At 48.4% G+C, this 57,671-nt stretch carries 51 protein-coding genes and 2 tRNA genes (2 of these 53 cut by a window edge); 34 read left to right on the top strand and 19 right to left on the bottom strand.

What is annotated here, in order from left to right:
* Positions 1 to 399 carry the 5' end (the start) of a glycosyltransferase family 2 protein gene (locus tag LKI20_RS09470; protein WP_291773117.1) on the bottom strand. Its footprint begins 630 nt before the window's first position, so the window shows 399 of its 1,029 coding nt (coding positions 1-399); it begins with the start codon at positions 397 to 399; its stop codon lies beyond the left edge, outside the window.
* A gap of 97 nt (positions 400 to 496) precedes the next feature.
* On the opposite strand from LKI20_RS09470, the gene rfbA reads away from it, so the two are divergent.
* The 8 genes from rfbA (at position 497) to rplI (ending at position 9,647) form a co-directional block, all read left to right on the top strand.
* Positions 497 to 1,387, top strand: a complete 891-nt coding sequence (gene rfbA, locus LKI20_RS09465) for a glucose-1-phosphate thymidylyltransferase RfbA (RefSeq protein ID WP_291773115.1) — start codon at positions 497 to 499, stop codon at positions 1,385 to 1,387.
* A 79-nt stretch (positions 1,388 to 1,466) separates the two neighbouring features.
* Positions 1,467 to 2,294: an ABC transporter permease gene (locus LKI20_RS09460; RefSeq protein ID WP_033496028.1), complete on the top strand. Its 828-nt coding sequence runs from the start codon at positions 1,467 to 1,469 to the stop codon at positions 2,292 to 2,294.
* A gap of 2 nt (positions 2,295 to 2,296) precedes the next feature.
* Positions 2,297 to 3,514 carry an ABC transporter ATP-binding protein gene (locus tag LKI20_RS09455; RefSeq protein ID WP_291773109.1) on the top strand — a complete coding sequence of 406 codons (1,218 nt, stop codon included), beginning with the start codon at positions 2,297 to 2,299 and terminating at the stop codon, positions 3,512 to 3,514.
* A 57-nt stretch (positions 3,515 to 3,571) separates the two neighbouring features.
* The gene (locus LKI20_RS09450) at positions 3,572 to 7,660 is read left to right on the top strand and encodes a glycosyltransferase family 2 protein (protein WP_291773107.1); all 4,089 of its coding nucleotides are present in this window, start codon (positions 3,572 to 3,574) and stop codon (positions 7,658 to 7,660) included.
* 187 nt (positions 7,661 to 7,847) lie between these two features.
* The gene (gene rpsF, locus LKI20_RS09445) at positions 7,848 to 8,144 is read left to right on the top strand and encodes a 30S ribosomal protein S6 (RefSeq protein ID WP_291773106.1); all 297 of its coding nucleotides are present in this window, start codon (positions 7,848 to 7,850) and stop codon (positions 8,142 to 8,144) included.
* A gap of 72 nt (positions 8,145 to 8,216) precedes the next feature.
* Positions 8,217 to 8,864: a single-stranded DNA-binding protein gene (locus LKI20_RS09440; protein WP_291773104.1), complete on the top strand. Its 648-nt coding sequence runs from the start codon at positions 8,217 to 8,219 to the stop codon at positions 8,862 to 8,864.
* Between the two features lie 70 nt (positions 8,865 to 8,934).
* Complete coding sequence (gene rpsR, locus LKI20_RS09435; protein ID WP_034253280.1) at positions 8,935 to 9,183, top strand: 30S ribosomal protein S18; 249 nt, start codon at positions 8,935 to 8,937, stop codon at positions 9,181 to 9,183.
* Between the two features lie 14 nt (positions 9,184 to 9,197).
* On the top strand, positions 9,198 to 9,647 hold the full coding sequence (rplI, locus tag LKI20_RS09430) for a 50S ribosomal protein L9 (protein WP_291773102.1): 450 nt from the start codon (positions 9,198 to 9,200) through the stop codon (positions 9,645 to 9,647).
* A gap of 227 nt (positions 9,648 to 9,874) precedes the next feature.
* Here rplI and LKI20_RS09425 read toward each other — a convergent pair whose 3' ends face one another.
* The 3 genes from LKI20_RS09425 to LKI20_RS09415 form a co-directional block, all read right to left on the bottom strand.
* Positions 9,875 to 10,222, bottom strand: coding sequence for a phenylpyruvate tautomerase MIF-related protein (locus LKI20_RS09425; protein ID WP_291773100.1), 348 nt, complete (start codon positions 10,220 to 10,222; stop codon positions 9,875 to 9,877).
* A gap of 181 nt (positions 10,223 to 10,403) precedes the next feature.
* Positions 10,404 to 10,922: a GtrA family protein gene (locus tag LKI20_RS09420; RefSeq protein WP_291773098.1), complete on the bottom strand. Its 519-nt coding sequence runs from the start codon at positions 10,920 to 10,922 to the stop codon at positions 10,404 to 10,406.
* A gap of 165 nt (positions 10,923 to 11,087) precedes the next feature.
* Entirely contained in the window at positions 11,088 to 12,413 is a 1,326-nt protein-coding gene (locus LKI20_RS09415; RefSeq protein WP_291773096.1) for an MFS transporter, read from the bottom strand.
* Between the two features lie 311 nt (positions 12,414 to 12,724).
* Here LKI20_RS09415 and LKI20_RS09410 point away from each other — a divergent pair, with 311 nt between their 5' ends.
* Together LKI20_RS09410 and LKI20_RS09405 are read left to right on the top strand one after the other, a co-directional pair.
* Complete coding sequence (locus tag LKI20_RS09410) at positions 12,725 to 13,384, top strand: histidine phosphatase family protein (protein WP_291773094.1); 660 nt, start codon at positions 12,725 to 12,727, stop codon at positions 13,382 to 13,384.
* 43 nt (positions 13,385 to 13,427) lie between these two features.
* A complete protein-coding gene (locus LKI20_RS09405; protein WP_434734922.1) occupies positions 13,428 to 14,399 on the top strand; it encodes a hypothetical protein in 972 nt (323 codons plus the stop codon).
* A 96-nt stretch (positions 14,400 to 14,495) separates the two neighbouring features.
* Here LKI20_RS09405 and LKI20_RS09400 read toward each other — a convergent pair whose 3' ends face one another.
* The 3 genes from LKI20_RS09400 to LKI20_RS09390 all read right to left on the bottom strand — a co-directional run bounded on the left by LKI20_RS09400 (position 14,496) and on the right by LKI20_RS09390 (position 17,425).
* Positions 14,496 to 15,356 carry a DUF805 domain-containing protein gene (locus LKI20_RS09400; RefSeq protein ID WP_291773092.1) on the bottom strand — a complete coding sequence of 287 codons (861 nt, stop codon included), beginning with the start codon at positions 15,354 to 15,356 and terminating at the stop codon, positions 14,496 to 14,498.
* Positions 15,357 to 15,542: 186 nt separating this feature from the next.
* Positions 15,543 to 16,358 carry an ABC transporter permease gene (locus LKI20_RS09395; protein WP_434734921.1) on the bottom strand — a complete coding sequence of 272 codons (816 nt, stop codon included), beginning with the start codon at positions 16,356 to 16,358 and terminating at the stop codon, positions 15,543 to 15,545.
* Positions 16,358 to 17,425, bottom strand: coding sequence for an ABC transporter substrate-binding protein (locus LKI20_RS09390; RefSeq protein WP_291773090.1), 1,068 nt, complete (start codon positions 17,423 to 17,425; stop codon positions 16,358 to 16,360). The genes LKI20_RS09395 and LKI20_RS09390 overlap by 1 nt, the downstream gene beginning before the upstream one ends.
* 303 nt (positions 17,426 to 17,728) lie before the next feature.
* Between LKI20_RS09390 and LKI20_RS09385 the strand changes: the two genes are divergently transcribed.
* The 7 genes from LKI20_RS09385 (at position 17,729) to LKI20_RS09355 (ending at position 24,876) form a co-directional block, all read left to right on the top strand.
* On the top strand, positions 17,729 to 18,463 hold the full coding sequence (locus LKI20_RS09385; protein ID WP_291773088.1) for a YoaK family protein: 735 nt from the start codon (positions 17,729 to 17,731) through the stop codon (positions 18,461 to 18,463).
* 277 nt (positions 18,464 to 18,740) lie between these two features.
* A complete protein-coding gene (gene nrdD / locus LKI20_RS09380; protein WP_291773086.1) occupies positions 18,741 to 21,155 on the top strand; it encodes an anaerobic ribonucleoside-triphosphate reductase in 2,415 nt (804 codons plus the stop codon).
* A gap of 24 nt (positions 21,156 to 21,179) precedes the next feature.
* Complete coding sequence (gene nrdG / locus LKI20_RS09375) at positions 21,180 to 21,893, top strand: anaerobic ribonucleoside-triphosphate reductase activating protein (protein ID WP_291773085.1); 714 nt, start codon at positions 21,180 to 21,182, stop codon at positions 21,891 to 21,893.
* Between the two features lie 451 nt (positions 21,894 to 22,344).
* Complete coding sequence (gene gltX, locus LKI20_RS09370) at positions 22,345 to 23,913, top strand: glutamate--tRNA ligase (RefSeq protein ID WP_291773083.1); 1,569 nt, start codon at positions 22,345 to 22,347, stop codon at positions 23,911 to 23,913.
* A 64-nt stretch (positions 23,914 to 23,977) separates the two neighbouring features.
* Positions 23,978 to 24,050, top strand: a tRNA-Glu gene (locus LKI20_RS09365).
* 44 nt (positions 24,051 to 24,094) lie between these two features.
* Positions 24,095 to 24,169: transfer RNA gene (locus tag LKI20_RS09360), tRNA-Gln, on the top strand.
* 323 nt (positions 24,170 to 24,492) lie between these two features.
* Positions 24,493 to 24,876: a nuclear transport factor 2 family protein gene (locus LKI20_RS09355; protein WP_291773080.1), complete on the top strand. Its 384-nt coding sequence runs from the start codon at positions 24,493 to 24,495 to the stop codon at positions 24,874 to 24,876.
* Between the two features lie 201 nt (positions 24,877 to 25,077).
* Here LKI20_RS09355 and LKI20_RS09350 read toward each other — a convergent pair whose 3' ends face one another.
* Together LKI20_RS09350 and LKI20_RS09345 are read right to left on the bottom strand one after the other, a co-directional pair.
* Positions 25,078 to 25,824: an SDR family NAD(P)-dependent oxidoreductase gene (locus LKI20_RS09350; protein WP_291773079.1), complete on the bottom strand. Its 747-nt coding sequence runs from the start codon at positions 25,822 to 25,824 to the stop codon at positions 25,078 to 25,080.
* Between the two features lie 454 nt (positions 25,825 to 26,278).
* Positions 26,279 to 27,199, bottom strand: a complete 921-nt coding sequence (locus LKI20_RS09345; protein ID WP_291773077.1) for a LysR family transcriptional regulator — start codon at positions 27,197 to 27,199, stop codon at positions 26,279 to 26,281.
* 104 nt (positions 27,200 to 27,303) lie between these two features.
* Here LKI20_RS09345 and LKI20_RS09340 point away from each other — a divergent pair, with 104 nt between their 5' ends.
* The 3 genes from LKI20_RS09340 to LKI20_RS09335 all read left to right on the top strand — a co-directional run bounded on the left by LKI20_RS09340 (position 27,304) and on the right by LKI20_RS09335 (position 29,398).
* Positions 27,304 to 28,368, top strand: a complete 1,065-nt coding sequence (locus LKI20_RS09340; protein WP_291773075.1) for a TDT family transporter — start codon at positions 27,304 to 27,306, stop codon at positions 28,366 to 28,368.
* Between the two features lie 250 nt (positions 28,369 to 28,618).
* Positions 28,619 to 28,834 carry a siderophore-interacting protein gene (locus tag LKI20_RS09860; protein WP_366936185.1) on the top strand — a complete coding sequence of 72 codons (216 nt, stop codon included), beginning with the start codon at positions 28,619 to 28,621 and terminating at the stop codon, positions 28,832 to 28,834.
* Positions 28,835 to 29,158: 324 nt separating this feature from the next.
* Positions 29,159 to 29,398, top strand: a complete 240-nt coding sequence (locus LKI20_RS09335; protein WP_291773073.1) for a hypothetical protein — start codon at positions 29,159 to 29,161, stop codon at positions 29,396 to 29,398.
* Between the two features lie 151 nt (positions 29,399 to 29,549).
* Here the strand turns inward: LKI20_RS09335 and LKI20_RS09330 are convergent, their stop codons facing one another.
* Complete coding sequence (locus tag LKI20_RS09330) at positions 29,550 to 30,323, bottom strand: (S)-acetoin forming diacetyl reductase (RefSeq protein WP_291773071.1); 774 nt, start codon at positions 30,321 to 30,323, stop codon at positions 29,550 to 29,552.
* A 229-nt stretch (positions 30,324 to 30,552) separates the two neighbouring features.
* On the opposite strand from LKI20_RS09330, the gene LKI20_RS09325 reads away from it, so the two are divergent.
* Positions 30,553 to 32,022: a serine/threonine protein phosphatase gene (locus tag LKI20_RS09325; RefSeq protein ID WP_291773069.1), complete on the top strand. Its 1,470-nt coding sequence runs from the start codon at positions 30,553 to 30,555 to the stop codon at positions 32,020 to 32,022.
* Between the two features lie 89 nt (positions 32,023 to 32,111).
* On the opposite strand, the gene LKI20_RS09320 is transcribed toward LKI20_RS09325, so the two are convergent.
* The gene (locus LKI20_RS09320; protein WP_291773068.1) at positions 32,112 to 32,948 is read right to left on the bottom strand and encodes an IclR family transcriptional regulator; all 837 of its coding nucleotides are present in this window, start codon (positions 32,946 to 32,948) and stop codon (positions 32,112 to 32,114) included.
* A 133-nt stretch (positions 32,949 to 33,081) separates the two neighbouring features.
* On the opposite strand from LKI20_RS09320, the gene leuC reads away from it, so the two are divergent.
* From leuC to LKI20_RS09265, 11 genes are all read left to right on the top strand, one after another.
* Entirely contained in the window at positions 33,082 to 34,485 is a 1,404-nt protein-coding gene (gene leuC, locus LKI20_RS09315; RefSeq protein WP_291773525.1) for a 3-isopropylmalate dehydratase large subunit, read from the top strand.
* Positions 34,486 to 34,541: 56 nt separating this feature from the next.
* Positions 34,542 to 35,222 carry a 3-isopropylmalate dehydratase small subunit gene (gene leuD, locus LKI20_RS09310; protein WP_291773066.1) on the top strand — a complete coding sequence of 227 codons (681 nt, stop codon included), beginning with the start codon at positions 34,542 to 34,544 and terminating at the stop codon, positions 35,220 to 35,222.
* Positions 35,223 to 36,086: 864 nt separating this feature from the next.
* Complete coding sequence (locus tag LKI20_RS09305; protein WP_291773065.1) at positions 36,087 to 37,238, top strand: diguanylate cyclase; 1,152 nt, start codon at positions 36,087 to 36,089, stop codon at positions 37,236 to 37,238.
* 147 nt (positions 37,239 to 37,385) lie between these two features.
* On the top strand, positions 37,386 to 38,717 hold the full coding sequence (gene murA / locus LKI20_RS09300; RefSeq protein WP_291773063.1) for a UDP-N-acetylglucosamine 1-carboxyvinyltransferase: 1,332 nt from the start codon (positions 37,386 to 37,388) through the stop codon (positions 38,715 to 38,717).
* Positions 38,718 to 38,790: 73 nt separating this feature from the next.
* Positions 38,791 to 39,675: a lysophospholipid acyltransferase family protein gene (locus tag LKI20_RS09295; protein WP_291773061.1), complete on the top strand. Its 885-nt coding sequence runs from the start codon at positions 38,791 to 38,793 to the stop codon at positions 39,673 to 39,675.
* 120 nt (positions 39,676 to 39,795) lie between these two features.
* Positions 39,796 to 40,791 (top strand): NAD(P)H-dependent glycerol-3-phosphate dehydrogenase, encoded by a 996-nt coding sequence (locus LKI20_RS09290; protein WP_291773059.1) that lies wholly within the window; start codon positions 39,796 to 39,798, stop codon positions 40,789 to 40,791.
* A gap of 141 nt (positions 40,792 to 40,932) precedes the next feature.
* Positions 40,933 to 42,132, top strand: coding sequence for a D-alanine--D-alanine ligase family protein (locus tag LKI20_RS09285; protein ID WP_291773057.1), 1,200 nt, complete (start codon positions 40,933 to 40,935; stop codon positions 42,130 to 42,132).
* Positions 42,133 to 42,559: 427 nt separating this feature from the next.
* Entirely contained in the window at positions 42,560 to 43,696 is a 1,137-nt protein-coding gene (locus LKI20_RS09280) for an ABC transporter substrate-binding protein (protein WP_434734957.1), read from the top strand.
* 3 nt (positions 43,697 to 43,699) lie between these two features.
* On the top strand, positions 43,700 to 44,617 hold the full coding sequence (locus tag LKI20_RS09275) for an ABC transporter permease (protein ID WP_434734920.1): 918 nt from the start codon (positions 43,700 to 43,702) through the stop codon (positions 44,615 to 44,617).
* Complete coding sequence (locus tag LKI20_RS09270) at positions 44,608 to 45,519, top strand: ABC transporter permease subunit (RefSeq protein WP_291773055.1); 912 nt, start codon at positions 44,608 to 44,610, stop codon at positions 45,517 to 45,519. The genes LKI20_RS09275 and LKI20_RS09270 overlap by 10 nt, the downstream gene beginning before the upstream one ends.
* A gap of 3 nt (positions 45,520 to 45,522) precedes the next feature.
* Complete coding sequence (locus tag LKI20_RS09265) at positions 45,523 to 46,764, top strand: ABC transporter ATP-binding protein (protein ID WP_291773053.1); 1,242 nt, start codon at positions 45,523 to 45,525, stop codon at positions 46,762 to 46,764.
* 72 nt (positions 46,765 to 46,836) lie between these two features.
* On the opposite strand, the gene LKI20_RS09260 is transcribed toward LKI20_RS09265, so the two are convergent.
* The 3 genes from LKI20_RS09260 to LKI20_RS09250 are packed head-to-tail and all read right to left on the bottom strand — an operon-like array spanning position 46,837 to position 50,360.
* Entirely contained in the window at positions 46,837 to 48,114 is a 1,278-nt protein-coding gene (locus LKI20_RS09260) for an ABC transporter permease (RefSeq protein ID WP_291773051.1), read from the bottom strand.
* Positions 48,101 to 49,330, bottom strand: a complete 1,230-nt coding sequence (locus tag LKI20_RS09255) for an ABC transporter permease (protein WP_291773049.1) — start codon at positions 49,328 to 49,330, stop codon at positions 48,101 to 48,103. The genes LKI20_RS09260 and LKI20_RS09255 overlap by 14 nt, the downstream gene beginning before the upstream one ends.
* 43 nt (positions 49,331 to 49,373) lie before the next feature.
* Positions 49,374 to 50,360, bottom strand: a complete 987-nt coding sequence (locus tag LKI20_RS09250; RefSeq protein WP_291773047.1) for an ABC transporter ATP-binding protein — start codon at positions 50,358 to 50,360, stop codon at positions 49,374 to 49,376.
* A 465-nt stretch (positions 50,361 to 50,825) separates the two neighbouring features.
* Here LKI20_RS09250 and LKI20_RS09245 point away from each other — a divergent pair, with 465 nt between their 5' ends.
* Both LKI20_RS09245 and LKI20_RS09240 read left to right on the top strand, forming a co-directional pair.
* On the top strand, positions 50,826 to 51,956 hold the full coding sequence (locus LKI20_RS09245) for a sensor histidine kinase (RefSeq protein ID WP_291773045.1): 1,131 nt from the start codon (positions 50,826 to 50,828) through the stop codon (positions 51,954 to 51,956).
* Positions 51,953 to 52,594: a response regulator transcription factor gene (locus tag LKI20_RS09240; RefSeq protein ID WP_291773043.1), complete on the top strand. Its 642-nt coding sequence runs from the start codon at positions 51,953 to 51,955 to the stop codon at positions 52,592 to 52,594. The genes LKI20_RS09245 and LKI20_RS09240 overlap by 4 nt, the downstream gene beginning before the upstream one ends.
* Before the next feature lie 143 nt (positions 52,595 to 52,737).
* On the opposite strand, the gene LKI20_RS09235 is transcribed toward LKI20_RS09240, so the two are convergent.
* From LKI20_RS09235 to LKI20_RS09215, 5 genes are all read right to left on the bottom strand, one after another.
* A complete protein-coding gene (locus tag LKI20_RS09235) occupies positions 52,738 to 53,538 on the bottom strand; it encodes a mechanosensitive ion channel family protein (RefSeq protein ID WP_291773040.1) in 801 nt (266 codons plus the stop codon).
* Between the two features lie 136 nt (positions 53,539 to 53,674).
* On the bottom strand, positions 53,675 to 54,958 hold the full coding sequence (locus LKI20_RS09230) for a ferric reductase (RefSeq protein WP_291773039.1): 1,284 nt from the start codon (positions 54,956 to 54,958) through the stop codon (positions 53,675 to 53,677).
* A complete protein-coding gene (locus tag LKI20_RS09225; protein ID WP_291773036.1) occupies positions 54,952 to 55,902 on the bottom strand; it encodes an FAD:protein FMN transferase in 951 nt (316 codons plus the stop codon). Before LKI20_RS09225 ends, LKI20_RS09230 begins: the two co-directional genes overlap by 7 nt.
* A complete protein-coding gene (locus LKI20_RS09220; protein ID WP_291773034.1) occupies positions 55,899 to 56,444 on the bottom strand; it encodes an FMN-binding protein in 546 nt (181 codons plus the stop codon). The genes LKI20_RS09225 and LKI20_RS09220 overlap by 4 nt, the downstream gene beginning before the upstream one ends.
* Positions 56,445 to 56,692: 248 nt before the next feature.
* Positions 56,693 to 57,671, bottom strand: the 3' portion of a protein-coding gene (locus tag LKI20_RS09215) for an adenosine deaminase (protein WP_291773032.1). The gene runs 53 nt beyond the window's last position; 979 of the gene's 1,032 nt are visible here — the last part of the coding sequence; its start codon lies off the right edge, out of view; its stop codon occupies positions 56,693 to 56,695.

Raw genomic sequence — 57,671 nt, 5'->3', positions numbered from 1 at the left:
GAGTTTCTTGAAAGCTGAGAATTCACTGATTTTCGCGGTTTGTCTGTCTCCGACAACAATATCTGCATCATGTCGAAGAATTGGCTGCACTAAATCGCCGATTTTGTCACTCGGATACTGGTTGTCTCCATCGGTATTCACCACGATATCCGCACCGTGTTTCAGGGCATAATCAACGCCGTCGCGGAAGGCTCTTGCTAAGCCCATGGGTCTGGTGTGCTGCACAACGTGTTTCACACCAAGTTGCCTAGCGACCTCTACGGTGTTATCAGAACAACCATCATCAACAATCATCAGTTCAATTTGGTCTATTCCCGGTATCATACGGGGAATCTTTTCCAGAACCGAAGGAAGGGTCCTCTCTTCGTTGAGGCATGGAATTTGTATGAAGAGACGCATGTGTTGCCTGTTTCCCATCCTGATTGACGTTAGGATTGTTCAGTTACCTGATACATAGTAATAGATAATAGATGGTATATGTATGGAAAGAGGTTGTATGAAAGGCATCATTCTTGCCGGTGGTTCGGGCACGAGGCTGTACCCGCTGACTACTGTCACCTCGAAGCAGTTGCTGCCGGTGTATGACAAACCGATGATTTACTATCCGCTTTCTGTGTTGATGATGGCTGGCATCCGTGACATTCTCATTATTTCCACACCGCATGATCTGCCTAACTTCAAAAAACTCCTTGGAACAGGGGAACAGTTCGGAGTGCAGTTCTCTTATGTTGAGCAGCCTTCGCCCGATGGACTCGCGCAGGCGTTCATCCTCGGCGAAGAATTTATTGATGGAGAACCATGCGCGCTGGTGTTGGGGGACAACATCTTTTATGGCAATGGTCTTGGCAATGTGCTTCGCAAGGCTGGATCCTCGGATTGTGGCGCTACCGTATTTGGTTATTACGTCGATGATCCTGAACGCTATGGTGTCGTTGAATTCGATCAGGATAATAAGGTCGTTTCGATTAATGAGAAACCCGAACATCCTGCATCGAACTATGCGATCACGGGTTTATACTTCTACGATTCACGGGTGTCCGAGCTGGCCAAACAAGTCGAGCCATCACCTCGTGGAGAGCTCGAGATCACCGACTTGAATCGTTTGTATCTTGAGGATGGTTCTCTGAACGTCACGACACTGGGTCGTGGCTACGCATGGTTGGATACCGGCACCATGGATAGTCTTTACGAAGCTGGCGAATTCGTACGCACTGTTCAGCGCGCCCAGGGCCTTCCGATTTCCGTGATCGAGGAAATCGCATACGAGAATGGTTGGATCAATAGGGCGCAGCTGTTCGAAGCGGCGCTGAAGTATGGCAAGTCCCCGTACGGCCAGCATCTGCAGCAGGTTGCTGAAAATCGTATTATTTCTCGACCGAATGACTGACCCTGCATATGCCCATTCCTTGGGTATATGCTTGGAGGTCTTGTCCGCTTTGGCGGATGTGAACTGCAAGGAGTCGTAGTTGCGCATTTTTGAGATATTCACGGAAAAAAATCGCGTGTTGCTGAAGGCAATGGTAAGCACGGATTTCAAACTCCGGTACCAGCAATCATTCCTCGGATATATATGGTCCGTGTTGAAACCACTGCTGCTGTTCAGCGTGATGTACATGGTGTTCGTCCGCTTTTTGAAATTCGGTGCAGACGTTCCCCACTTCTCGGTGGGCTTGTTGCTCGGCATCACGATGTGGAACTTTTTCGCTGAAACCACCGCGGGTGCAATGGGATCGGTGGTTTCGCACGGGGATCTGATGAGGAAGATCAACTTTTCGAAGTTCGTCGTGGTTATTTCCTCGGCTCTGAGTGCTCTGATTAATTTCGCGATTAATTTCGTCGTCGTACTCATCTTCGCATTGATTAACGGGGTTCAGATTTCCTGGAGTGCTTTGCTTATCATTCCCCTTACGCTGGAATTGTTCGTCATTTCGCTCGGAGTCGGCTTCTTCCTGGGTGCGCTGTATGTGACGTTCCGCGATCTGTCGCCTATTTGGGAGGTGGTGATGCAGGCTGGCTTCTATGCCACACCAATCATCTACCCGGTCTCCTTGGTAGCGACCAACCTCGGGCCTCACTATGGACCTTTGCTGAGCCGTCTGATCCTGTTGAACCCACTTGCGCAAATCGTGCAGGATGCCAGACACGTTCTTATCGCGCCTGAGAATCCTACGATATGGGAGTCATTCAGTAATCCTCTCATCAGTATGATTCCGGTTTTGCTGTGCATCCTGATCTTCATCGGTGGCGTATCGTACTTTTCTTCGAAATCGAAGAACTTCGCGGAGTTGGTGTGAATATGACGGATATTATGCAGAACAATAAGAGCGTTGTCGATGATGTGGCACTCAGCGTTCGGAATGTTTCAAAAAGCTTTAAGCTCCCCACAGATCGCACGAACAGTCTCAAGGTCTCGATACTGAACTGGATACACGGGATACGTGGATACCGAGTACAGGAAGTTCTGAAGGATATCTCCTTCGATGTGCACAAGGGTGATTTCTTCGGCATCGTCGGCAAGAACGGTTCGGGCAAATCCACCTTGTTAAAAATCGTCTCTCAGATTTATTCCCCGGATTCCGGAAGCGTTGAATCTGATGGGAAGTTGGTCCCCTTCATTGAGCTTGGTGTGGGATTCAATCCGGAGCTCACCGGCAGGGAGAACGTATACCTGAACGGTGCGATGCTCGGTTTCACCAACGACGAGATCGATGCAATGTACGATGACATCGTTGATTTCGCTGAACTGCACGATTTCATGGAGCAGAAACTGAAGAACTATTCCAGCGGCATGCAGGTCAGATTGGCTTTCTCCGTGGCAATCAAATCCCAGGGTGACATTCTGGTGCTCGACGAGGTGCTCGCCGTAGGAGACGAGGCCTTCCAGAAAAAGTGTCAGGATTACTTCTTCGAGGCCAAACGACAGAAGAAGACGATTATCCTGGTGACCCATTCGATGGGTGATGTGCGACGATACTGCAATCGTGCGATGTTCATCCAAGATGGCCATGTGGCTCAGATCGGTGATCCTGATGAAATCGCTGATGCATACTCCAACTCATTTCTTGGAACCGCGCGTTCCGACAACGAACATCCCGAAGGTGCCAGTGAAACTGCGATCAAACTCGACAGCATCAAGGTTCTGGCCGATGGCGAGGAGCAGAAGTATCTCGATAAGTACGAGGATTTCGACATCGAGGTTGTGTTCAGCAATGATCAACCGGTAGAGAGTTCCGCTCTGCGAGTGGATGTTGTGGACGGACGCGGTTGGCTTGCTTTCTCACTACCCGAAAGAGGCACCGCCTCACAGGTCCTACAGCCAGGACAGCATCGCATTGTCTATCGTGTGCAGAACATCTTGGCTTTTGGTGATTTTCACGTTGATGTGGCATTTGACAACGGTGTGAAGCGTTTCATCATCGCTCCCGGGGCATACCAATTCCACATGCGCGGCTATGCGGTGGCAGCAATGCCTCTGACCGTTCCTCCCACGAAGGTAGTGATCGACGGCGTGTGAAAATCGTTACCCATCTCTGTTGAGTACCGTAGATTTAAAGGAATTAAGGACGGCACTGTGAAAGCTCTGTTCGAAAATCAAAATTATAAGGCTGTCATTGACTCCATGCGGGAATCGGTTGCCGACGGTGGTGACAGTTGGGAGATTCGTGGCTGGGCGATTGACCGCCTGCGCAAACAGGAGCTTGAGATCAGTGTGGACGCCGCGGATATATCGATCCGGCGCTTTAGCAGAGTCGATATCGCTGCGCTGATCGGCGCAAGTCCTGAAAAGAAGATCGGTTTTGTGCTGAAGGTGCCGAAGCGAAGCAAGAGTTTTTCGATGACTTTCTCCAGTCCCGGCACACAACGGCAGGTCACATTGGATATGTTCTCTCTGCGTGCCCGCTTTATGGGGGAGTACGTGCAGTCCTATGCCCAGCGCTTCTCCCACGCCCTCGCATATGTATTCACTCCCAAGAAGTGGGATGTCTTCGCTTCACGGGTCAGGATGTATCTGCACCTCAACGAGATGTACTACAGGAAATGGCAGCGCGAGCACAGAATTACCGAGGCCGAAGTCACGGCGACGATGCGTGGCATGAAGAGCCAGCCACTGGTCTCCATTATCACTCCCGTATATAACGTGGATGAACGTTGGCTCAGATGCTTCATCGATTCGGTTCGCTCCCAGTGGTACACCAACTGGGAGTTGTGCATTGCTGATGATTGCTCCAGCGCTCAGCACATTCGCCCGGTGTTGACCGAGTACCAGAAGCTGGATAAACGCATCAAAGTCACATTCCGTAAGCAAAATGGCGGGATATCCGAAGCCACGAATTCAGCCATGGAGCTGGCTACTGGCGATTTCATCGCCTTCATGGATAATGACGATGAGCTGTTGCCGCAGACGCTGTTCAGGATCGCCCAGACCATCGATCAGCATCACGATGTCGATTTCATCTATACGGATGAAGACAAAATCGGCGAGGTTGGTGAGCCTTTCGACCCCTTCTTCAAACCAGGGTTTTCCCAAACACTACTGTGGAGCCACAATTACATCACTCACTTCGTATGTGTGAGCAGGGGGATTGTGGATGATATCGGCCTGCTTCGTCCTGAATACAGCGGTTCGCAGGATTATGACTTTGTGCTGCGGGCGACACAGCGAGCCAAGAAAATCATACACATCCCCGAAGTGCTCTATCACTGGAGGACACTGGATACCTCGGTTGCAGGCGATCCGCGGAGCAAGATGTACGCCTATGAGGCAGGGCGTAAGGCCGTCGTCGATGCCTATCAACGGGCAGGTGTGGATGCCGAGGTCGTGCAACTCGATAATCTCGGTACGTACAAGGCGAATGTTCACTTGAAGACACTCCCTACGGTGCTTGTGGTCACTGCTCGCCTGAATGACGAGCAGGTCGCGTTGCTGCAACACACCACTGAGTATCCGTCATTCCATGTGCTGAACATCGAGAACTTCAACGATCAGGACAGGATAATAGCCCAAGCGGACGCTCTCAAGGCACAGTCGATCGTATTCGTCGATGGTGTTCTGCCTACCCATCCTTCATGGATCAACGAGATGGTGAACTTCACGTGGCGTAAGGATGTGGGAGTAATCGGAGGTCGCATCGTTGACGGTCATCATCGTGTTCTTGATGCCGGCGTCACGCTTGAATCCTTGAGAAACGGCCAGGTATTCGAGGGAGCCGGTGAGCTGGATGGTGATGTCAGCTACTACTTCCGTACCTCACTGCCCCGGGATATCTTCGCGGTCACCGAGCAATGCATGCTCGTCAAGTTGTCGGATTTCCGTAAATTGCAGGGATTTGATGATTCTTTGCCACAAGGGATGCAAGGAGTGGATTTTTGTGCTCGTATGCAGCAACAGCTTGGGCATACGACGATCTGGGAACCCTTCTCGATGATGAGGAATGTGAAACCCTCTCCTCTTGCCATTCCTCGGGATGTGGTCAATCGCTATCTTGTCAAACAGCCTCAGATGACCGACCCATTCAGGTCGGCGATGTATCCTCCGCGGCATCCCGAGAAAACACCTGTGATCGGTCTGACCATCGATTCGGTGAGCCCGGTTCCGGGAGCGCCTGACCGTTATGTCGTCAAGGGTTGGGCTGCGGATGTGTATCGTCATCGTGTTGCGGCGGTCACCGTGCCGAAGCAATATACGGACAGGGTTACCACGGTCGGTATAGAGCGATTCGAGAGGTTGGATGTCAGCAGGATGTTCCTGCTCAATGAGAGGGATCAACCAGGCTTCGTACTGACGATTCAAACGAAACTCGGTATCGTACCCGTCATGGCCAGCAGTCCCGATGGCGCGAAGATCGCCAAGGTCAAGGTCTCCAAGGTGCTGCTGATACTCAACAGGATGCAACGTCTGATGAAGATGGCGCTCCACCCGCGCACGCTCGTGCACCGTCTCAAAGAGCGTTTCATCGCTCCCCGGGATCGGAGGGAATCCTATGAGAAGTTCATCGCCAATGTTGAATCCTCCCAGACACCGCCCGATCCCGATGAATTCTCCTACCGTCCACTGATATCCATTATTATGCCGGTCTATAATGTGGATCCAAAGTGGCTTTTCCGTGCCGTCGAATCGGTGAGACAACAGACCTATCAGCATTGGGAGCTTTGTCTGGCCGACGACCACTCCAGCGACCCTCGGGTGAGGTCGGCTCTCGAAGGTCTGCAGGCCAAGGATTCGCGGATTCGTGTGGTGTTCCGCGAAGAGAACGGAGGAATCTCCGAGGCCACGAATTCCGCATTGCATATGGCCCAAGGTGAGTTCGTCGCCCTGATGGACAATGATGACGAGATCCCGCCGGATGCACTCGCCTATGTGGTGCAGGCTTTGAACGAGAACGGATCCTTGGATGTGATCTACACCGACGAGGACAAGATCGACGAAGGTGGCAAACGTTCCGATCCCGCATTCAAGCCGGACTATTCACCAGATCTCTTGCTGAGTACCAACTACATCAGCCATCTTGGTGTGTATCGCAGATCATTGGCTATGGAACTGAATGGATTTCGAAGCGAGTTCGATGGCGCTCAGGACTACGACTTCGTGCTGCGAGCCACTGAATCCACCAATCCGGATAGCATCAAGCATATCGCCCGAGTGCTCTATCACTGGCGCACACTGCCTACATCGACAGCGGGCAATCAGTCTTCGAAGGATTATGCGTTTGCAGCCGGTCAGTATGCGGTGCAGGCCGCCCTAGATAGGCGCGGTATAGCGGCGAAGGCACAACGAAGCCCGCTCAACGGCATTTACGATATCGAATATGAAGTTCCTGGTGATGAACTGGTTTCGGTTATCATTCCGACGAAGGATGGATACGACAATATCGAACGTTGCATCAGCTCCATCCTGGAAAAAACAAGCTACCCACATTACGAGATCGTGATCGCCGACAATGGCAGCACGAATACGGCAATGTTCGATCTCTACGATCAGCTTTCCGCGCGATCGAAGGTGCCGATCAAAGTCCTGAATATCGATATCCCATTCAATTTTTCGAGAATCAATAATCTTGCTGCGCAGCAGGCCTCGGGCCGCTATCTGTTGTTCCTGAATGACGATACGCAGGTCATCGCCCCTGATTGGATGTCCACGATGGTCGGTTATGCCCAACAGGACAGGGTAGGGGTCGTTGGAGCGAAGCTCTATTATCCCAATGAGCGGATTCAGCATGCTGGAGTCGTACTCGGACTTGGAGGAGTGGCAGGGCATATCATGGTGGGCACTCCACGAAGCCACGTCGGATATTTCGGTCGTTTGATGGAGAATGCCAACTACTATGCTGTTACGGCCGCGTGCTGCATGATCAAGGCTGAGAACTTCAAGGCAGTTGGAGGATTTGACGAAAGCTATTCCGTCGCCTACAACGATGTGGATCTGTGTATCAGGATTCATGATCGTCTTGGAAAAGACAATGTGTGGGCCCACAAGGCAGAGCTGTATCACTTTGAATCCGTGACCCGCGGATACGATACGGCTGCGAAGCAGAAGATGGAGAGACTCGAAAAGGAATCGGAGAAAATGCGCGGACAGTACAGTTCGCTAATAGCTAATGATCCCTACTACAACGAGAACCTCACACGTCAAGGGGGCGATTGCACCCCTCGAACTAGTTGATGAATTTTCGCGATTCTCCACTGGACACATGTCTGGATCATTAGCCCCACAGTAGTCCAGTCCTCAACACGGTGTATCTTAGAACAGTTGCTTTGCGGCGGGATCCTCATGGATTCGCGTCGCACGCACGCGCTACACCCTCCTGTCGTGGAAAGTCCACGGCCGATAAGTCCGAAGGAGGTGGGTGATGTCTGCGCATAAGTATGAATTGATGTTTATTGCCGATCCAGAGCTCGACGAACGAGGCTTGAAAAAGCTGACCGAACAGTATCTTGAGATCGTCACCAAGGAAGGTGGCTCAGTCGAGAAGACTGATTTCTGGGGTCGCCGCAAGCTTGCTTACGAAATTGATGGCAAAAAAGAGGGCAACTACACAGTTGTCAACTACAGCGCTGAGCCAGCCACGAGTGATGAACTTGATCGTGTGCTCAACCTGAATGAATCGGTTATTCGTACCAAGATCCTTCGTAAGGATGCCAAGTAAACTAGAACTCAAGTTTTGCTTCGTAACCGCTTGAAGCTTTGAGCAGATTAACGCATTTGGAAGGGTAAGAATATGGCAGGAGAAACGGTTATTACCGTAGTGGGTAATCTCACAGCGGATCCAGAAGTTCGTACTACCTCAAATGGTGGCACAGTCGCTAACTTCACCATTGCCTCAACTGTAAGGCAGTTCAACCGTAATTCTCAGCAGTGGGAAGACGGTGATGCCCTGTTCATGCGTTGTTCGGCTTGGGATTCCAATTACAACCCTATGGCCTCTAATATTCAGGCGAGCTTAGCCAAGGGCATGCGCGTTATTGCGCAAGGTCGTCTGGTACAGCGCTCCTATCAGGATCGAGAAGGTAATAATCGCACGATTGTAGAAATGCGGGTCGATGAAATCGGGCCAGCTCTTTCTCGCAATACAGCGCAGGTTACTCGCAACTCGAATTCTGGGAATGCTGACAACGGCCGTGGCGGTTTCGCTGGTAATAGTGCTAATGCTGCTGGCAACAATGGCGGCAATGGTGGGTACCAAGGTGGGGCAGGTTATCAGTCTGGCAACGGATATCAGGGTGGCGCTTCCGCAGCACCAGCCTCCCGCCAGAATGCTGCTCCGGCAGACCCATGGAGTTCCGATCAAAACAGCAGCAACGGATCGTTCGGATCATTTGGTTCTTCAGACGATTTCGGCGGTTCAGGAGACGAACCAGAGTTCTAGCTTCCAGAGGCTCACCAATCTGAGTTTCTGATTATCGTAGATATATATAGTATTCAAGGAGTACAAACAGATGTCACGCAAAAGGCCGCAACCACCGGTCAAACCGTTCAAAAAGAAGCCGAATCCACTCAAGGCTGCCAAAATCACCACTATCGATTACAAAGATGTAGCTTTGCTTCGCAAGTTCATCTCTGATCGTGGCAAGATTCGTTCACGTCGTATCACCGGTGTGACTGTACAAGAGCAGCGCAAAATTGCTACTGCCATCAAGAATGCTCGCGAAATGGCTTTGTTGCCATACGCGACAACCGGTCGCTGAGGGGAGCGTTTATCATGGCTAAGGAAACCAAGGTTATTCTCACCACAAGCGTTGCTGAACTCGGTCACTCAGGTGACGTTGTTGAGGTTAAGTCCGGATTTGCTCGCAATTACCTGATCCCTCAGGGATTAGCTTTTGCTTGGAGCAAGGGCGCAGCTGCTCAAATTGAAACCATGAAGCGTGCACGTCGCGCTCAAGCTCTGGCCACCCGTGAGGATGCTATTGCTGCTAAGAATGCTATTGAGGGCACCACTGTGGAAATCTCTGCAAAGGTATCCGAATCAGGCAAGCTCTTCGGTGGTATCTCCAACGAGGTAATCGTGGCGGCGCTTAAGTCGAAGGCTGCCGTGCAGGCAAAGGCCATTCATGTAGATCCAATCAAGACTACTGGTGACTTTGCTGCTACGGTTGCTCTGCATCCAGAAATTTCAGCAAGCTTTACTGTTAAGGTCGTTGCTGAGTAGTCAGTTTTTGCCTACAAATCTGATAAGCGGGGTGTCAACACTCATATTGTTGAGTGTTGACACCCCGCTTATCACGTATATGGCTCTTTATTGCCGATCGAAGCCGTTTGTGTAGGGAATTCTAGATAGAGGCAAGATATTCGCCTTGAAATTTGGCGGATTTGCAGGGCTGCTACTTGCTGTCTACATAAAAATCCCTACACAAATGGAATAGTGAAGATTATCGATCAGAAATTCCCGCCGTTCCAACCCCAATTAGTGGTTGCGGTGTAGCGTATATATGTTCTATCTTCTGGAATACCTAGCTCATCGCCTAGAGCTTTCATAATGGACTTCGTGAGTTGCTCCCAAGCTGAATTTGGGACGCTGCTGCCGAAAACGTTGACCTCCACGTAGGCAGCCGCTTGGGTATCATCACCACCGAAATATATAGGCATATTGTCTTCAAATGGGCACATCAACCAGCCTTCTGATTTTCCTGGCACAGCTGTAATTGCTTTGCCATATGCGGCTTTCAGATGTTTGCGTTGCTCTTGAGTGGTTGAGGTACTGACATGAGTATGAATAACTGGCATAATTCCTCCTAAGATTAACAATCCATAATTCAACAAGAAATTCTTGCTCTTGATCAGATACTATCGCCCTTTTAACAAAACAATTTGATAATGATAAGTATCACGAGATCATCAACAAAATACGATTATGTCGATGCACCGAAGGGAATACGCTGCTCAGTTTGCTCTATATGACGTCTAGCTACTTGATCATAGGTTTAGCGGGGAAAGGATTATGTTGTAGTGACCAGCGACCTAAACGATGTGCAAATGAATCGGTGTTGACGTTTTCCTCGGGTGAGGGAGCATCGAGTAGCCATTTGCGGATGATAAAGTTCCAAACCGATACGATGACTGTAGCCACGAGTTTGGCTATGTTGGTATACAGCACATATGTCCCATGCATGGTTTCTATCGCGTCAGCGGGAAGTGAAGCCGTCCCCATCCATAAAACCGCATCATTAATTAATAGTCCTATGGCAGCTGAAATAAAGAAAATGACGATTTCTAGCCACCGTGCCATATCGTCTCTGTGCTTAAAGACTATAGACATGCTCAGTAGATAGTTAACCGCAAGAGAGACCAAAAAAGAAATGGTTCCTGCGGAAACGTTGTTCATATGAGCATAACGAACGAGGAGGTTAAGGATACCAAAATCAATAATGAAAGCGATAACCCCGACAACACCGAATTTCGCAATCTGAGCGATGAGTTTTTTCACAGTTCACCATTCAAACATATAGATGCCGTGGTGACCTGAAAGTGCGGTACTTATATGCAAATTCGTCGCATCGAGTTTGCTGTGTTATATCTGAGAGTCCTCTGTAGACATAACACAGCTTCATAGTTGGAGTACTGACACTGAGCGTTGGTAGCCTCAGCGCAGTTAAACCGTGACTTGTGTGAGTGTTGGCTTCTCGGTGCTAGTGCGAATCTGCTGCAGCCCTATAAATGCTATAACCAAGGATGCCAGTGCAAGTCCAGTTACCACAGCAAAGCCACCATGCGAGCCGAACTTATCGATGAATTGCCCAGCGACGGCCGATCCGACTGATGCACCGATAGCATTCATCGCTCCCATCCAAGCAACACCTTCAGTGAATCTGGTGGGTGGTACTAAATGCAGAATCAATTGATTGCCATTGATCCAAGTAGGCGCTTGGCATACACCGATAATGAGATAAATAATCATAATTACCCAAAGGTGCTTAGCGAACAAAAATGTTCCGATGCCGAGGTTTACCACCAACAGACAGAAGTAAAAGCGTTTCCATAGCGGAATCACCCAGTTTTTAGCACCATATAAAATCGCGCCTAGCAGCGAGCTTAATGAGAAGCAAGCAAATACAAAACCGGTATATTGTTCCATGCTTTGCTCGCGTGCAAAAGACACAATAGAAATGGCGGCTGCGCTTTGGAAAGCTCCAAGACCAAACCAAGTCACGCAAACTGCAATAAGTCCAGGTCCCCAGATTGATTGTTTACCAATTTCACCTTGGAGTTCGGCTGCTTTTGCGGATTCGCGCTCGCGGTATTCCTTTCGCGTTATACCAGCTTCACGTGCGAGCTGGGATTGCGATGGAGGTTCAGTACTGAGTTCGGTAAGAATCATCAGAGCCCCAACAATTACACACACTCCAGTGAATGAGAAAGCTAAGAGTCCTGAAATGACAGCCAATATTGAAGCGAGAGGATTACCTATAACCCACATACATTCGTCAAATACTCCTGACAATGACAATGCACGGTCGGTTCGTACACGGTCACCTTTGAGTAAATGTGTCCATCGCCCACGACTCATAGCGCCCCACGGTGGAATAGCAGCAAGGAAGGGAGTAATGCAGTACAACACCCATTCAGGCGCTTTAGCGGTGATGCTACTGATAAGAGCTATTGATGCGATAATCCAGATGATGACCGTTGGTATAGAGACTTGTCGTTGCCCGAATTTATCGACAAGCTTGCCTAGTAACGGACCCACAATTGCCAAGGCGATAGCTTGTACAGCAGTGAGTGCACCTGCAAGAGCATAGCTGCCATAATAATGTTGCACTGAAATAGTGATGGTCATGCCAATCATCGGGAAGGGCATTGACGCGATTACTGAACCAATTGCAAAGCGCGCTGTATGAGGCATGCGCAGTAATTCCGCGTACCCTCCGAAAACGCGATTGCTGATGTCTCGCAGAGCGTGACCGATCTGATTGACCATGTGGTATGAATACCTTTCCTAATAGTGGTGGTGTGCCGCAAGACCTGTCAACAGGCATAGCAATACAGCTTTAGCTAAGTGGTGTTGATATGTGGTGGTGTCACGCATACGAATATGCGCTGGTGCCAAGAATGTTGAGTTTGTGCAGCCCTGCGATTGTGTTATATACAGATAGTGTTGTATGCAAGGCATACTCTATATGTCCTCTCCACGCGACACGCTGTATACGGTGATGGCATATTTGTGGAAGAAATCATTGCTGCAGATATATGACCCATATAACAACATTGACTATTTGGAGGACAGGCTTTATGACAACGACGAAGGTGAGCTTAGTTCGTCACGGTGAGGTGTTTAACCCAGAACATGTGTTGTATGAGCGTCTTCCTGATTTCCATCTTTCCACGCGCGGGCAACGTATGGCGCGAGCAACTGCGCAGTATATAGCTCAACAACCAACACTCAACAATGCTGTCGCACTATTTTCGTCTCCTTTAGACCGCACCTGTGAGACTTCTGATGCAATTCTTGAAGCGCTTAATGAGGAACGCGAGAAGCATGGTGAAGATCCTCTGACGGTTACCTTGGATGACCGCATTATTGAGGCAGGGAACGAGTTCAGAGGTAAACGTATCGGTCATGGAGATGGTGCGGTATGGCGAAGAAACAATATCAAACTATTGCATAACCTCTGGAAACCTAGTTGGGGGGAAACGTATCAGCAGATTGCGCAACGTGTGGGCGATTTTGTCTATGAAAAAGTCGACGAATACCCGGGCGAACACATTATCGCGATCAGCCACGAATCCCCGATTTGGACTTTCCGGCATCTGTTAGAAAAAGGTAGAGCAGAACATAACATGATGATGAGGCATACAGGTCTAGCTTCAATAACTACCATTACTTTCGATAATGCAACAAAGTTGCCTGTTTCCATTGAGTATGCAGACCCAGCTGCTGCTGTTATCTAAGGTTTTGGCCTGTTGATACATCTGAGTAATACACCAGGTGTCTATGATGAAACCACGTTATGCGGTGTACATCGAGGATGATGATGCACGGTATGGCAAGCTTTGCTTGAGCGGAAACGAGGGGGTAGCAATGGCGACGGTGATTAAGACGAACGATATCGGGCGTGTAGCGATATTGCCTGAACTACGTGATGCGTCGGCAGTAGCTGGCGAACTAATGAAATTATGGCCACTGAGTGAAGCTCTTCAGATGGATAATGATGCGAAATACGGTGAAAATCTTCAAGTTCGCATGACGCAAACTATCGCACGAGTGATCACCGGCGAAGATGTTACTGTTCCAGACGCGGAATATGTGTATGAGGGTGCTAGTGAAATACCTGGCAGGCCTCAAAGCATTGTCGAAGCCTTGCTCCGTGCAAATGAAGCCTATGACACCATTGCTGATTATTCGGAAAGCGGTGACACTAAACAGGTTATGGCCGCCTGTGCCATCTTGGGCGTTGACTGGGATCAGGACACCGTCACGCGTGTGGCAGAAACACTTGAAAGTATAGGTTCTTCTCTTGGTACCACTGATGATGCGCTAAAAACTACGGTTGACCCAGAAGGGATTGCGCAGCGTTTCGCGCTATCGATTGTTTCTGTCAACGCATTTATTGATGCTATTGGAGTCGACAATCCAAACCAGCCGCAGCGAGCCCTGCCCGTGGTGTTGTTTTTGAACGAAATTCAGGAGCGTTTGGCAATCCCCAGACTATTTTTGAGCGATCACGATTTTACTGGAATGCTGAGCGCTCGGTCTGAAGGGTCCGTCAAACTTATCAGTTTTGCACAGTTCCTCTCACCGCTAGCTCAACACGAGTGGAAGCGTCATCTTGATGATGTGTTGTGGGATCCTACCGTTGCAAAAGAACAGGCAAAAGCCGAGGATGAGCGTAAGAATAAAGAAGCACTTGCGGCAAAATTTGCCCACGTTCAAGATGATGAGGGCAAAGAGCACGTTGAACTATAGCTACAGAAAACTCACTATGAATGTATACATAGTTCGTAGTGAGTAGATCTGTTTGGGGCTCCTAGAAACAACGTACTAGTTGCTAAGCTGTTGAGCTCATCCAGCCTGATGAAAATTTGGCTGCTGAGGGTCATACGTAGAACTGTTCGGCATACTTGTTTGGTCCTGAAGCTGTGAGTTATTGCCAAACTGTGATGGTTGAATCTTGTCGAATCGCGCACCTGCGGATTTGCTACTCAGACACATGAAGATTACCCACAGTATGGTGCCTGCAAGAGTCATCAGAACTAACACCGATGCCAAAGCAAGGGTTGTCTGGATATCTTGTGGGTACCCTTCTATCGTGTTATGGGTTACTACATAGTTTGCAAATTCCTGAATATCGTCAGAAACGAAGAATTGCATAGCCAATGAGCCGCCATACGTTAAAGCGTTTGGTAGCACGATCCACCAACCGCTAATGTTCGCATCGTGTAGGCGACGAGCACCAACAGCTAACCACGGAATGAAGACTGCGGCCTCCCAGATGTATCCGGCCCAGGTGTTGACAGTCGGGGAGATAAGCCCAAGGGGCGATAGCGCCATGGTGACGAGAATATTGAATAGCACGAGCCACCAGACTTCGCCACGCGAAGCTCTACCAGAAAAAACGGCGTACTTGGTAAAGAATCGTTGAATAGCATGACCGAATCCGATGCCATACCACGGTGAATCACTTGACGGCTGTTGACCGAAGACATTGCCGTTGGTGTCAAACTGCGGTGGAACTTGAGGTAGTGGTGCGAGCGGATATCCCTGTTGCCCATATTGAGGGATGCGCTGCCCATATTGGGGTTGATCATCACTAGATGAGCGATGTGTGTACGACTCTTGAGCTGGCGCGTATTGTCCAAATTCTGGTTGCTGTTGAGAACCCTCGCGGGGTTCTGGTCGACCTGAGTTTGTGGGTTCGGACATCAATGGCTCCTAATTCTGCTCTCGCTGTTAACTCTTCCCTCATTGATAACACATATGTTGAGAAAAAGCTGATTTGCGTATCTTTCACTAAGGTGTATCGCCAAAACTATTAATGACGGAATTCTTCGCTTTCCCCTGCGCTTACCACCAGATGCTCCCACTGTTTGTACAGCGAGTGATAGAAATTCATTCCTTCGTATCGTCAAACCCTATCAACAGCCACTCACACAAGCTGATGAATCCAAGCAGTAGCCCAGTGAGTATAACAATGACCGCCGTGGCAGAAAAGATAAGGGGTGTACGGAAGGAGTTGAAAGCTGCCTGTAACCAGATGCCCAAACCGTTACGCGCACCTAGGTATTCGGCCGTGGCTGCAGTTGCAAATACATATGCGGCACTAACGCGTAAACCAGTAAAAATTTGTGGTGCGGCGACGCGCAGGGTTACATGCCATAGGGTCCATGCTCTGGTAGCACCACATGTCAATGCAACATCTGCAAAGAATTGTGGAACAGCCTTACAGCCCCGAAAAGTTTGAATAGCTATAGGGAATGTTGCGAATATAGCGGTGATAACTACTTTGCCTATAGGCTCGAAACCAAACCAAATGATGAATAGTGGTGCGATAGTAATCAAGGGGATTGTCTGAGCTGCGGCGAGGATTGGGTAGATACTATCCTGAATTGATCTCCACATATACATGCCTAGGCCTAATCCAATGCCAAGCAATACCGCGACAGCAAAACCTGCTATGCCCTCATATGCTGTGATAGCGCTAGCAGTAATCAGTTCAGGGAAAGTATCAACTGTTGCAGTAAAAATTGCACTTGGCGCTGGTACGGTGCGCGGGGAAATTCCAGAACATCGTACATATACTTCCCAGAGCACGAGTAGTACCAGCAATAATAGTGTCGCTGGTACTACTCGACGCACAGATTGATGAGTAGAGCGTTGTTGCGGCGCTGAAGCAGTGTGTGGACCGCTTGAACTGTGGGAGTACATTACCGTTGCACGTAACTGTTGGTTGCTAGTTCAGAGACTTGCGGAGCTTTGGCTGCCTTCTTTCCTGAGGCATCAGTGTATGTTCCAGCAGATTGCTGGAAATCAAGGTAGTCCTGACTTTCCTGCATATTCAGCTTTCCAGATATAGCTGTTCCATTCGGCGAGTTCGTCCAATAGCCACCTTTAACGATATCCTCCATCGAAGTTTTCGCGAGTGTGGCATCTAGATTTGCTTCCTTAGCCTGTTTCACCAGTAGTTGAGCTGCAGCATCAGGGTGAGAAAGTGCATAATCATAACCTTTGAGGGTTGCTGACATAAAGGATCGTAAAGACTGTTGATTGTTAGAATCCTTTAACCATGAAGAATTCACAGCGAAACCGAGCTGATCTGGATTGCCAGGGACACCCCAATCAGAGGCAACAAAACAATTGAGAGCAGGGCCGTGTAACTCGCTTTCGACATTCTCCCATGTTACATAGAAGCCGCCAAAATCTCCTTTCCCGCTGCTTAATGTTTGGAAAGTGTTGGTACCGGCAGTTGCGGTCTGGAAGTCACCGGTGCCGCCTGCTGATTTAATCATCTGCCGTACTACGGCTGTTTGCTCAGCTGATCCGAAACTAACAAAGGTTTTGCCATCAAAATCTTTTGGCGTGTGAATGTCGGTTCGTGATGCCAACGAGCACCAACGTGCAACAGGCTTTTGGGTTAGGTCAAATACGTAGCGGAGCGATCCACCCTGAGCATTGAAAGCCGCTACATTACTTAAGGTAGTAAAGCCGATGTCAGCTACCTTATTTTCGACAGAGCTTTCTGCCCCGGCCTGGGCTGTTGGCAATATCTGGACGTTCACACCTGCATCTTTGTAATATCCCAGAGCTTCAGCTGCATATATGCCGACGTGGTTGGTATTTGGCGTCCAATCCAGCATGAACGAGATTGTTGGATTATCGCTGCCGCTAGTTGAATTTGTGCTTGAACAAGCTGTGGCAGCAGCTATGAGTGATAAACCGCACAGTGCTGCGACTGCCCTACCTATACGGCGGGCACCTTGTGTGTGCTTTCCCAACTCTTCTTCACCTTGCCTTCTGCGCTGTTATGCGCATCTGCGGAGAGGTGGTCGACTACGGGAAGGTGATGAGCCCGCGCGACGCACCAGACCGCATCGGACTTAAAGATTCGCTTTAAGTCGCTATGGGTACTGATAGACCTTGGCACGGCTGCTGCCACCAACCGCGCGAACATAGCTATTATATGCGTGCATCTGACTGAAGACTCCACTGGTGCTACATGTCACATGAACGTTAAGTGCTGTGAAGGGGTTCACGTATTGTTGGAGATTGTTGGTGTTGTCTGCAAAGTGGGGGTAGGTGTGATCAATAAAGTCGGTAATGTGTATCGCACCGTGGTGTCCAGGGACGAGAAAGACGGTCCTTTACCGTTGTTGTTGACCATGCTGACTTTTGTAACAGGCATGGTAGATGCCTTCAGCTATTTGCTACTCGGTAGAGTGTTCGTAGCTAATATCACCGGTAGCCTTATGTTCCTTGGCTTTGCGCTGGGAGGGGCACCAGGATTTTATTGGAAATCCTATATCTTCGCATTAGTGCCATTTTTGCTAGCGGCCGCCTCTGGAGGCTTACTGATCAAAGCATTTGGCAGACATCGAGGCAGACATTTGCTGGCATCACTGTTGTTGCAGGATGCTGTTGTAGCGGTGGCACTGATCGTTTCGGTAGTACTGCCGATTAATCAGACCTATACGATGGAAGCGTTGACGGTTTTACTCGCAATATCCTTCGGCTTACAGAATTCTACGGTACGAGCACTGCGCGTTCCCGATATGACAACTACTGTGCTGACATTAACTATGACGGGCATAGCTTCAGATCTCAGTAAGACTGGTTCCGGACGTGCGCAGTTAGGGCGCAGATCGGCATCTATAGCGAGTATGTTCATCGGAGCCATCGTTGGCACGGTACTTATTCGTTTTGCCCAGTACTGGCTCGTGCTAGTTATTGCTTTCATAGTTATTATGTTGTGCACTCTGTTATCTCTTCGTTTGCGCAATTCCAAAGCTCCTTGGACTCAACGTAAACCTTTATAGTTTTAGAAAAAACAGCTGTGGAGTCGAAATTTGCTAAGCTCCATCGGCGTGGCTGTTTGTTGCTCGGCGTGTCCTCATTTGGGCTGGCTGGAAAGCGCTTGATGACGCGGTTTCGATGCTCTTGTAGATTTCAACGAATCTAGATTTTTTCGGCAAAACCCTACATATGGTGATGATTTATCCATATAACCCTAGATATGGTGATTCTGGTGTATCGTATGACTTGTTGGATAAATGACAGACGTGTAATTCCGTCAGTGTGAGGTGGAAGAGATTTATGGAGAGTCAGCTGCTAGATAACGACGCAAGCGTCGTTGAAGAGAATGTTGAAACCGGCAAAAGGGCTGGTGGGATTCTCGTTGAAAAAAGGGACGGAAGGATTGTAGATTTCGACCCCGTCAACATCGTTAGCGCCGTCGAATCGGCATATCAGGATTCCGGCGAAGAAGTTGGTCCTCAGGAAAGCCAAACCATTCATGCTATTGCTGAGCAGGTTGAAGGTGAGGTGCGTGATAGATACACCAAGCCCGTCAAAATTGAAGATATCCAAAACCTGGTCGAGCATGCATTAATTAACGGTCATCATTATGAGATTGCTCGTTCCTACACGACCTACCGGCTGAGCCGTGATATTGATCGTGCAAAAGCTACTGATGTTAACGAGGCAGTGAAGCGACTGACCAGTAGAGATGAATCGTTGGTGCGTGAAAACGCTAACAAAGACAGCAATGTGTATGCCACACAGCGGGATTTGCTCGCAGGTGCAGTCAGTAAAGCTTCAGCGCTCACGATGTTGCCAAAAGAGGTTGCTAACGCACACCTTAAAGGCGATATCCATTTTCATGACGCTGACTATTCGCCATTCACGCCAATGACGAATTGCTCGCTACCTGATTTTGGTGACATGTTGAAGCATGGATTCGCGCTGGGTAACGCGATGATGGACTCACCTAAATCGATTGGTACAGCCTCGACTCAGATTACTCAGATCATCAAAGACATTGCCGGATGTCAATATGGCGGTCAGACCGTAAATCGGTGTGACGAGATGCTTGAGCCTTATGCGATGCTGGATTATCGCAAGAATCTCGATATGGCTGAAGCAGTGATTCCTGATAATGCTCCTCTTGAGGTTGCTCGTAAGAGTGTCGAAAACCTGAAGGCCAAGGAACCAGGGTGGTTGCATTTTGAGAACCGCGAGGCTCTTCCTGCTGATACGCCTTTTGACCACGATGCTCCTGAGCTTGAGCAGATTCGACAAGAATATGCCAAAATTCTCACTCGTAAGAATATTTACGATGCAATGCAGACGATGGAGTATCAGATTAATTCCAATCGTGTGAGCAATGGTCAAACACCATTCGTTACGGTTGGTTTTGGATTAGGGACCTCGTGGTTCTCTAGAGAAATTCAGCGAGCGATTTTGCTGATTCGCATTAGGGGACTTGGCAAGGAACGCCATACTGCTATCTTCCCGAAGTTGGTGTTTACCATTAAGCATGGCATCAATGCCGATGAGGGTGATTCGAATTACGATTTGAAGGAACTCGCTCTCGAATGTGCTACCAAGCGTATGTATCCTGACGTGGTGTTCTATGACAACATCGTCAAGATCACGGGTTCTTTCAAGGCTCCTATGGGCTGCAGAAGCTTCTTACAAGGATGGATTGATCCTAAGACCGGTGAGGATGTCGAGGATGGTCGTATGAATCTCGGCGTTGTCACTGTTAATATCCCACGTATCGCCTTGGAATCTCGAGGTGACCAGGATCGTTTCTGGAAGATTTTTGATCAGCGCATGGATGTGGCACATCACGCTATGCAGTTTAGAATTATGCGCTGCAAGCAGGCAACACCTATTAATGCTCCGACGTTATTCCAGTACGGTGCATTCGGCCGCCTTGAGGCAAGTGAAAAAGTGGATTCACTTTTCCGCGATGAACGATCGACGATTTCTTTGGGCTATATCGGTCTTTACGAAGCCACTGCCGTGTTCTTTGGCAAGGACTGGATGAAGGATCACTCCTGGGATGAGGAGGGTAAAGAATTTGCGTTGAGCATTGTACGCAGAATGAACCAGCTCTGTGCACAATGGGCTAAGACCGAGCGCTACCACTATTCCGTATACTCCACTCCTGCTGAGAGCCTTACTGACCGCTTTGCTCGCATGGATAAGGAGAAGTTTGGATCAGTGGAGGGTGTGACTGATCATGACTTCTACACCAATAGCTTCCACTATCCAGTCTGGCTGCGTCCTACTCCGATGGAGAAGCTGAGTTATGAACGTGACTTCCCATATCTTGCTAGTGGTGGGTTCATCAACTATTGTGAATTCCCAACGCTGCAACAGAATCCGAAAGCACTAGAAGCTGTCTGGGATTTTGCTTACGGCATTGGTATTGGTTATCTCGGTACCAATACTCCTATAGATCATTGCTTTGAATGTGGTTTTGAGGGTGATTTCGAGCCCACTGAAGAAGGATTTAAGTGCCCTGAATGTGGTAACAGTGACCCAGCCAAGTGCAATGTAACTAAGCGCACATGTGGTTATCTTGGTAATCCTGTGCAGCGTCCGATGGTTCACGGGCGTCATGAGGAGATTGCTCATCGCGTCAAGCATATGGCGGGTGAAACGGGCCATGTGGTACTCAAAGATGGTTCCACCAAGGAATGGTGGGATGACGCCAAGTGATATTGAGATTGGGGGTGGGACGCGATGAGTGGATCATTCATTGCAACCGCCCCTGGTCGGCGTGATTTCGCACACGGTGAGCCAGGACGTGGCCCAGGGGTGCCTTCCGGATTGACGAATAATCCTAAGGCAGGTCAGTGGGATGGTAGAAAGCTCAGCAGAGGAATAGTAGCCGATTACAAGCGTTTTGTTGTCACTGATGGTGAAGGTATCAGATGTTCTATCTATGTCAGTGGATGTCCGTTTCACTGTGAAGGCTGTTGGAATTCTTCTATATGGAATTTTCGTTCGGGGCATCCCTATACGCCTGAACTTGAGGATCAGATATTAGCCGATATGGCATTGCCTTATGTGCAAGGTCTGACGCTACTTGGCGGTGAGCCGATGCTGAACACGCCAATGTTGAACCCGTTGCTGCATAAAATTCGTGAGCGTTTTGGGCATAGCAAAGACATCTGGTGCTGGACTGGCTACACCTGGGAAGAGTTGATGAGACAGGGTGAAACGCCAGATAAGGCCGAGTTGCTCTCTATGGTTGATGTCTTGGTGGATGGACGATTCTTGGAATCTGAGAAGAATAGTTTGCTTCAATTTAGAGGTTCGTCAAATCAGCGTGTTATTGATGTGCCGAAATCTGTTGAAGCGGGTAGCCCAGTCATTTGGGCAAAATTGCACGATCAAGAGCGATTCATACCTGAACTATATGGTAAAGATCGCGACGAAGAGCAAAAGGCTTAGGAACTGATTTTCACTTGAAACAGTGGGTAGAAACACTGGGTAGAAACAGTGGGTAGTGCTATGCCAAACACTGCTTTGAGCACTGAATATCGTCTGTTCCTCCGTTTGTGTAGGGATATTTAATCTCAGTGGGCCGTCCACAGAATCATGAATGGCGGTATTTCGCCATTCATGAAGTATTTTGCGACCTTGATATTTCAGTATCCCTACACAAACGATGATTACGCTTAATTCCGCAGTTCCTTGTGTGCGCGAGATATGTATTGTCGTGCGGTTGTACACTGCTTACCGTGGAAACGGTATTCTTCTGCGCATGACACACTAGCGATAAGAGCATATGGGTATAACCTTGCATGCTTGACAAGTAGATTTGCACAGCGAGCACGCTAATTACACAAGAACAATAGTGATGTAGGTGTGGCCGTCCCGTTGCCGCGGCACAATAGGGGTTATGACCCAAGAGACTTCTCAACAAGATTCAATAACGGTTTCAGCAGATGCTAAGGCAGGCCGGTCGAGCACCACTGATTTTCCAAGTAATGTACGTGTTCGTTTTTGCCCATCGCCGACCGGAACACCTCATGTGGGTATGGTGCGTACAGCCCTATTCAATTGGGCTGAAGCTCGTCATACCAAGGGTACTTTCGTGTTTCGTATTGAAGATACTGATGCAGCACGTGACTCTCAAGAAAGCTACGAGCAAATTATCGATGCGCTCCGGTGGCTTGGGCTGGACTGGGATGAGGGTATAGAGGTTGGCGGTCCTGATGGCCCATATCGTCAGTCAGAACGAACCGAGATTTATAAGAGCGTTGCAACAAAGTTGCTTGACGCAGGTTATGCTTACGAGTCTTTCTCAACCAGTGAGGAAATCGAAGCTCGTAACCTTGCCGCGGGGCGTCCCAAAGCCTTCGGATATGACGGCTATGACCGGACATTGACCGATGAGCAGAAGCAGGCCTTCCGTAACGAGGGAAGAAAGCCAGCAATTCGTATCCGCATGCCAGAGGATGATGTAGCCTTCGATGATCTTATCCGCGGAGAAATTGTTTTTAAGGCAGGTTCAGTACCTGACTATGTCATAGTCAGGCCCAATGGTGATCCACTCTACACACTAACTAATCCGGTTGATGACGCTATGATGCGCATTAATGTAGTGCTACGCGGTGAAGATTTGTTGAGTTCTACTCCCAGACAGATTGTGCTCTACCGTGCGTTGATTGAGCTCGGCATTGCTCAGGAGATGCCGCTCTTTGGCCATATGCCCTATGTCATGGGCGAAGGCAAGAAGAAACTTTCGAAGAGAGATCCGGAGTCCAACCTCTTCCTTCATCGAGAGCACGGTTTTATTCCTGAAGGATTGTTGAACTACCTCGCTCTGCTGGGATGGTCAATTGGGCCTGACCGCGATGTGTTTAGTATGAAGGAGTTAGCTGAGCACTTCGATATACGCGACGTTAAAGCTAATCCTGCACACTTTGATATTGATAAGGCTATAGCCATCAATGCTGAACATATTCGCATGCTAGAGCCTGATGATTTCTTAGGTCGCGCAATTCCATACCTGCATCGTGACGGTGTGGTTTCTGCAGACTCATGGGATGCATTGACGGACCGTGAGCGCAACATTTTGCAAGCAGCTGCGCCGTTAATTCAGCCGCGTGTGCGTCTGCTAAGTGAGGTTGCAGGCATGGCTGGGAGTTTGTTGAGCACAGCAGAATATCTGGAGCCCGAAGCTGATGCGCGCAAACAGCTTAAGGCAACTGCAGGTGAGGTGCTTGAGAAGGCCGTTGCTACATTGGAAGAGGTCCCAGAAGGCGAATGGCACACAGATGCACTCCATGAGCTGCTGAGCAAGGTTCTGGTTGAGGAGGGTGGATATAAGCCAAGACTCGCATTTGGACCTATTCGTGTAGCAGTTTCAGGTCGGCGTGTTTCGCCACCGTTGTTTGAATCTATGGAGATTATCGGTAAACCTGTGACACTCGCAAGACTGCGCAGCTTGCAAAACAACTTATAAGCATGTATATTCTGTATCCGCTGCGTTTTTTCTTCGGAAGACGCGCTGCGGATAACAGAAGAAGGCCCCCATCGTCTAGCGGCCTAGGACATCGCCCTCTCACGGCGGTAACACCGGTTCAAATCCGGTTGGGGGTACGACGGACGCGGCAATCGTGTTTACGATTGTTACGCCAGCCAATTGGGGTATGGTGTAATTGGCAACACGGCTGATTCTGGTTCAGTTGTTCTTGGTTCGAGTCCAGGTACCCCAGCCAATATGAAACCCTACAGCCTTAAGGGCTGCGGGGCTTTTTTGTATCCACATCATCGTTATTTCAGAGAATTATGAGCGCCACATGTGTGCCAACCCCAAGACGCCAGCCACACGACGCCGCGAGGGTTCACTGTTAGAGGTACCCCATTGGTACCCCAGAATGCTGCCACGCCGGAGCATGATTGCTGAAACGTGGTGTAATGGCTTCATCATTAATACTTAGCCGATTTCCGCCCTGTTGAAGTGTATGTTGGGTTAGTAAGCACGCCGCATAGCGCTAATGCTGCTCATAATAAGATGAATAAAATCAGATGGAGGAGATTCGTGAGAAGTACTGAATCGTTATCGTTGGATGCCGCAGAGACGGCCTTGCAACAAGCCATGAAGAATAGTGACGTGGCAACGCTTGACCGGATGATATCTGATGATCTGGTGTTTGTGGGCATAGACGGCAAGAATATAAGTAAGCAAGATGACCTGAAATCTCATAAAACAGGAGAGACCAAGTTTGAGCGCTTGGATGAGGTGAGTCGGCGGATCTCGGCGGTGAGAGAAGGACAAACATCAGGTTCTACTGAGGTCGTGGCAGAGGTGGTGAACATTATTCAGGGTGAGCGTGTACATGGACTGTTGAAATGGCACCGTGACTGGCACCTAATCGATTCACGCTGGCAAGTGATACGTGGTTCGGTGAGTTTAGCGAAATAATCGCTGTCTCTATTCCTTCGTTGGTGACAGTGTTCTATCGAGGCGATAGAGCTCCACCGACAACAATATGAAGATGAGTGCCTTGGCATGTGACTCAGGCACTCATCTATTGAACTGGCTATGGCTGCATGTCTGTTGGTATGTGCGTCAGCGTTAATGCGCTGTCGTACATGTATTTAATGGGGCGTAGCCCTGCAAATATTACAGAGTGCTCCAACCTCCATCAGAATTCAGTACCGTACCTGAAATGTTTGCGGAGTCATCACTGAGAAGCCAAGTTATTGCAGCAGCAAGTTGTTCTGACGACGCAGGTGCAGGAGCCATAGAAAAGGCTTTGCCTAAGACTTCCATGGCATATTCAGATTTGAAGGGTGCCTCGATATTAGTCGCGACTCCTCCTGGAAGGACAGCGTTCGTTCTGATTCCCTTACGCGTATAGAATGCAGCGTTGTTCTTCGTTAACCCTATAACGGCATATTTCGAAGCCGTATATGCCGCTCCTGCCGCCAAACGCGTGGCCGCCTCGGATGAGATATTGACGATAGATCCCTTACCTGCGTCAATCATCAATGGCAGCACTGCTCTTGTGAGCTTCATAACAGCAGTGAGGTTCACTGCAATAACTCGATCCCATGTGGCGTTGTCTACCTCTGCGTTTGGTAGAAAGCCATCGGTTATCCCTGCGTTGTTTACCAGACCATCAATGTGTGGACCTGCGGCTTCCATAATGCGTTGAATTACTGACTCATCGCAGATGTCTCCCGCTACAGTTTCTAAAGGAGCATTACCTTGCTCAGCTTTGAAATCGGTAAGTCGTTGCGCACTGATATCTGTGGCAATTACTGTGCATCCTTCTTGTAGTAGTCGTGTAACAGTAGCTTTGCCTATCCCAGACCCCGCTCCTGTAACGATTATTGTTTGATTGTTGAATCTTGTCCCCGTTGACATTGTTCCTCCTTTTTACAAGGTAAGAACATCGTATTCGCTATCGTTTGAGAACACACCAAGAGTGAAGGTGTAAGGAATAATACTGTTCATCGCTCACAGCACCATAAGGCATCTTGTGCATCATGATGCCGTCATATAGAGGTGATAGAGAACAGGCAAGAATATTACTAAGCCAACCATTAGGATAGATATTCCCCAACGGAGCAACGGTCTGGTTGCTCCATCCCAGGCGGGTAAATTTCTGTATGCTCGTAATCTGAAGCACATGCCGCCCAAGCTGAGGATAAAGAATCCAGCTAACGTAATTATTAATCCGGCCCAAAAGCCTATGAGATACCAATCCATATGATGATGATAAAGAATCAGCGGGGAGCTTTGAATCCTTCTGTGGAGTGATTTCGTTCATCCCTTTGGATGAGTCAGATTGAGGTTAGTGCGGTATACATCACAGCAGTTACCGCAGTATCTCGATAATTTTTTGAGCTATGATCCGTTGATCTGGATTCAAACCGGTTTTAGGCGTAACCGCAAAAAAATGGCGTACAAAACTGTCTCCGAGGTTGAAGATGGGCACGCCATTGGGTGCTGACTGGCTTGATAACACCGTGCACCCTATCCCAGAAGCTAAAACCGAACAAATTTTTTCGTTGCTATCAAGCTCAACAACACGAGAGGGAGATAATCCGAAAGTCCTGAAAAACATGTCCGTGAAGTATCGCACACCTGACCCTGGTTCTCGTAACAGCCATAGTGCATCTGATGGAATTGACGAGCTATTATCTGGGGTTAGCACCATGTTGTGTTGTGTTTCATGTTGCTCTGCAGAGAGCTCATGGTCTTGCGGTGCATTGACGGCCAATACTAGCTGATCTTCGCATAACACATCGAGTTGGACAGTCTCGGTATCAACAGGTTTTTCGATGATACCCATTTGAGCATGTTTTTTGATGATCCCCTCAATGATTTGTTCAGAATTCATCGTATGCGCCGAGAAATCCATGGTGTCTAGCAGGCGATGCATTCCAGCTATTACACGAGGTAGGAGAGTGCTGGAAGCTGTGTGTGAAAGCATCAGCGTAAACGGTGTTTTTTGAAAGTTGCTTGGAGCCATGTGATACACCGCATCTGACCACTGTTGTAGTACCGAGGCAGCAGAATCGTAGAGACGACGTCCTGCAGGAGTTGGCAGCAATTCACTTTTTGCTCTTCTGATGAAGAGTTGTAGTCCAAAAGCGCTTTCCATTGTTGCAATACGTTTTGAAACAGTAGATTGAGCGATACCAAGTTCGTCGGCAGCAGCAGTGAATTCGCCTGTTTCAAATACCGCTACTAGCGTGATTAAGTGGGTGAAACTCAGATCATTAACTGTCGTCATTCAGCACCTCAGTAATGTCAGTGGATAGTTAAATTCCATTATGGAATAATTAATATATTTAATAGTAATTTGAAGAATGGATATATTGATTGCACACTAGCGGTATGAACAGCATGAATACCGCGCTTGCAGAAGCGGACACTGCAGTACGCCAACAAGAACTCAATGCCAATATAGGCACAGTTACAGAATCGAGAATGGTTAACTACCATCGCACAGTTCCTCTGCCCAAAGGAGGTCTAACTCTCGGGGTATTGGCTCTGGGAGCATTGTTGAGTACGCTCTTGCCCAACGACAGTATCTGGATTCATTGGGTTTTCGCTATACTGCCGTTACCATTTATGGTAACGATCATCGGCAAATGTCTAATTCACCCTTCACTGGTACTTAGCGCTGACATGTCTAATCCTGTTGTGGCACCTGTCTCTGCAACAGTGCTGATGTCATTAATGCAATATGCCAGTTACTTGTCCCCAATTGGGGGGAAGATGCATGTGATTGCGGTTGCACTATGGTACTTTGCCGTCAGCTGCAACATCATTTTGATGATTCACATAGCCAGTCGCTTCGTTATAAAAGATTTTAGTCTTAAGAATGTGTATCCAACATGGTTCGTAGGTTTTGTGGGGATTGTGGTCGCTTCGGCAACAGCGCAAGCAGTTGGACAGCAGCCACTTGGACTATTGATATTCTGGTGTGGATTTGTGCTTTATGCCGCGACCTTCGTGGTCGTAAGCATCAGAATGTTCCGTTTTGCTTTGCCTCAAGCTGTTCAGCCGACATTCTGCATTTATGCCGCACCCATGAGTCTGTCAATCGTTGGTTACACGACATCGGATAACAACCCCAACCCTGTGCTGGTATTAGTAATGTTGCTTTGTGCACAAGCCTTGTTGATAATGGTGTTGTGCCGATTACCAAAGTTGCTCAGCATATCCTTCGCTCCTTCATATGCAGCTATGACCTTTCCTTTCGTCATCACAGCGACTGCGCTGTACAAAGCACTGACATTATTCCAGAGCATTGGTTGGGCTGTGCCATCTTGGCTGTTTATCCTGCAAGGGATTGAAACAGCATTGGCAATAGTCATGGTCTCTTACGTCTTCTACTTATTTGTTAAATACGGGATACAGCAGTGGCAGAAAAGTGGGCAAGTAATAGCACCATGAGTCGTGCAACACTGAGGAAATCGTGCGATGAATGATTAATAATGTGTTCCACACTCTTTACACCTCCCAGATATGTCTTTAGAATCGTGGACATTGCAGGCCTAGGCTCAATCTGAGCTTATTGAAAGCTGAATGCCTTGGAAGGAGAACGCTATGCGTAGAGGATTCCAGGGAGCAGTGCTTGATGTGCTAGGCGCGAAACTACTCGATTTAACAGTTATCGATTCACAACTAGTGTGTTGGAGATACGCTGCGTAGAATAACCTTTTCTAGTGCGACGCGTTTCCCAGATGCCCTGTATGAGGCTGCTTCTTGGATCCGTTTATGGTTTCCACTGGCGAGTGGACGTGCTGTACAGCGCGGATACACGATTTCTTCGATATCGCGATACAGTGACGTATGCGATATCGATTTCTTTATCCATGCTGACGGTGGTCCCGCCTCGAAGTGGGCGAATGAAGCATAGTGAAACTCACCAATCCATTAAGAGTGCAATGCGATTCGAAAACTCGGTTTCATCTATGACACCAAGCTCAAAGAGGTCGCGTAGCTCTATCATTTCTTGTAAGGTTTCTCTGTCGTAGTCGCCATCTAGAACATAGTCATCCATGCGCAGATTATTGCACGGAAATCTGTTTATTGGCTTAATGAGGTCTATCGTCAACGGTATTCGCTCTTAGCGTTGCATTTGCGTAGCACAGGTGTATAGTCGTCATCGAATACAAAGACAATATGAGGCCGGAAGGACCGGTCATAGATAGAGATGTGTTTAGAAATTAAGAGAATTATTATGCATAAAGGCATGCGAATCCACTCTGATAAAAAACAGAAGTGGGATATGGCGCGCAGTGTGAGCGCGGAAGATAGAAGACTACGAGCAACTAGGAATGAAACGAAGCCCTACACTCTGCGGTCGGAAGCAGCGAAAGGCTTTCGCTCAATAGGAGTGGATTTTACTAAGTCTGATTTGGACGATTATGTATCGAGTGTCCTTGACGGGCGTGATTATCGCTTCGTGATTACCTTCTAAAACGAGTTTTCAACTACAACCATAATGTGCACAGCAAGTCTGTGAGTTCATTGCTTCGTAAGTGAATGAGAATGTTGGAATACCAATATTCTCGTGTCACCTCATACAAGAAACTCACAGACCCGCTGTGCACATTATGTATTATTGCAATTTATTGAAATTGCATACCGCCGTCAATGATTAATGTTTGACCAGTCATGTAATCAGAGTCGTGCCCAGCTAAGAAAGAGACGCCCGCAGCAACTTCTGAAGCTTCGCTCAAACGTCCTAGAGTGATGTCCTTTGAGAAGGTGGACATTCCCCACTCATCATCTTTACCTGCATTGACTGCAACTTGATGAGCTATATCCATCATCATTGGCGTTTTCACGATTCCTGGAGCGAAGGCATTTGCGGTGATGCCATCTTTAGCTAAATCTTTTGCAGCGACTTGTGTAAGACCGCGTATTGCGAATTTTGTTGAGCTATAGAGCATAAGGTTAGCGTTACCTACGACGCCTGCTTGACTCGCAGCATTGATGATTTTTCCTCCATGGCCTAAGGATTTGAACACTGCTACGGCAGCCTGCATACCCCATATGCATGAGGCAACGTTAATGTGATAGACCTTGTCGAAGAGCTCAGGAGTAATGGAATCAATAGGTGTGGTCGGTGCTATTCCGGCGTTATTCACCAACACATTCAGACCACCAAGTTCATCTGCAGCTTGATGAACTGCTGCTTCAAAACCTTCACGATCAGATACGTCGAGATGTATCGCGATAGCTTGACCACCCTCATCGCTAATCGATGTGGCGACTTGCTGTGCAAGCTTCGTGTTGAGATCAGCAATGGCGACAGCGAAGCCGTCGGCAACTAACCGTCGCGCTATAGATTCCCCAATGCCTTGCGCTGCACCTGTAATAAAAGCTACTTCTTTCGACATGATGCCAACCCCCTTGTTGCTTCATCTTTGACAGAGATCTCACACCGTTAAGGCGTGTGACTGCATTCAGTATATCCGCGAAATATGTATTCGTTTGATGACTACGTGCAAGTGGCGTCACAGCAATTGTGTGTAGCGAGATGTGCGCACCTTACACGGTATAGCTGTAAAACAGGGGAGTGCATACGAGTAATTGAGATTACCCAGTGTGTTGAAGTAGTGTTGGAGCATGATTGAAGCTCGACCATCACGTAATGCTTTACCGAAATCCGATTCATTGCTGCAGGGTGATGCCGTGTCAGTATCGGCGCGCCTTGGGCGTTTACAATTTCATAATTCAGGAAAGTTTCGCGTGTTGCAGCTCAGTGATATTCAGGATGGACCAAAGATATCCGCAGACACCATCAGTCTTATTGCGGCAGCATGCGACGCTTCCCGTCCTGATTTGGTAATTCTTACCGGTGATCAGATTGCAGGTTATGACGCGGCATATGCGAAAACATTTCGTAAACGTCGTTGGAGCACTGGTTGGGATGGCGTGTACGCAGCAGGTCGCAGTGTGAGTAATTGGTTTGGTAATGCTCTTCAGGGGGTGAACGGATTACCCACCCAATCAGCTACTGACTCATCTTCAGATGATGATCTGCAATCCGTTTCTCTAGACAGGTATGAGGAGTCTGCCGACGATAGAGAACGTGACCTTAACCATACGAAAGATTTAGTTCGACACAGTATTGCGCAATTTCTGTCTCCTCTTATCGAACGGGGTATCCCATTTGCAGTTACTTATGGCAATCATGATTTTCAGTGTGGGCTGGATACAGCTGAAATGGATGCCATCTATCGTGAGTTCCCGGGCTGCTTGAATCCAGAGTCCACGGTCGCCAGACCTGATCTGGCTCGTAAACTACCAGCTTCAGGATTGCAGAATCAGACTGCATATGCGATGGAGCCAGGTACCTTTGCCTTGCCCGTAACGGATATTTCAGGCAGGCGAAACGTGCTGGGATTGACTATTATTGATTCTGGTGATTATGCCAAAACTGGTGGTTATGGTGTTCCGTCACGTTCAGCTTTAGGATTTTTGGCGCGTGTGCCTAGTTTGCTGCAAACGAAATCAATTGTATTTCAACACATACCATTGCCGCAGTTTTATGAATTGCTTCGACCGGTACCAACCACCACGCCGTACGCGATTCAGGGCTATCGTGCTTACGATTCTCAGTGCTACGTTCTGGATGAATCTCAAACATTAGCCGGTAGCTATCTCGGTGAGGGTATTAGTTGCCCAGATACAGATTGTGGCGAATTTGAAATTATGCGTAGGAGTGAGGGATATTTCGCACTATTTGCCGGACATGACCATCGCAATGGTTTCGTTGGCAATTACGATGGAATCATGCTTGGGGCTACGCCAACTTGTGGTTTTGGATCTTATGGACCAGTTCCTCGCAAACGTGCAGTGAGGTTGTTTGAGTTTGATATTCGTCACCCGCACAATCCACGAACGCAATTGTTAGAGTTTGGAGATCTCGTGGGTAAACCACAGACTCATAAGGCCTACACCTTCGCTCTGAGCCATATGCCCAGCTCGACAGGAGACGCGGTGAACCTTCTGCGCAAACCTGGGGTGCTAGCCGGCACTCTAGCAACTATAGCTGCGCTGTTCGCATCATTGAGGGCCTCAAGAAAACATTGAGCGTGAGAATGTCAGAGCGCTGATATGAGGCTGCTCAATGTTGTCAGAACCCTACGTCATCTAGTTGCTATCGATAGCGCAGAACCTTCTCAGAGCTTTCCTGCAAGTGGAGCTGCCTTGACTATGGCATCTGAGAGATATTTGCCCGCTGCCATAACTAGAGGGGCATAATGGCGTCCCGGTGCTGCTCCCATACGATCAGTTGGACCAGAAATCGAAATCGCTGCAATAACGCTGCCAGAAGCGTTTCGAATGGGTGCCGAGATCGAAGAGACTCCAGCCTCGCGCTCATTTGAGGATTCAGCCCAGCCACGTTTGCGAACAGCAGCGAGTTTGCTGGCTGTGAACTTCGCATGCCGCAAGCCTCGATGTAGACGTTCGGAATCCTCCCAGGCGAGCAGTATTTGCGCTGCCGATCCAGCCTCCATCGAGAGCATCGCGCCGACAGGAATAGAGTCGCGAAGTCCGCTGCTGCGTTCCACAGATGCTATGCAAACGCGCTGATCGCCTTGTCGACGAAAAATTTGGGCGGACTCACCTGTGCGGTCTAGCAGCGTTTGAAGGATTGGACCTGCTGCTGTCAATAATCTGTCTTCTCCTGCCGCTGCTGCTAGCTCTGCAAAACGAGAACCAAGAACAAAGCGACCGTGTGAGTCTCTTAATACAAAGCGATGTCTCTCAAGGGCAATAGCTAGGCGATGTGCCGTGGGGCGCGCAAGCCCAGTTGCTGCAACGAGCTGTCCCAGAGTTGAAGGTCCTGATTCTAACGCATCCAGTATCTTGACCGTTTTGTCAAGAACCCCGACACCAGAATGTATTTCTGAGTCCTCAACAGTGACTGAGGGTGAAGGGGTAGATTGTGTAGCAAGATCGTTGGTGTTTCGCCGGTCTTGGCTTATTTCAGGAAGGGATTCGCTAAAGGTCATATAAGGGATTATGCCATCTCATATTGTGAAATGCAAAAGTCCAGAAATTGATTGACGCACCATACTCGAGTCAAGGCACAAAAACGCTTTTCGTTCCTATAAACAGGAACGGGATGAACGAATGAGGTGGATGATGGGAACAACGCTGGCCGAGAAGGTCTGGGCCGACCATTTGGTGCGTCAAGGGCAAGATGGAGCACCGGACTTAATATATATTGATTTACAGCTTATGCATGAAGTGACCAGTCCTCAGGCTTTTGAGGGTCTTCGTCTGGCTCACCGTGGGCTACGTCGCACAGATTTGACTATTGCAACCGAGGACCATAACACTCCTACAGTGGATATCGATCGTCCAATTGCAGATAAGACCTCCGCGCTGCAGATTTCAACGTTGGAAAGCAATTGCAAGGAGTTTGGCGTTAGACTTCATGCTCTAGGAGATGCGGATCAAGGTATTGTGCATCAGGTTGGTCCTCAGCTTGGGCTAACTCAACCAGGTATGACAGTGGTATGCGGTGATTCTCACACCTCAACACATGGAGCTTTTGGAGCGCTGGCTTTTGGCATAGGTACCTCAGAGGTTGAACATGTGATGGCCACTCAGACACTCAGTCTTAAACCATTCAAAACCATGGCTATCAATGTTGAAGGTGATTTGCCTGAGGGAGTGACTGCAAAAGACATCGTTTTAGCGATTATTGCCAAAATAGGTACCGGCGGCGGGCAAGGGCATGTGCTCGAATATAGAGGAAAGGCCATTCATCAGCTGTCAATGGAAGCTCGTATGACCATTTGTAACATGTCGATTGAGGCTGGTGCAAGGGCAGGTATGATTTCTCCAGATGAGATTACCTATGAGTATCTTAAAGGGCGTCCGCATGCGCCTGAAGGCGAAATGTGGGACCGCGCTGTTGAGTACTGGAAAACTTTGCAGACTGATGATGACGCAGTATTTGACAAGGAAGTGACACTTGATGCTTCACAGTTGGCGCCTTTTGTAACCTGGGGCACCAACCCAGGTCAGGGTTTACCTATTAATGCAGATGTACCGATTCCGGAGCAGATTAATGACGAGACTCAGCGCCGTGCAGCAGCCAGCGCTATCGCCTATATGGGTTTGGAACCGGGTATGTCCATCAAGGCAATTCCTGTAGATACGGTGTTTATTGGTTCATGCACGAATGGTCGTATAGAGGACTTGCGCGCAGCAGCATCCGTAATGAAGGGACGCCACAAGGCTAAGAACATTCATCGTGTACTGGTGGTTCCAGCATCCTCAAGGGTTCGCTTACAGGCAGAGAGCGAAGGCCTTGACAAGGTTTTTGAAGCCTTCGGTGCAGAGTGGCGTAATGCTGGTTGCTCGATGTGCTTGGGAATGAACCCTGACAAGATGGTTCCTGGGGAGCGCGCTATCTCAACATCTAACAGGAATTTTGAGGGACGCCAGGGAAAAGGAAGTCGAACTCATTTAGCGTCGCCTCTTGTGGCAGCAGCGACTGCGGTGCGTGGCACTATCAGCAGTCCTATTGATTTGTAATGAACGAAGCCGCGAAGAATGCTATTTGTGATGATATGTGAAAAGGTGCGTTAGATATGGAAAAACTCAATGTGATTACCGGTGTGGGGGTACCACTTCGGCGTTCGAATGTTGACACTGATCAAATCATTCCAGCCGTATTTTTGAAACGAGTTACGAAGTCTGGATTTGAGGACGCCTTGTTTTATGCTTGGCGACGTGACCCAACATTTGTGTTGAATCAACAAGGGTACTCTAGCGGGCAAATACTGGTGACTGGGCCTGATTTTGGTATTGGCTCATCCCGTGAACATGCTGTATGGGCTTTGCATGATTATGGATTTCGTGTGGTGATTGCTCCTCGCTTCGCGGATATTTTCTATGGCAATGCTGCAAAGAATGGAGTGCTTGCCGCTATTATGCCTCAGGAGTCTATAGAGCTACTGTGGAAAATGCTAGAAGAGGAGCCTGGCCGCAGTATCACTGTGAATCTTGAAGAGCGTACGGCTACCTGCGGGGATGTTACGCTGTCTTTCGAAGTGGACGACTATACGCGTTGGCGTTTGATGAATGGATTTGACGACATCGATTTGACATTGCAACACGAAGAGGACATCACCGCCTATGAGAAGCGCCGAGCTGAGCGTTTCCCTTTCAAGCCAACGACTCTTCCTGCAAAGCATCTCCCTTCCCGCTCCATTACTTCCGCCCGCGAAGAGCAAGACAATTGGCCCGGACCTCTCAGTGCAAGAGCTTAGTAAGCTCTTGCAGAGGTTCGGGCAGCGAAGGCATTTCCTACGGAATGCCGGAGCAGTAGGGCTGTGTGGCGAAGCCGCATCTGTTGTTGCTGAATACCGGACCTCTCAGTGCAAGAGCTTAGCTGAGCCGTCAGAAGGGATGCCCGGTGGGCATTCCTTAGGCTCGGTGAGCGGCCGCTAAGGCTGTGATGGTAATCACCATAGCGATTGCCATACGGTGTAACGCAAAACGCAACTTTCAAAGAAATCAGGCTGGGCCAGCAATCGCATGCGGTGATACCTGCTTGTTTGAATATAACGGCTGCGAGAAGATACGCGCGATGACAATGACTACAAATTGCGCTCGCAATTTCCTCCATCGCTTCGTGTTACTGATAATGAGGGTGTCATTCGTACATTACTGCGCAATACCGCATATAAGTGCACATCTGACAAGCTGAATATCTCTCGATTGTCGTTGAGCATCATGTTGTGTAGGGATTTGAAAATAGAAACAGCGTCGCATGATTCAAGAATGGCAGAATTGCAACGTTTGTATTGTGTATATAGACCGGCTTAGCCCAATAATCCCTACACAAATTGCAGAACACCGTTTATCTAGGGCAAAACGACGGTGTTTACTCCGTTAATCCTCAGTTTCCACCTGTTCACGTGTCAGCATGCATTGTGTAATTACAATACTGCCCGATACCTTTCTCATATCGGGCAGTATTGTATGCGGTTTCCTCAATCATGGCTTAGCGCATGCGGTAATGCACAGTTTCGGGAGAGAGGTTACAGTGTTGACAAGAGCACGGAGCAACGCGATGAATACAGTGTGTGGGAATCCTGCATATCTGGGAACCACTGTGCAAGGGAGAGTATATGAGCAGCCGAACTGTTGAAGCCGACCGTTATACCAATGAGAACGGTAGCCAGCAGCCATTCTATGACGTTCGACGCAGTTATGAAGAAAACTATAATGAAGGTCCTTTTGGTGCCTTCTCACAGATTTCTGCTTCTGCGGTATCGGACGATTCTAGTGTTGACACCCCCTATAACTTTCTTGGACAACAGCTGAGAACGCCTTTCGGTATCCCTGCTGGACCGCTTCTCAACAGTGCTTTCACTGATGCCGCGTTCCGGATGGGATTTGACATTTGCGTATACAAAACAGTGCGTTCAAGGGCATGGGAATGTAACCCTTTTCCTAACGTGTTAGCAGTCCACCCGAAATCAGCAAACGGTTTTTTGGAAGCTGGAAGCACTGAGAGTGAGGAGGGCGTTCTGGCTGATGACCATTATGAACGTCCGATTTCTATCTCCAACTCTTTCGGAGTACCTTCACGCGACCCTGATATATGGCAGCCTGATATGCAGAAGGCCATTGCCCATGCTGGTACAGGGCAGTTACTCATTGGCAGCTTCCAGGGTTCGCGCCTTTCTGGAATGGATACCAAGGCGTATATCCAGGATCATGTGGATACCGCAGCACTATTGTTGGAAACTGGCGCAAAGGTTATTGAGATGAACACCAGTTGCCCGAATGAAGGCAAAAATAAACTATTGTGTGATGATCCGATATTGGTTGGCCAAATTTGTGAAGCTGTTAAAAATAATATCGGTGATGTTCCCTTAATCGTAAAGTTGGCGTTCATTCCCGATAACCGAGCTTTGAATCGACTCATAGAGGCCACGGTTGCTCATCGCGTGGTGCAAGGTTTAGCGACTATCAATACGATTTCTGCCAAACTCGTCGATGCCCAAGGGAATCAAGCCCTTCCAGGTGAAGGACGTGAGCGTAGTGGCGTGTGCGGCAATGCAATACGGCCTTCTGGTCTTGATATGGTCACTAGATTGAATGACATACGTTCTCAACAACATTTGGATTTCTCGATTGTTGGTGTAGGCGGTGTCCTCGACGCCAGAGATTTCGCTCAGTATCGTCAGGCGGGAGCAGATGTGGTAATGAGCGCAACCGGCGCGATGTGGGATCCGAATCTCGCCAAAAGCGTATCGCGTTCTTTGCGAGAATAGTGCTGGGCGCAGCGGCGCTTGGTGTGGAGGCTGGGTTCGGCTTCCCGCACATTTCACGGTGTCCCCACATGCGGTGTGGGAGACTATTTGAAGTTGTAAAGAGAATCAGTCTTGTAAAGGCTGTGTTCGTACAAAGAGGAGTCTGCCGTGGCCAGTGTTGAACCCGAGAGAGATGTGCTGCATGTTGTGGGAGGTAAACCTCTCGAAGGCACCATTAAGGTACGTGGAGCAAAGAATTTTGTTAGTAAAGCTATGGTTGCTGCCCTGCTCGCCCCAGGTGTTTCAACGCTTAAAAATGTCCCTGAGATTCGTGATGTCCAAGTGGTATCCGACTTGCTCAGACTGCATGGCGTCGGTGTTGATGTGCAGTCAAAAGAGGGTGTGGTCACCATTGATGCGAGCCATGTTGAGCTCGCAGATGTTGCAGATGTGGATACTCTTTCAGGCTCGTCAAGGATTCCTATCCTGTTTTCTGGACCGTTACTGCATCGTCTTGGCGAAGCGTTCATTCCGGCCTTAGGTGGATGTCGCATTGGGAGTCGTCCGATTGATTTTCATCTGGAAACTCTTCGACGGCTTGGAGCTCAAGTCGATAAAGAGCATGAGGCAGGAATTCATATTACTGCTCCTGAGGGCTTGCACGGGGCAAAGATTCATCTTCCGTATCCATCGGTTGGTGCTACGGAGCAGACCTTGCTTGCTGCTGTGTTGGCTGAGGGCAAAACTGAGCTTTCTGGTGCTGCTACAGAACCGGAGATTATGGACCTAGTAGCTGTGCTACAAAAGATGGGTGCTCAGATTTCTGTTGACGTAGACCGTACGATTCGTATTGAGGGTGTTAAAGCACTTAAGGGATACACGCATACTTCATTACCTGATCGTATTGAAGGAGCTAGCTGGGCTTCTGCCGCACTGGCTACTCATGGCGACATATTTGTTGAGGGAGCCGATCAGCCTTCGATGATGACCTTCCTTAACGTGTTTCGCAAAATTGGTGGAGAGTTCGACATCAGTGATCGGGGTATACGTTTTTGGCACCCTGGCGGTGATTTGAAACCTGTAGCAATCGAAACAGATGTGCATCCTGGTTTTATGACGGATTGGCAGCAGCCACTTGTAGTTGCACTTACACAAGCCAAAGGTTTGAGCATCGTTCACGAGACCGTGTATGAGAATCGTTTCGGTTTTACTAAGCCTTTAATCTCAATGGGAGCCACGATTCAGCTGTATCGTGAATGCCTCGGTTCATTGCCATGCCGTTTCCAACAGCGCAATTTCGAGCACTCCGCTGTCATATTCGGGCCGACACCATTAACCGGACAAGATATCGACGTGCCAGATCTGCGTGGAGGGTTCAGCCACCTCATCGCCGCGCTCACTGCAACAGGTCCGTCAACCGTTCATGGAATCTCGCTAATTGATCGTGGATACGAAGATTTCCGTGAGAAACTCAGTGCTTTGGGAGCTGATATTTCCTGAATCTGTGTATGGTTTCTCCGATATCTCCGCATAGTTCGTGCCGTTGGGTCGGGGCATAGGGCACAATAGAGATATGGTATCCAAAGGAAAACCTTCTCCGCGTTCTGCTGTGAAGCCTCTTGATGATGTGCAGATGGACAGACTTCGTGAACGACATCAGCTTGTGGACCCCACGCAGTATTACCCTACGGGGGTTCATCGTCCTAATGTCGCTGAGATCGCAGCCCAGAATCCCAAAGATACGGATCGCTTACTCGCGGGTGCCACATGGGTTGTTCGTAACAGTTGTAAAGTGCGAGCGTGGGGACTGGAGAATGTTCCTGAGACTGACACATTTATTACTGCTGCCACGCATGTGACTCAATTCGACGTGTTTATACCGATGATGTCGTTATTCCACATGGGTCGGCGCCCGCGGTATATGGCCAAAGCCGAGATGGCTGGCTGGCCTGTCATCGGCAAGTGGTTTCAGTTGGTAGGTATGCAAGCAGTTCCACGACGTACTGGTCAGGCTCGTGTGATCGAAGAAGAATCCATTAACATCATTGCTTCAGGACGTCCGCTTACAGTTTGGCCAGAAGGAACGGTTACTCGTGATCCAGCGAAGTGGCCAATGACGCTGAAACCTGGCATTGGATATATTGCTTTAGAAGCTTCCCGTCGTTTAGGTAAACAGATTCCACTGCATGTGGCAGTAACTTGGGGTGCAGCTTCAATTAATCATTGGTGGCCTTGGCCACGTAAAAATGTGGTGCTCTGCTATGACGTAGCACTGGATTATGCAGATCTGCTCAGTGATGTTAGCGATTGGGGTGATGAGCCACCTATTGCGTCAGTGATTGAGCTTGCTCATCGTGTGCGAAGCCGCATGGAAGAAATTATGGTGGAGATTCGTGGTGAAGAACCACCTCCAGAGGGGCTCTGGGACTATCCCACCATGACTCGTCAAGCGCGATAAATTCATCAAATGCCTAAGGTAATAGTCAATATTGGGATAGCCTAATCAGCTCAATCGACCAGAAATGAACATAAAAGTTGGGAAGTGCCGTATGCGACGCTTTCTGTTTGGAGCGACAAAATGAACGTAAGTGTGTTGGGTGCGGGTGCCTGGGGAACCACATTCGGTCAGGTTTTGGCAGACGCTGGCAATTCGGTCACGATGTGGGGCTTAGAACCAGAAATTGTTGAAGACATCAATACCAATCACCGGAATAGTTCACGTTTGCCGAGTGTGGATCGTCTACCGGATTCGATGGTCGCCAGCACTGATCGTGCAGAAGCGGTACAGGATGCGGACATTATTGTTGTGGCGATTGCAGCACAATTTGCTCGTGGCGCTCTTAAGCAATTTGCTCCATTCATACCCAATAACGCTGTTGTAGTGTCATTAATGAAAGGCATTGAGCGCAGCACAGGAGCCAGAATGGACGAGGTGGTGCGTGAATCTTTGCAGCTTTCCTCAGAGCGTTTTGCTGCAGTATCAGGACCAAATCTCAGTAAAGAAGTTGCTGCAAAACAACCAAGCGCAACAGTTGTTGCATCTGCTTCGCCTGATGTTGCTCGCAAAGTTGCTTCAGCTTGCACGACAAGCTATTTCAAGGCATATACATCCCCTGACGTGGTAGGACTTGAACTGTGTGGATCGTTAAAAAACGTGGTAGCTCTTGCTGTAGGCATGTGTAGAGGTGCTGGATATGGTGAGAACACTGCTGCGCTGGTACAGACCCGTGGACTTGCAGAACTGATAGCTTTAGGTGTGGCAAGTGGAGCGCAGGAACATACTTTCGCAGGCTTGGCAGGCGTAGGCGATTTGATTGCTACTTGTGGTTCACCGCTGAGTAGAAACTACACGTTTGGATCGAACCTTGGCAAAGGTATGTCTCCAGAAGAAGCCACGAAAGCAAGTAATGGTGTCGCTGAAGGCGTACCTACCACAACAGCTATGGCAGATCTGGGCAAGAAACTTGGTGTTGCAACACCCTTAGCGAGCGCGATGAGTCGCGTCCTCAGTGAGGGTCTGTCTTGTGGGCAGATGCTTGATGAGTTGTTCGCATCGGATATTTCCGCAGAGTGAGTGCCTGCAGCGTGTCTCCTCGTTCTACGTGCTGAAGTTGTGGATGACGTCGTTCTTAACCCTACGGTTGGTGGGTGAGGGGTAATCTTTCTAACAGCTGGGAACATGTTGCGGTTGCGCAATTGTCGATGAAGGAGCGTCATGCCAAAGAAGCGGATTGTGGTCTTATACGGTGGTCGAGCGGATGAGCATCCAATCTCCTGCGTCTCAGCATCTGGTGTGCTTAATGCTATCGATACCAATCGTTTCGATGTCGTGACTGTTGGTATTACTCGCAGTGGGCAGTGGATTATTAACGGTGAAGATCCTCGCGGCTGGAGTCTCGACGATGAAAGTCTGCCAAGTGTAGAAATAACTGAGAATTCTCAACCTATTCTATTGGATGTGGCACGTGGTGCTGACGGTTTCATGGTCGGTGAGCATAGTGATTTAATCGGGAATAACGATGCCGAGACGACAAGCTTTCCTACCCTTTCATCTCAGAATAAAGTCACTCCGCTTGGACATGTTGATGCAGTATTTCCAGTTTTGCACGGTCCCTTCGGCGAAGATGGAACTGTGCAAGGGCTACTTGAGATGATGGATGTGCCCTACGTAGGATGTGGCGTGTTCGCCTCTGCTGCGTGCATGGATAAACATTTTACGAAAGTGCTACTGAGAGCTTCTGGTATCGGTGTTGCGCCATGGATCACTGTTGATACGAGAGAAATTCCCAATACTGATCAGGGCAAGAAGCAATTTGCTCAGCAAGTGTTGGCAAACATTGCAGATGCGCATTTGCATTATCCACTTTTCGTTAAACCTTCTCGCGCAGGGTCAAGTTTTGGTGTGACGAAAATTGAGCACGTAGGAGATGCAGCAGAACTGATGTCTGCTCTGCTTGAAGCATCTACTCATGACTGGAGAGTGCTAGTTGAAGAGGGTATTAGCGGACGCGAAATTGAGTGTGCCGTATTGAAACCTTCCGCACTAGATCCAGTCTCTACAAGCTTGCCAGGCGAAGTGGTGCTCGACAGTCGCGAAGAGGACAATGAGTCCTTCTACGATTTCGATAGCAAATATAGAGATGCTGAGGCATCGCATGTTGAGGTACCTGCACATCTTCCTGCAGATACCTTGCAGCAGGTGCGAGACCTAGCTGCACATGCTTTTGCGGCAGTGGATGGCAAAGGGCTCAGCCGAGTTGACACTTTTGTTAGTGATGATGGAGAAGTGATGGTCAACGAGATTAACACTATGCCAGGTTTTACTCCTATCTCCATGTATTCCAAGGCTTGGGATGCTACGGGTGTCAGCTATACAGAGCTGATTACTAAGCTCATCGAAGGTGTACTGCGCTAAAGCGTGTTAAGCATGTTAAACATGGTCTGTTGATACGCTGGATGGCACTGAAAAGGTGCCTATATTCGTTTGTGTAGGGATTTGTGACCGCACCAGATCTGTATAGCGTGGTTAATCGTTGAAATTGCAATCTTTGTGTATACACAATAGCGTCAATATGCTGACAAATCCCTACACAAATCGCCCGCCTACAATTGTGCTCCCTAAAAGTTCACTTGAGGATACTCAAATGACGCGAAGCGTTCATGTTGCTAACCCCTAACCTTCACTGTGTCGACCTAATCTCCTGATTTGGGGAATAAAGGTGCACCATGCGCCTTTGACTAGGAAGATGATGAGACGAATGCAACCTGCGCAAATTGAGGATGCAAGCCTGGCCTTCCCGTTATGTTTCGAAAGGAATGTCGTGAAATCTCTGCGTAAGCTTATGACGGTTTCAGTGGCCGTTATGCTCTCTGTTTCCACGCTTGCAGCCTGTGGATCAGGTTCTGCCAGCACAGCATCGGCAGGTAGCACTTCAACAGCCGATTCCAAAGCTGCATCAGCTACTTCGCTTTCCGATTTTGGCACTATGGATGATCTAGTGAAGGCAGCCAATGCTGAGGGGGCGCTCAACGTTATTGCTCTACCACATGACTGGTCGAATTATGGTGAGGTAATCTCCGCGTTCAAGAAGAAATACCCGAAAATCAAGGTTAATGAATCTAATCCAAATGCTTCTTCAAAAGAAGAGATTGATGCGATTAAGACTAATGCTGGAACGGATGCGGCCCCCGATGTGGTTGATGTTGGTCTCGCTGTAGCAGCAACCAGCACACAGTATTTTGCTCCATATAAGGTTCAAGCATGGGATTCAATTCCTGATAGTCTCAAGGACTCCACAGGTTTGTATCATGCCGGTTATACCGGGATTATGTCAGTCGGTTGGAACAAGGACAAGTACGGTTCCATAAGTTCCCTCGACGATTTGTTGGATACTAAATTCGCAGGAACTGTTGCGTTGAATGGTAAACCCGCCGAGGCTGGTGCTGCATTCAACGGATTCTTAATGGCCAACGCACTTTCTGGTGGAAGCCTGACAAACTTGCAACCCGGTTTGGATTTCTTCAAGAATTTGAAAGACAAAGGAAACCTGACTCAGGTAGATGTGACCGACGGCACTATTGATTCAGGACAAACCGGAGTGGTATTTGACTGGACGTATAATCAGGCATCTTACAAGAAGAGCCTCAAATCCAAAGGCGTTGATTGGGAGTATAAAACCTTCCCGAAGGCTCAGGTTGTTTCTTATTACAACCAGGCTGTTAACAAAGAAGCCCCACACCCGGCAGCAGCTCGTCTGTGGGAAGAGTTTTTGTACACGGCCGATGCACAGAATCTATGGTTGAAGGGTGGCGCTACGCCAGTACTGCTGTCAGCTATGGAAAAAGATGGCACCGTTGACAAGGATATTCTCGCAGATCAGACCCAGCTTGAGGGAGATACGATTTCCTACACGAATGATGACTCAACACGCATCACGGCATGGCTTCAAAGCAACTGGGATAAGACGATCGGTAACTGAAGTATGAGTTCCATCTCAGCAAATAACGGACGGCCCCTAGAAAGGGCTGTTCGTTCGCGTGCTATGAGCCCTGCTCGTCGAAGAAGTCTCGGCACTGCAGCAGTCACCATACCTTTTTTCTCGTATGTAGCAGCATTCCTGATATTGCCCACGGGAATTGTCATTGTCGGAGCATTTCTGTCGCCTACCAACGCGTTCACTCTCGACAATTTCAGCAAACTCACACAGGCCAACACTCTGGAGTCTTTTTGCACATCTATCTTAGTGTCTATTCTCTCGGCTGTGATTGGCGCTATAGCAGGGGCCTTAGTGGCATATGCGCTAGTTATTGGTGCAAAACCAGATGGAGTAATTCGGCGCATTATCGTTGCTTTGTGCTCTGTGCTCGCGCAGTTTGGCGGTGTTATGCTGGCTTTCGCTTTCATTGCAACTATTGGCATCAACGGCGTGGTCACGATGATGTTGCAGCAATTTTTCCATATCACGGTGAGCCCAAATTGGCTTTCGAGTCTTCCAGGCTTGATTACCGTGTATTGCTATTTTCAGATTCCTCTGATGATTATTACCTTTCTACCCGCAATGGACTCGATACGTCCACAGTGGAGAGAAGCCTCAGAATCATTAGGCGCAAACAGTTGGCAATATTGGACCAGTGTTGCCTGCCCAATCCTGTTGCCTCGATTTATTAGTGCCACGCTGCTGCTCTTTGCTAACAGTTTCTCTGCATATGCCACTGCTGCTGCGCTGTTCTCTCAACGCTCGATTATTGTTCCGTTGATGATTCAGGGCGCCATTCGTAACGAGATGGACCCGGGACAGCAAGGATTTGCACAAGTATTGGCATTTGCAATGATCGTTGTTGTGGCAGTGGTGATGGTACTCAGTCATGCATTTGAGAAGAGTTTCGCAAAATGGCAGTAACAACATCTACAATTCTGACAACTCACAACAGAAAATCTGAGGATTCTTCACCATCGGCAATTATCAACGCTCCTGCCCCTCAACTGCGAGCAGCACGAGTACGCAAGCAACGAATCATAAAAGCGGTTATCTTGCTGGTGGTTTTAGCCTTCTTGCTAGTGCCCCTGCTCGCTATGTTGTTGTTCACCGTTCGCCAACCACTTTCAGGGCAATGGGGTCTAGACGCGTGGAAGGCAATATTCACTGGCAGTGGAGATTCACTAGGAACAGATATGTCGATTCTGTGGCAAGGTTTAGGTGTATCACTCGCGTTATGCGTAGTTACGGTGCTGATGGTGTTGGTTTTGCTAATCCCCGTAATGGTGATTACGTATCTACGTTCGCCGAAATTGGCTCGTTTAGTGGAGTGGGTGAGTACCTTACCCTTGACTATTCCCGCAATTGTACTAGTGGTAGGTTTAGGTCCAATTTATCGGTGGATTTCAGCAGATGTGCTTTCGACTGATCCAATATGGCTGTGTTTCGCATATACGATTTTGGTCATGCCATTTTCGTATAGGGCACTTGCTGTAGGGATGCGTTCAGTTGATATGCGTACGCTAACGGAAGCTTCACGCTCATTGGGAGCATCTTGGCCTGTTCTATTTTTCAAGATCCTGTTACCAAATCTTTGGCAGAGCATATTGTCGGCCGGATTTATTGGCATCGCCGTGGTGATGGGGGAATACACCGTGGCTTCTTTGCTCGGTCGAGTAAACCTTCAAGTGGCTTTGTACCAGCTTGGGCAATCAAATTCACAGATATCTACAGCTATGGCGTTGTTAGCTTTGGTATTCGGTGTGGTGCTGCTGGTGGTGCTCGACATCATCGCGGACTCTATACAACGACGGAGGAATGCATAGCTTATGACAATAATGAACAAGCAGTCTGATGACATGTTGTCATCGACGCAACAAACACCTTTGCTGAGTCAAGAACATGACAATGTCGTCTCGCGTAGAGGAACTGAAACTATTCGTGAGGCAGTACAGGTGTTGGAACAATCAGATGCTGTAGGTGGAGGAGTGCAGCTGCAGCAAGTGTCCAAAGCATACTCAGGAGTCACAGCACTTCAACATTTCAACCTCGATATCAGGCCTGGCGAGATGGTGGTGCTACTTGGACGTTCGGGTTGCGGTAAGACCACAGCTTTGCGCTCTTTGGCAGGTTTGGAAGATATAGACTCGGGACGTATTGTTGTCGGTGGCCGTGATGTGACTGGAGTTCCAACGAATAAGCGCGACATGGCGATGGTGTTTCAGGCGTATTCGTTATTTCCTCATATGACCGCTTTACAAAATGTCGCTTTTGGACTTCAAGTTCGTGGTATGACGAAGTCGCAGTGTCGGAGCAAAGCTGGCGAGATGTTGGATTTAGTTGGTCTGGGAGACCAGAGCAGCAAATATACACACCAGATGTCAGGTGGTCAGCAACAGCGAGTCGCTTTGGCTAGAGCTCTGGCTATATCCCCTAAAGTATTGTTGCTGGATGAGCCGCTTTCTGCGCTTGATGCTAAAGTTCGTGTCTCGCTGCGTGAAGAAATTCGCAGAATTCAGTTAGAAACTGGCACAACTACGCTCTTTGTCACACACGATCAGGAGGAAGCCCTTGCGGTGGCAGATCGCGTTGGCGTAATGAATGCTGGCCGTATTGAACAGATTGATGCTCCTCAGCAGCTGTATCAGTCACCGCGTAGCGAATTTGTGGCGACATTCATAGGCTTAACTAATCGTTTGCCTGGCCAATTGTGCAACGGTGGTGGTGAAGCGATGGTATTTGGACAGCGTGTGCCTCTTGTTCAACCACTGAATGATGATGCATCATCCGATGCAGTGATCGTTCTGGTGAGACCGGAGAGTTTGGCCTTGTCACTTAAGGTCGAAGCAGTCGAACACCAAATGCATGGTGCTCCTGCGAGAGTCACAGATATCCAGTTCCTTGGAGCTGTGATACGGGTTACCTGTGATCTGCACGTAGAGCACAATACTATTAAGCCTACCGAGCTTGTGGTGGTGCAACTATCCGCTAGTGAAATGATTCCTGGTCTTGTACCAGGTGCTGAAGTGCTTATCGCTCCGCGGCCTGTTGCAGCTTTAGCTATCAGATAGCTTAAACTGTGACGACGCATTTCGGATGTAATCGAATCTGATTGTGCTGCGACCCTTTTAAGAGACTGCGCTTCAGCCTAGTTCTGTTAATCGGGTAGTTTTCTGAGTCTGGTTTACCGGATGGCTGACTTTGAAGCGTCCGATGGCTAGACCTATGCAGAGGAAGGCTAGTCCGAATGTTGCCATTACGCCAAGCGATTGGAGCCAACCATAGATATCGTAGCCAGAGGACGATGCAGTCGAAATTCCTAATGCATGGTCTATGGATGCAGAGAACCACCAGCCTGGCGTAAGTTTACCGACCATAATCATCACTTTTGGCATAACAGATGGGTCGAAGGCGGCCCCAGAGGTGAACATCAGCACCATGCCCATTACTACTGATACGCCATTCGCAGCTGAACTTGAAATACTGAATTGCCCTAGCATATACCCAAAGGCAATGGCAACAAAGGTAAATACCAGCAGAGTAATAATCGGTAAGCTCATTTCAGAGATGCTCAGTACTGAGAATCCAGGATTGTGAGGCATCGTTAGCGCAACGGTGGCGAAGGTATAGAACAGCCAGCACACGAGTCCGATAATCAAGCTCGCGAGTAGTTGTTGACTGTCAAGGGCATAGGATTTCACCGGAGATGCTGTTATGCGTCTTTTGGTTTCTACCGTATTAAAGATGCCAATGAGCAATGATACGCACACTGTCAGGGCTGTGAATAGCGGATAAATAGACAGCTTCATTACCAAGCCAAAGCCATTTGCTAATAATCGACTGGATTGAGTGTTGCTTTTCACTACCTGAATGTCAGCGTTGTCTTCAGTGCTGGAAGTGTGCTCGAGGGTAATATCTACTGCATTATCCAAGTCTTGATGCTGCTGAGCATGTAAGACATTGCGCACTTGTGTGAAATAGCCATCAACGTCGATTTTTGCTAAAGATCCTAAACCAGATGTGTAGCTTACGGTACTCTCTACACTCGGTGGTTGGTCGCCAGTTGTAGCTGATTGTTCAAATCGCTGAGAATAGCCATGTGGAATCACCACTATCAAATCAACGTCATTTCGTGCAACGGCATCTTGTAAGCTTTGCTTATCTTCTGATAGTGTCACGATTTTACTGCTCGTAGCTAGGCGTTGACGAAGTCCTTCTCCAAGTTTCCCGCCGTCTGTGTCGATGACTGCTATTCTAGGGCGGGTCTGTTCAAAACTTGTTGACGCATCGACTGGTGTGCTGGCAGAGGTAATAGCTGAAGATCCCATCACTAGCATGAGTGATCCCAGTCCGACCATATAAATCAACAAGTAGAGTTTGTGTCTCCACATTATGCGCATTGCCGCTTTACAGGTGTTCATAGCGTTGTCTCCTCATCAGTGTGACAGCGGCAGCTAAACACACGATACTCATTACCATAATGATGCCGCTCGTGCGTAAGAAGGGTTGGTAACTGTCGTAATACAACAAGTCGTAAAACAACTCTGATACCTGCTTCACAGGATTAAATATGTGTAGTACTGGGAAATTCCTGCTGATAGCATCGCTGACATTCATGGCGTACTGACCGTATAGGCCAGCAAATAATGCGCCGATACAGGCCATAGCAGTGCTGATACCAATTTTCATGCCTTGTGAGAGGCGAGGAAGTACTCCGATGAGTAGTCCGAGTGCAGTAGCAACAAATGATGAGATTATCAGGGCAATGATTGCCAATGCTTCGCGACCTCCTGCAGATATGCCACACACGTATCTGATGTAGAGGAAAGCTGTTAAGAGGCTCAAAAATGAAGCGAAACAACTTGCGCAGAACGTTGCCAGAAGTTGTTTCCATTTCGACAACGGTGCAATTGAGCGACGTGCACCCAGCGCTGAAAGATTCGCTTGCGACAAGGTAATTGATATCACTGCGTAACTCATAGACATCAGGCAGGTCATACCTAGCAGGGCGTAATAATATCGCGCGAAAGGATCAGGTGCGAAATGGGTGAGTGTGCGATCTTTGGTGTAACTATATGACGCTGTTGAATCAGATGCGCTTACTGATGAAGCACCGTTTCGAGCCTGGTGCGTATTGCTATCCGCCATTGCGGTGGCAATAGACGTATTCTGGTTGAATTGCGTGATAACGCTACGCAATGCCGTCAGAGTGATGCCTGAACTTGTGGTGGAAATGGAATTAGTAGCGTCAGCCACAACAACGTCCAAAACGCCGATTGCTAGTTTTCCATTGGTGTTTGCATATAGGTACCCGTCAACTTTGCGTTCCTTCACTAATGTTGTCGCTTGATCGACTGAACTGACATTAACAGGGGAGAGCAGTGTTTGTTTTGAGCTGCTAGTATTGCTGCTCTGAGTATCTGAGAGCGTGTCGACGAAACTTTGGGCACCATATGTATGACTCCAATTGGAATCTTGAACGATTGCTATGCGTTGTGGCGTAATCTCATCTCCGCCTAAACCGCTGAACATACCAACAAACAAGCTCGACAAAATGATAGGGAATGCAAAGAGCCAAAATACATTGATTTTTTCACGCAGATTGACCTTAATAGTGGTCAGCACAGTAGTCCACACGGTACAACCCTCCTCATTTATACTTGGTAACGGCCATCAATATTCAGTCACGCAATGCTTTGCCAGTTAATTCCAGAAACACGTCGTTCAGGGACGGTGGTCGCGAAATCAGATGTCCAATACTGCTCCCACTGGCGTTCAATATATCGAGCAAATCGGCAAGATTCCGCTCACCGTGTCTACACGTTACTGTGAGCTCGTTGCCGTCGTAATCGGCTTGCACCACAAATGGGAGTGACTGTATAGAGGTGAGGGTCTCAAGCCTCAGATCTAAGGTGTTGATGGAGATGCGCTCGCCAAGGTCAATCATGTCTTTGAGTTCATCAGCGCTACCTAGTGCGATGCGTCTTCCATGATCCATAATCATGATGCGTGAGCAGATCTGCTCGACCTCTTCCATATAATGACTGGTGTAAAGCACAGTGACACCTTCATCACGCAAATGCGTAATTCCTTCGAGAATTGCATTGCGGCTCTGAGGATCGACCGCAACTGTCGGCTCGTCGAAAAGCACCAAATCAGGATGGTGTGCGATGCCACACGCGATATTGAGCCTGCGTATCAAACCTCCCGACAACTTTCCAGGTCGGTATTTGGTGAAGTCCTCGAGGCCTACGAATGCTATCGCTTCCTGAACTAGATGAGAGCGTTCTTCTCGGTTTGAGACATACAGCGAGCAGAAGTAATCAATATTTTCTTTGACAGTGAGTTCATTAAATACTGCTATGTTTTGTGGAACGACACCAATACGTCGTTTGATGCCATACGACATTGGAGTCATCGGAGCGCCAAACAGCGAAATATTCCCAGACTCATAGCTCAACAGTGCAAGCAGACAGTTAATAACTGTGGTTTTGCCAGAGCCATTCGGTCCGAGTAAACCAAATATTTCACCCTGTTTGACGCTCAAATCGAAGTGGTCCAAAGCGAGCATATCGCCGTAATGCTTAACCAGACCCGTTACGGATATGACATCATCGTGATTGATGGCTGTATTTGCTGCGTGGGTGTTGCTGTGAACGGTGCTCATGCTTGTATATTCCCACATAGTTATGCCTCGCGTTAGTGATCAGTGTCATCGGATCAAGTGATGTTTGTCATCATATTTGGCGGAGAAATACACAGGGCTAAGCATGTATCGTTAATGATGACAGAATGCTGAAAAGATGGAGTTGCTATGTGGCGTAGTGTGCTCAAACTCTTGATCTGGATGCTCTGTCTTATATGGGCAGTGATACTCGCAGACGGTACGCTCGAAGCTCCTCTAGTTGTAGCGCTACTGGTGTCGTTATCCGCTAGTGCTTTGAGTGAATGGTCGTTGCCGCGCTGGTATGCTTCGCTTCCATGTATATGCTTGTTCTTGGCAAGTATGTTCGTGCCAATGTTGATCCCATTCATACCTCTTTCATCATGCGATACGGGTTTGATATTGGGTGGCCGGCAAAGGCAAAGCGAATTGTATAAGAATACGCGTTTGCAGCCCAAGCTTCGCTTGATGCGCTGGTTACTTTATTTCGTTTGGTTTGCCGCTGTCGTTACATCTGTGATATGGAGTGACGCTACGAAGCTCGGCGTGCATATGGTTGTGGCATTGTTCAGTTTCATCACCTTCGGTATTGGTGTCACGTTGGCAGCCTTAAGCGCCGTGAAACTCCAGCTCCTGAGAGCGGAAGATTCTAGTAACGATGCCGTCAGGCGTATTCATGCTGACAGATTAGAAATGGAAACAGAGCGTATTCGTTCAACTCGTCATGCAACGCTTTTGGAACGTACCAGAATTGCTAGAGAGATTCACGATAATGTCGGGCATCTCCTCACTAGAGGAATTATGCAAGCCCACGCATCCCAAGTGCTCGCTCAATCCACAACTGATGAGCAGACTATCCAATCATTTCAGGATCTTGAGAATACCTTCGTGCAAGCTATGACGATGGTCCGCGACGCTGTACATGACCTTGATGAGCAGGGTAATGACTTTAGTAGCCAGATTGATGTGGCTGCACACTGCCTTGACTTGAGTGATACCAGGGGGACAGTCGGAACAGAAAATACCTCTGCATCAATAGAGGTTCACCTAGAGAATGCAATCCAAGATGCCCCTGTAGCTGTGACTCGCTGCTTTGTGATGACAATCAGAGAAGCTCTGAATAACACAGCACGGCACAGCAGTGCACACCATGTCACCATCATATTGAGGAATATGCCTGCACTGTGGCAACTGGTGGTTCAAGACGATGGCGCAGAGATACAAGCTGCACCGAGCAATGCTTATCCTGCCGGTATATCTTCGGATGAGGTTGCTTATGATGATTCAGCGCCAAGTTCATCGGAGTTGGATGGTGTACATCGAGAGCGTAGGCGCCCGGTATTCATGGCCTTCGGTGGTGACAGCAATGAAGGAAGTCTTCGACGTGGCATGGGCGGTATGGGTTTGGCAGATATCGAAGAACGCGCACAGCAACTTGGCGGCTCTGCATTGTGTGGCCCGTATGGTACCGGATGGAGAGTGTTTGTCTCTATACCAAAAGAACGGTGGCAGGATCTGGTAACGGATCAACATAAACCGGTGCATCAGATGAATACGCAAACAGATAACAGTCATGATTGTTCAGGGGGAGCGAAATGAAAGTTGCCATAGTTGATGACGACCCGATTGTGTGCTCGTCACTGTCCACAATACTCATCCAAGACAGTGAAGTGGAGGTGCTGTGGACAGCTTATGATGGCACTAGTGCAGTCAAGCAATACCAGTCTCTTAAACCTGATGTGCTGCTCATGGACGTGCAGATGTCAGGTGGTAATGGCCTAGATGCTGCCCGAGAAATTATCAATGACGATGAGCAGGCACGAATACTGTTCCTCACCACCTTTGCTGACAAATCCTATATAGAGCAGGCCTTATCTATAGGAGGTAAGGGATACCTGATTAAGCAAGATGTAGCGTCTGTGTTGCCTGCATTGCAGGCTGTAATGGCAGGGCAAGTGGTGCTTGGGGCCAAGGCTCTTTCGCAACTGCCTTTGGAAGGGAATTCGCCGGACGCGTCATCGCATTCTCAGGAATCCGACCATTTCGCAGCATTAAGTTCTCGTGAACGAGAAATAGCTGCACTAGTTGCTCAAGGTTTGGATAATCACGATATCGCGTCAAGGTTATTTCTTAGTGAGGGAACCATCAGGAACCGTATTAGCGATATTCTTACAAAACTCGATATGACTAACCGCACGCAATTGGCTATTTCTTGGATTCATGCACACGCGAGCTAGCGGTTAATGCGTGTTTCTCGTTTGTGTAGGGATTTTCAGCTAGAGGCCATGTATAAGATTTACGAAAACCGCAGAATTGCAACAATAAGCCGCTTGATATTCGACCTTGATATTTCGTAATCACTACACAAACGAGAAATAGCCTATTGAGATGTTGTAGGAAGGGTCGCAGCTAGGTTCTGGACAAGAAAATCCTGTCCAACGAGCGCCCTGACTACCAGATCTTGCACCATGGCGGGTAACACTTCTGGCTTGGCAAAGACCCAAAGTTCTGCGCTGACTCCGTATGGTGTAAAACCTTGAAATCTGACAACTGAGGGAATTGTCGGAACTGTCATGCCACTGGAGGCTTGGGAAGCAAGCGCCAATATTTTTTGAGCAGTAGTATCAGGATCGCAATTGCCGTTGATAATCAACGGAATACGTAGCATGGTGTCGCCATTTAATGACAACTTCTCTAAAGAAACTGTATTGAGCACTGAATTGGGAATCCATAGTTCATTTCCAGACAGTTCCGTGACGATAGTATGTCGCCATGTCACATCTTTAACAGTGCCGCTGGTCCCAGATATAGCAATCACGTCACCTGGCTGGATAACTTTTCCCATCATCAAACCAAAGCCGCCGACGATATTTGAAATGGTGTCCTTGAGACCAAAGGACAGCGCTATGCCGCTTACTCCCAAAGCTGTAGTAAAAGTAGTCGGATTTACCCCGAATACTGGTTGCATAATCATCATCGCAGCCATAATCCAGATCACAGCGAGCACAATATTGATGAATATTGATGCACTAGGAATTTGGGAGCGATCGAGCAATCGTTGGAGTGCTTTGGCAACAATTTTGGTGATGATGATCGTGGCAATAAGCGTCACTACGAAAATTATGATGCGATCCGAATATTGTGCCAACCAGCGCGACACTATTCCCCAAAAGCCTTCCATAACGCTCCCGTTCAGCTTCTAGCTAGGTGATAGACCTTATTCCTTTACAACTGGCACCATACTATCTGCTCACCGTGCTCTATCACACATAGCGCTCTATCACACATAGTGCATCTGTAAACGCATCTCTAAATTATTACCAGGTGAAAGGTTCATAACAGATATCATCAGCGCGTACCCCCTGAGACATGAGTAGACGACGCGAGCTTCTCAACATAGATGCTGGCCCGCCAATGAGATACACAGCATTGGGCAGCATTGCTGAGCTTAACTCGTCAGGAGAGAACCTACCCGCCTGGAGTTTCAACATACGATGATCTTTGGTAGACCAGCGTTCGAGCTCATCAGCGTACAGCAATTGATCGGTGCTGCGCGCTGAATACAAGAAATGAATTGGACGTTCTGAATCCTCATAAGCCAACGCAACAGGCAGTAAAGGAGTCACACCTATACCACCTGCAAATATCACCATAGGCCGTGCGGGATCACGTTCGTCGAGGAAACGTTGATATCGTCCGAAGGGAGGTAGTACTTCCACGGCAGCACCTTCATCAACTGCCTTGGGTAGCGTACGGGTGAAATCACCGTCACCGCGTATAGCCAAGCGAATCCTTGCAGATCTGGAAGGTACAGAAACAATGGAGAATGGATGATATTCTCCAAGTCCTTTGATCCTTGGGAAACGGATAAATACAAAGTCACCAGCCTCCCATGAGCCATGCAAAGCAGGCACATGGATATCAAGTTGAAGTACTCCTGGAGCGATTACTTGCACGGTTTCAACTGTGCCGCGATGCGCTCCGAAGCGTTGTATTAGCTTCGAACGAATGTATAGCACTGCAGCTAGCAGTGACATTGCATCGAAAACAATCATGAAGGGGCGAATAGTGTTCACGATAGGAATCAACTGAACATGGATAAAAATCAAGGTCACAGCGACAAGATTGAGCCGATGCAACCATACAGAAAATTCATGTCGGAAGAGTTTTTCCAGGGCTCGTTTTATTCGAGCGAGTATTCGTACTCGTGTGGTTAGCCATCCTGCCATAAACACCATGGACCAAACAGCGACTGAGATGAAAATCCAGAATGCTGCATTGCCGGTAAGCGCAATAAGGCCACTGGAAGGTAAAGCGCTACGGTGCAGTGCCGCAAGCATAATTGCGCCGAGACTGAGAATGCCATGAATCATATAAATATTCGGCAGACCTATCAGACGATCTAAGAAGTGTGGACGAGTACTCAGCATTATCGCAGTGAGCATCCAGCAATATGCGATCATTCCTGACTGAATTGCCAGAGCTGAGTCAGCGTACAACGGTGAAAGACCGTACGTTAGTAGAACTAGCAGAGGCATAGGTATGACGAATATAACGGTCAACCAGGTAAGAGCCAATGGTATACGCAGTTTTCTCAGCATGATGGTTCCTTTGATACTTTCGTGTTGAGTTCGACGGCATTTTGCGAAACAATAGAAGTGAATTGTTTATTACTTTGTTCTCCATGAACAAAGTGCAATACTTCTCCACTATTTCTGACTGCAATTGCATTAAGCGAGTGTTCTTGAGCTAGGGTCTTCCAGGAGTGCAATCCAGCTGCGATTCCAGCAGTAGACCACATGTCAGCATCTTCGACGCTATCACTGATGACGGTGAGCTGACGAAGTACTTCATCTTCATTGGTGTGCGTGATATGCATGCCACGTTTGTTGAATCCTGAAGTAGCGATACCTCCGTTATGAATTGCACATTGGGCGATGATCTCACTGGTGTTATTAGGGTTTTCAATACCGATTTTCCAGAGGTAATCGCTGTGCTGCGAGACTGCTACACGAATGTCACCACCACCATTAATAGCAACTGCTTCACAGCAGGCAGATTGAGAGTCATGGTGATCAGAGGGTGGAAACGATGTGAGTAATAGAGGACGAAGGAATCTGTCAAGCGCTGTCTCGATGGCCCACCCCTTAACGAGCCCAATTGGGTCATAAATTCCTTGATGAAAAGCATCGAAAGCTGTGTGTGTGAGAGTTTTTGCTAAGGCTGTTTTTCCACAGATTTCTTGGAAATCCTGATCGTCGAGCAGCGAAGACCATTCACCTCGTTGCGCCGATGAAACAAGCGAGTGAGATTTAAAGGGTGAGAACCGTAAATCTACATCACGAAGAAAATTTGTAATGTTATTAACAGCGACTTTCATCTCGTGCTGCGTCCATTCCCAGCAAGATTGATTGCCAAGACTCGCTGTTTGCCAGGGTTTCACCATGATGGTGAAGGGAATGTTCATCACTGCGATTACCTCGACCAGCATCTGAGGCACGGGGTGCAAGTCATCATGATGAGTCAGCGGTGTGATATCCGTCATGATGAACCTGCCTGAGTGGCTTGATTAATGGCATCTTGGAGTGAACCAGTGAAACCGGTATATGTTTCTGTAGCCCCACTAATCAGCTTGATATCTGAACTTTGTGCGTCGACTGCTTCTTGCTCATATGTAGGTATGACTTGTGCACTGATGCTTCGTGATTGTGCTGTTTCATTAGGATAGGTTATGGCTGTTACTGCGCTGATGCTGCCGTTTGCTACCGTAATCTGCACTTGAACATCACCGCGATTGGTGTGAATAAGTTCGCCGGTATAGCTTCCATCAGCAAATTGAGACGCGGAATCAGTCGCTGTATCTGTGCTTGAGCTAGAAGCGTCGGAAGAAGCGCTCTCATCACTTGATGTCGTGGAGGAGGCAGAGGGGGATGAGCTGCGATTGGTGTCGTCGGATGATGACGTGCTGCTTTGCTCAGAGGAGAGTGAGGCATCCATACTAGGCTTGAAAAAGAGCATGAACATATCCACAACAATGGCGCATGCTGCTACAACACCTATGGCTATCCCAGTTACTTTGCGTCGCATCGTGTCCCCCGGTGTGCGCAGGCAGGTTCTTCACTGTCGTCTGCTTGAGTATGAGTATTACTAAGAATAATGCAAGCGTGACAAACTTAAAAAAATTAGCTAGGTAGCTGGGAGCTTGTTGTGAGTTTTTTGTACGCAATATCAAGAGCTGCCAATAATCGCGTACTTGAGGCCACAACGTTGCATGGCTTCATGCTGCGTTGCTCTCGTGGGGCGGTAGCATCAACCATGCAATGACCTGATATATGTTATTGAAGCAGTGCTTGGTGGGACTGTTCCCAGAGGGCAAATTGTTTGAGCATATTGTCACGCTCAGTTTCTCCCCAAAAGGCTGCCCGTAAAGAGTTTTCGCCCATGCGTGCCAACTGAGAGAGTGTGAATCCTATGTCAGCGAGTGCATCGAAATTATCAGCAATATATCCACCAAAATAGGCAGGGTCGTCGGAATTAATGGTCAGTTGCACTCCACTGGTAATGAGTTGTTGCAATGGCAATTCACTCAGCTTGTTAACCACCTGCAATTTGAGATTTGATAGCGGGCAACAGGTGAGCGGAATATTACGCTCTTTCAGAATCTCTAATAGTTCAAGATCCTCAACCGATCGTATGCCGTGATCGATGCGTTCCACCTTAAGATCGTATATTGCCTGTTTGACGTAATCTGCTGGGCCTTCTTCACCGGCATGAGCGACTAGATGCAGACCCAGATCTCGTGCTCTATCGAACACGTCACTAAACAGCTGTGGAGGGTAGCCCAGCTCTGCAGAATCCAAGCCCAAACCGAGTAGTTCATCAGATCTATGAGCAAGGGACTCTACTATCTGCGCTGCAGATTCAACTGGTTTATCTCTAACAATGCATGGAATAAGACCTGAGCTAATGCCGTAGCGCTCGCGACCAAGAATCATGCCGCTCAGCAGTCCATCCAAAACTGTGTCGATATCAAGTCCGTTTTCGACATGTACTTGTGGGTCGAAAAATATTTCGCTTCGCACCACGCCAGCCTCGTTGGCTTTTGCCATATAGGCAAGCACAAGATCGCGAAAATCGTCAGCAGTGCGTAGAACGCTCATGAGTTGATAGTAAAGGTCAAGAAAGGACTGCAAATTAGTGAATTTGTAGCGCTGCCGTAAATCGTCTAGGCCTGAGAAAGGAAGTTGGATATTGTTGCGGTCGGCCAGCTCATATGCAAGTTCAGGTTCGAGCGTCCCTTCAATATGCAAATGT

This window comes from Bifidobacterium sp. (assembly GCF_022647885.1).
In the GTDB taxonomy this organism is placed as follows: Bacteria; Actinomycetota; Actinomycetes; order Actinomycetales; family Bifidobacteriaceae; genus Bombiscardovia.
This window is presented reverse-complemented; position numbering and strand designations above follow the sequence as displayed.

Excerpts from the sequence above, each read along its gene's own strand:
- rfbA (WP_291773115.1), top strand. The coding sequence starts at position 497 with ATGAAAGGCATCATTCTTGCCGGTGGTTCGGGCACGAGGCTGTACCCG.
- LKI20_RS09455 (WP_291773109.1), top strand. The coding sequence starts at position 2,297 with ATGACGGATATTATGCAGAACAATAAGAGCGTTGTCGATGATGTGGCA.
- rpsF (WP_291773106.1), top strand. The coding sequence starts at position 7,848 with ATGTCTGCGCATAAGTATGAATTGATGTTTATTGCCGATCCAGAGCTC.
- LKI20_RS09440 (WP_291773104.1), top strand. The coding sequence starts at position 8,217 with ATGGCAGGAGAAACGGTTATTACCGTAGTGGGTAATCTCACAGCGGAT.
- rpsR (WP_034253280.1), top strand. The coding sequence starts at position 8,935 with ATGTCACGCAAAAGGCCGCAACCACCGGTCAAACCGTTCAAAAAGAAG.
- rplI (WP_291773102.1), top strand. The coding sequence starts at position 9,198 with ATGGCTAAGGAAACCAAGGTTATTCTCACCACAAGCGTTGCTGAACTC.
- LKI20_RS09425 (WP_291773100.1), bottom strand. The coding sequence starts at position 10,222 with ATGCCAGTTATTCATACTCATGTCAGTACCTCAACCACTCAAGAGCAA.
- LKI20_RS09415 (WP_291773096.1), bottom strand. The coding sequence starts at position 12,413 with ATGGTCAATCAGATCGGTCACGCTCTGCGAGACATCAGCAATCGCGTT.
- LKI20_RS09410 (WP_291773094.1), top strand. The coding sequence starts at position 12,725 with ATGACAACGACGAAGGTGAGCTTAGTTCGTCACGGTGAGGTGTTTAAC.
- LKI20_RS09405 (WP_434734922.1), top strand. The coding sequence starts at position 13,428 with ATGATGAAACCACGTTATGCGGTGTACATCGAGGATGATGATGCACGG.
- LKI20_RS09400 (WP_291773092.1), bottom strand. The coding sequence starts at position 15,356 with ATGTCCGAACCCACAAACTCAGGTCGACCAGAACCCCGCGAGGGTTCT.
- LKI20_RS09395 (WP_434734921.1), bottom strand. The coding sequence starts at position 16,358 with ATGTACTCCCACAGTTCAAGCGGTCCACACACTGCTTCAGCGCCGCAA.
- nrdD (WP_291773086.1), top strand. The coding sequence starts at position 18,741 with ATGGAGAGTCAGCTGCTAGATAACGACGCAAGCGTCGTTGAAGAGAAT.
- nrdG (WP_291773085.1), top strand. The coding sequence starts at position 21,180 with ATGAGTGGATCATTCATTGCAACCGCCCCTGGTCGGCGTGATTTCGCA.
- gltX (WP_291773083.1), top strand. The coding sequence starts at position 22,345 with ATGACCCAAGAGACTTCTCAACAAGATTCAATAACGGTTTCAGCAGAT.
- LKI20_RS09350 (WP_291773079.1), bottom strand. The coding sequence starts at position 25,824 with ATGTCAACGGGGACAAGATTCAACAATCAAACAATAATCGTTACAGGA.
- LKI20_RS09345 (WP_291773077.1), bottom strand. The coding sequence starts at position 27,199 with ATGACGACAGTTAATGATCTGAGTTTCACCCACTTAATCACGCTAGTA.
- LKI20_RS09340 (WP_291773075.1), top strand. The coding sequence starts at position 27,304 with ATGAACAGCATGAATACCGCGCTTGCAGAAGCGGACACTGCAGTACGC.
- LKI20_RS09335 (WP_291773073.1), top strand. The coding sequence starts at position 29,159 with ATGCATAAAGGCATGCGAATCCACTCTGATAAAAAACAGAAGTGGGAT.
- LKI20_RS09330 (WP_291773071.1), bottom strand. The coding sequence starts at position 30,323 with ATGTCGAAAGAAGTAGCTTTTATTACAGGTGCAGCGCAAGGCATTGGG.
- LKI20_RS09325 (WP_291773069.1), top strand. The coding sequence starts at position 30,553 with ATGATTGAAGCTCGACCATCACGTAATGCTTTACCGAAATCCGATTCA.
- LKI20_RS09320 (WP_291773068.1), bottom strand. The coding sequence starts at position 32,948 with ATGACCTTTAGCGAATCCCTTCCTGAAATAAGCCAAGACCGGCGAAAC.
- leuC (WP_291773525.1), top strand. The coding sequence starts at position 33,082 with ATGGGAACAACGCTGGCCGAGAAGGTCTGGGCCGACCATTTGGTGCGT.
- leuD (WP_291773066.1), top strand. The coding sequence starts at position 34,542 with ATGGAAAAACTCAATGTGATTACCGGTGTGGGGGTACCACTTCGGCGT.
- LKI20_RS09305 (WP_291773065.1), top strand. The coding sequence starts at position 36,087 with ATGAGCAGCCGAACTGTTGAAGCCGACCGTTATACCAATGAGAACGGT.
- LKI20_RS09295 (WP_291773061.1), top strand. The coding sequence starts at position 38,791 with ATGGTATCCAAAGGAAAACCTTCTCCGCGTTCTGCTGTGAAGCCTCTT.
- LKI20_RS09290 (WP_291773059.1), top strand. The coding sequence starts at position 39,796 with ATGAACGTAAGTGTGTTGGGTGCGGGTGCCTGGGGAACCACATTCGGT.
- LKI20_RS09285 (WP_291773057.1), top strand. The coding sequence starts at position 40,933 with ATGCCAAAGAAGCGGATTGTGGTCTTATACGGTGGTCGAGCGGATGAG.
- LKI20_RS09280 (WP_434734957.1), top strand. The coding sequence starts at position 42,560 with ATGACGGTTTCAGTGGCCGTTATGCTCTCTGTTTCCACGCTTGCAGCC.
- LKI20_RS09275 (WP_434734920.1), top strand. The coding sequence starts at position 43,700 with ATGAGTTCCATCTCAGCAAATAACGGACGGCCCCTAGAAAGGGCTGTT.
- LKI20_RS09270 (WP_291773055.1), top strand. The coding sequence starts at position 44,608 with ATGGCAGTAACAACATCTACAATTCTGACAACTCACAACAGAAAATCT.
- LKI20_RS09265 (WP_291773053.1), top strand. The coding sequence starts at position 45,523 with ATGACAATAATGAACAAGCAGTCTGATGACATGTTGTCATCGACGCAA.
- LKI20_RS09260 (WP_291773051.1), bottom strand. The coding sequence starts at position 48,114 with ATGAACACCTGTAAAGCGGCAATGCGCATAATGTGGAGACACAAACTC.
- LKI20_RS09250 (WP_291773047.1), bottom strand. The coding sequence starts at position 50,360 with ATGAGCACCGTTCACAGCAACACCCACGCAGCAAATACAGCCATCAAT.
- LKI20_RS09245 (WP_291773045.1), top strand. The coding sequence starts at position 50,826 with ATGCGCTGGTTACTTTATTTCGTTTGGTTTGCCGCTGTCGTTACATCT.
- LKI20_RS09240 (WP_291773043.1), top strand. The coding sequence starts at position 51,953 with ATGAAAGTTGCCATAGTTGATGACGACCCGATTGTGTGCTCGTCACTG.
- LKI20_RS09235 (WP_291773040.1), bottom strand. The coding sequence starts at position 53,538 with ATGGAAGGCTTTTGGGGAATAGTGTCGCGCTGGTTGGCACAATATTCG.
- LKI20_RS09230 (WP_291773039.1), bottom strand. The coding sequence starts at position 54,958 with ATGCTGAGAAAACTGCGTATACCATTGGCTCTTACCTGGTTGACCGTT.
- LKI20_RS09225 (WP_291773036.1), bottom strand. The coding sequence starts at position 55,902 with ATGACGGATATCACACCGCTGACTCATCATGATGACTTGCACCCCGTG.
- LKI20_RS09220 (WP_291773034.1), bottom strand. The coding sequence starts at position 56,444 with ATGCGACGCAAAGTAACTGGGATAGCCATAGGTGTTGTAGCAGCATGC.